The organism is Amycolatopsis sp. NPDC006125, assembly GCF_040614195.1.
GTDB classification, from domain to species: Bacteria; Actinomycetota; Actinomycetes; order Mycobacteriales; family Pseudonocardiaceae; genus Amycolatopsis_E; species Amycolatopsis_E tucumanensis.
The window spans coordinates 56,473-110,237 of record NZ_JBEXTZ010000010.1; the positions used below are offsets into that span (position 1 = coordinate 56,473).

General features: G+C 71.1%; 62 protein-coding genes and 2 riboswitches (2 of these 64 only partly in view). Of the genes, 30 read left to right on the forward strand and 32 right to left on the reverse strand.

The annotated features are described in order from the left end of the window. Window positions 1-277 carry the beginning of an AIM24 family protein gene (locus tag ABZ193_RS07825; RefSeq protein ID WP_020416959.1) on the reverse strand. 311 nt of this gene lie to the left of the window's left edge, so 277 of the gene's 588 nt are visible here — the first part of the coding sequence; the start codon lies at window positions 275-277; its stop codon lies off the left edge, out of view. 69 nt (window positions 278-346) lie between these two features. Here ABZ193_RS07825 and glp point away from each other — a divergent pair, with 69 nt between their 5' ends. Then, window positions 347-1,570, forward strand: coding sequence for a gephyrin-like molybdotransferase Glp (gene glp / locus ABZ193_RS07830; protein ID WP_354709303.1), 1,224 nt, complete (start codon window positions 347-349; stop codon window positions 1,568-1,570). A gap of 63 nt (window positions 1,571-1,633) precedes the next feature. On the opposite strand, the gene ABZ193_RS07835 is transcribed toward glp, so the two are convergent. Beyond that, window positions 1,634-1,843, reverse strand: coding sequence for a hypothetical protein (locus tag ABZ193_RS07835; RefSeq protein ID WP_037322861.1), 210 nt, complete (start codon window positions 1,841-1,843; stop codon window positions 1,634-1,636). 215 nt (window positions 1,844-2,058) lie between these two features. On the opposite strand from ABZ193_RS07835, the gene ABZ193_RS07840 reads away from it, so the two are divergent. Then, complete coding sequence (locus tag ABZ193_RS07840) at window positions 2,059-2,778, forward strand: phosphatidylserine decarboxylase (protein WP_020416961.1); 720 nt, start codon at window positions 2,059-2,061, stop codon at window positions 2,776-2,778. A gap of 2 nt (window positions 2,779-2,780) precedes the next feature. Further along, entirely contained in the window at window positions 2,781-3,734 is a 954-nt protein-coding gene (gene pssA / locus ABZ193_RS07845; RefSeq protein ID WP_020416962.1) for a CDP-diacylglycerol--serine O-phosphatidyltransferase, read from the forward strand. On the opposite strand, the gene ABZ193_RS07850 is transcribed toward pssA, so the two are convergent. Then, on the reverse strand, window positions 3,731-4,003 hold the full coding sequence (locus ABZ193_RS07850) for a hypothetical protein (RefSeq protein WP_354709305.1): 273 nt from the start codon (window positions 4,001-4,003) through the stop codon (window positions 3,731-3,733). The two genes, pssA and ABZ193_RS07850, sit on opposite strands and share 4 nt — an antisense overlap. On the opposite strand from ABZ193_RS07850, the gene ABZ193_RS07855 reads away from it, so the two are divergent. Continuing rightward, on the forward strand, window positions 3,978-4,322 hold the full coding sequence (locus ABZ193_RS07855) for a nitroreductase family protein (protein WP_354709306.1): 345 nt from the start codon (window positions 3,978-3,980) through the stop codon (window positions 4,320-4,322). The two genes, ABZ193_RS07850 and ABZ193_RS07855, sit on opposite strands and share 26 nt — an antisense overlap. A gap of 256 nt (window positions 4,323-4,578) precedes the next feature. Here the strand turns inward: ABZ193_RS07855 and ABZ193_RS07860 are convergent, their stop codons facing one another. After that, complete coding sequence (locus tag ABZ193_RS07860) at window positions 4,579-5,514, reverse strand: zinc-binding dehydrogenase (RefSeq protein ID WP_354709308.1); 936 nt, start codon at window positions 5,512-5,514, stop codon at window positions 4,579-4,581. 84 nt (window positions 5,515-5,598) lie between these two features. Here ABZ193_RS07860 and ABZ193_RS07865 point away from each other — a divergent pair, with 84 nt between their 5' ends. Further along, a complete protein-coding gene (locus ABZ193_RS07865) occupies window positions 5,599-6,192 on the forward strand; it encodes a TetR family transcriptional regulator (RefSeq protein ID WP_354709309.1) in 594 nt (197 codons plus the stop codon). A 4-nt stretch (window positions 6,193-6,196) separates the two neighbouring features. Then, window positions 6,197-8,434, forward strand: a complete 2,238-nt coding sequence (locus tag ABZ193_RS07870; protein ID WP_354709310.1) for an AAA family ATPase — start codon at window positions 6,197-6,199, stop codon at window positions 8,432-8,434. Window positions 8,435-8,486: 52 nt separating this feature from the next. Here the strand turns inward: ABZ193_RS07870 and ABZ193_RS07875 are convergent, their stop codons facing one another. Together ABZ193_RS07875 and ABZ193_RS07880 are read right to left on the reverse strand one after the other, a co-directional pair. Beyond that, a complete protein-coding gene (locus ABZ193_RS07875) occupies window positions 8,487-9,158 on the reverse strand; it encodes a LytR C-terminal domain-containing protein (protein WP_354709312.1) in 672 nt (223 codons plus the stop codon). Then, the gene (locus ABZ193_RS07880; RefSeq protein WP_020416968.1) at window positions 9,155-9,472 is read right to left on the reverse strand and encodes a DUF3263 domain-containing protein; all 318 of its coding nucleotides are present in this window, start codon (window positions 9,470-9,472) and stop codon (window positions 9,155-9,157) included. Before ABZ193_RS07880 ends, ABZ193_RS07875 begins: the two co-directional genes overlap by 4 nt. 128 nt (window positions 9,473-9,600) lie before the next feature. On the opposite strand from ABZ193_RS07880, the gene ABZ193_RS07885 reads away from it, so the two are divergent. After that, window positions 9,601-10,155, forward strand: coding sequence for a peptide deformylase (locus ABZ193_RS07885; RefSeq protein WP_017985307.1), 555 nt, complete (start codon window positions 9,601-9,603; stop codon window positions 10,153-10,155). Window positions 10,156-10,702: 547 nt separating this feature from the next. On the opposite strand, the gene ABZ193_RS07890 is transcribed toward ABZ193_RS07885, so the two are convergent. After that, a protein-coding gene (locus tag ABZ193_RS07890; RefSeq protein ID WP_354709313.1) for an IS3 family transposase occupies window positions 10,703-11,862 on the reverse strand; the annotation gives its coding sequence in 2 pieces (ribosomal slippage) (window positions 10,703-11,574 and window positions 11,574-11,862; 1,161 coding nt in all). 204 nt (window positions 11,863-12,066) lie between these two features. Continuing rightward, window positions 12,067-12,930: a nucleoside triphosphate pyrophosphohydrolase family protein gene (locus tag ABZ193_RS07895; protein WP_354709314.1), complete on the reverse strand. Its 864-nt coding sequence runs from the start codon at window positions 12,928-12,930 to the stop codon at window positions 12,067-12,069. Between the two features lie 110 nt (window positions 12,931-13,040). Here ABZ193_RS07895 and ABZ193_RS07900 point away from each other — a divergent pair, with 110 nt between their 5' ends. The 4 genes from ABZ193_RS07900 to ABZ193_RS07915 are packed head-to-tail and all read left to right on the forward strand — an operon-like array spanning window position 13,041 to window position 15,459. Continuing rightward, a complete protein-coding gene (locus tag ABZ193_RS07900; RefSeq protein ID WP_354709315.1) occupies window positions 13,041-13,313 on the forward strand; it encodes a phosphopantetheine-binding protein in 273 nt (90 codons plus the stop codon). A 10-nt stretch (window positions 13,314-13,323) separates the two neighbouring features. Further along, window positions 13,324-13,698, forward strand: coding sequence for a helix-turn-helix transcriptional regulator (locus tag ABZ193_RS07905; protein WP_354709316.1), 375 nt, complete (start codon window positions 13,324-13,326; stop codon window positions 13,696-13,698). Further along, window positions 13,695-14,675, forward strand: a complete 981-nt coding sequence (locus tag ABZ193_RS07910) for an ImmA/IrrE family metallo-endopeptidase (protein WP_354709317.1) — start codon at window positions 13,695-13,697, stop codon at window positions 14,673-14,675. The genes ABZ193_RS07905 and ABZ193_RS07910 overlap by 4 nt, the downstream gene beginning before the upstream one ends. After that, window positions 14,668-15,459: a hypothetical protein gene (locus ABZ193_RS07915; protein ID WP_354709318.1), complete on the forward strand. Its 792-nt coding sequence runs from the start codon at window positions 14,668-14,670 to the stop codon at window positions 15,457-15,459. Before ABZ193_RS07910 ends, ABZ193_RS07915 begins: the two co-directional genes overlap by 8 nt. Window positions 15,460-15,472: 13 nt before the next feature. Here the strand turns inward: ABZ193_RS07915 and ABZ193_RS07920 are convergent, their stop codons facing one another. Next, entirely contained in the window at window positions 15,473-16,627 is a 1,155-nt protein-coding gene (locus ABZ193_RS07920) for a nucleotide kinase domain-containing protein (RefSeq protein ID WP_354709320.1), read from the reverse strand. 36 nt (window positions 16,628-16,663) lie between these two features. On the opposite strand from ABZ193_RS07920, the gene ABZ193_RS07925 reads away from it, so the two are divergent. Continuing rightward, entirely contained in the window at window positions 16,664-16,978 is a 315-nt protein-coding gene (locus ABZ193_RS07925) for a hypothetical protein (protein WP_354709321.1), read from the forward strand. Between the two features lie 513 nt (window positions 16,979-17,491). Continuing rightward, window positions 17,492-18,406, forward strand: a complete 915-nt coding sequence (locus ABZ193_RS07930) for a trypsin-like peptidase domain-containing protein (RefSeq protein ID WP_039791290.1) — start codon at window positions 17,492-17,494, stop codon at window positions 18,404-18,406. Here the strand turns inward: ABZ193_RS07930 and ABZ193_RS07935 are convergent. Then, entirely contained in the window at window positions 18,403-18,954 is a 552-nt protein-coding gene (locus ABZ193_RS07935; protein ID WP_354709323.1) for a Uma2 family endonuclease, read from the reverse strand. The genes ABZ193_RS07930 and ABZ193_RS07935 overlap by 4 nt on opposite strands. Before the next feature lie 64 nt (window positions 18,955-19,018). Continuing rightward, window positions 19,019-19,741: an alpha/beta hydrolase gene (locus ABZ193_RS07940; protein WP_354709324.1), complete on the reverse strand. Its 723-nt coding sequence runs from the start codon at window positions 19,739-19,741 to the stop codon at window positions 19,019-19,021. An 81-nt stretch (window positions 19,742-19,822) separates the two neighbouring features. Here ABZ193_RS07940 and ABZ193_RS07945 point away from each other — a divergent pair, with 81 nt between their 5' ends. After that, window positions 19,823-20,392: a TetR/AcrR family transcriptional regulator gene (locus ABZ193_RS07945; RefSeq protein ID WP_354709325.1), complete on the forward strand. Its 570-nt coding sequence runs from the start codon at window positions 19,823-19,825 to the stop codon at window positions 20,390-20,392. Here the strand turns inward: ABZ193_RS07945 and ABZ193_RS07950 are convergent. Further along, a complete protein-coding gene (locus tag ABZ193_RS07950) occupies window positions 20,335-21,528 on the reverse strand; it encodes an MFS transporter (RefSeq protein ID WP_354709326.1) in 1,194 nt (397 codons plus the stop codon). The two genes, ABZ193_RS07945 and ABZ193_RS07950, sit on opposite strands and share 58 nt — an antisense overlap. 107 nt (window positions 21,529-21,635) lie before the next feature. Further along, a riboswitch (TPP riboswitch) is annotated at window positions 21,636-21,762 on the forward strand. Here ABZ193_RS07950 and thiC point away from each other — a divergent pair. The 3 genes from thiC to thiD (ABZ193_RS07965) all read left to right on the forward strand — a co-directional run bounded on the left by thiC (window position 21,755) and on the right by thiD (ABZ193_RS07965) (window position 25,072). Then, a complete protein-coding gene (gene thiC / locus ABZ193_RS07955; RefSeq protein WP_354709327.1) occupies window positions 21,755-23,398 on the forward strand; it encodes a phosphomethylpyrimidine synthase ThiC in 1,644 nt (547 codons plus the stop codon). (Overlaps the previous riboswitch by 8 nt.) Next, complete coding sequence (gene thiD, locus ABZ193_RS07960; RefSeq protein WP_020416975.1) at window positions 23,398-24,213, forward strand: bifunctional hydroxymethylpyrimidine kinase/phosphomethylpyrimidine kinase; 816 nt, start codon at window positions 23,398-23,400, stop codon at window positions 24,211-24,213. The genes thiC and thiD (ABZ193_RS07960) overlap by 1 nt, the downstream gene beginning before the upstream one ends. A gap of 25 nt (window positions 24,214-24,238) precedes the next feature. After that, window positions 24,239-25,072 carry a bifunctional hydroxymethylpyrimidine kinase/phosphomethylpyrimidine kinase gene (thiD, locus tag ABZ193_RS07965; protein ID WP_354709328.1) on the forward strand — a complete coding sequence of 278 codons (834 nt, stop codon included), beginning with the start codon at window positions 24,239-24,241 and terminating at the stop codon, window positions 25,070-25,072. Between the two features lie 237 nt (window positions 25,073-25,309). Here thiD (ABZ193_RS07965) and ABZ193_RS07970 read toward each other — a convergent pair whose 3' ends face one another. The 4 genes from ABZ193_RS07970 to thiO form a co-directional block, all read right to left on the reverse strand. Then, complete coding sequence (locus tag ABZ193_RS07970; RefSeq protein WP_020416977.1) at window positions 25,310-25,741, reverse strand: MarR family transcriptional regulator; 432 nt, start codon at window positions 25,739-25,741, stop codon at window positions 25,310-25,312. Between the two features lie 85 nt (window positions 25,742-25,826). Next, window positions 25,827-26,588, reverse strand: coding sequence for a thiazole synthase (locus ABZ193_RS07975; RefSeq protein WP_051123488.1), 762 nt, complete (start codon window positions 26,586-26,588; stop codon window positions 25,827-25,829). A 4-nt stretch (window positions 26,589-26,592) separates the two neighbouring features. Continuing rightward, on the reverse strand, window positions 26,593-26,793 hold the full coding sequence (gene thiS / locus ABZ193_RS07980; RefSeq protein ID WP_020416979.1) for a sulfur carrier protein ThiS: 201 nt from the start codon (window positions 26,791-26,793) through the stop codon (window positions 26,593-26,595). After that, the gene (gene thiO / locus ABZ193_RS07985) at window positions 26,793-27,899 is read right to left on the reverse strand and encodes a glycine oxidase ThiO (RefSeq protein ID WP_354709330.1); all 1,107 of its coding nucleotides are present in this window, start codon (window positions 27,897-27,899) and stop codon (window positions 26,793-26,795) included. Before thiO ends, thiS begins: the two co-directional genes overlap by 1 nt. Continuing rightward, window positions 27,894-28,002, reverse strand: a riboswitch (TPP riboswitch). Its footprint overlaps the gene before it by 6 nt. A gap of 31 nt (window positions 28,003-28,033) precedes the next feature. On the opposite strand from thiO, the gene thiE reads away from it, so the two are divergent. Next, on the forward strand, window positions 28,034-28,690 hold the full coding sequence (gene thiE / locus ABZ193_RS07990; RefSeq protein WP_354709331.1) for a thiamine phosphate synthase: 657 nt from the start codon (window positions 28,034-28,036) through the stop codon (window positions 28,688-28,690). A gap of 406 nt (window positions 28,691-29,096) precedes the next feature. Here thiE and ABZ193_RS07995 read toward each other — a convergent pair whose 3' ends face one another. Continuing rightward, window positions 29,097-29,681, reverse strand: coding sequence for a TetR/AcrR family transcriptional regulator (locus ABZ193_RS07995; protein ID WP_354709332.1), 585 nt, complete (start codon window positions 29,679-29,681; stop codon window positions 29,097-29,099). Window positions 29,682-29,756: 75 nt separating this feature from the next. Here ABZ193_RS07995 and ABZ193_RS08000 point away from each other — a divergent pair, with 75 nt between their 5' ends. Next, window positions 29,757-29,981 carry a hypothetical protein gene (locus ABZ193_RS08000; protein WP_354709333.1) on the forward strand — a complete coding sequence of 75 codons (225 nt, stop codon included), beginning with the start codon at window positions 29,757-29,759 and terminating at the stop codon, window positions 29,979-29,981. Continuing rightward, complete coding sequence (locus tag ABZ193_RS08005; RefSeq protein ID WP_354709334.1) at window positions 29,974-30,885, forward strand: alpha/beta fold hydrolase; 912 nt, start codon at window positions 29,974-29,976, stop codon at window positions 30,883-30,885. The genes ABZ193_RS08000 and ABZ193_RS08005 overlap by 8 nt, the downstream gene beginning before the upstream one ends. 53 nt (window positions 30,886-30,938) lie before the next feature. On the opposite strand, the gene ABZ193_RS08010 is transcribed toward ABZ193_RS08005, so the two are convergent. Beyond that, the gene (locus tag ABZ193_RS08010; protein ID WP_354709335.1) at window positions 30,939-31,835 is read right to left on the reverse strand and encodes a hypothetical protein; all 897 of its coding nucleotides are present in this window, start codon (window positions 31,833-31,835) and stop codon (window positions 30,939-30,941) included. Window positions 31,836-32,003: 168 nt separating this feature from the next. Beyond that, window positions 32,004-32,732: a GntR family transcriptional regulator gene (locus ABZ193_RS08015; RefSeq protein WP_017985323.1), complete on the reverse strand. Its 729-nt coding sequence runs from the start codon at window positions 32,730-32,732 to the stop codon at window positions 32,004-32,006. Window positions 32,733-32,859: 127 nt separating this feature from the next. Here ABZ193_RS08015 and ABZ193_RS08020 point away from each other — a divergent pair, with 127 nt between their 5' ends. Further along, entirely contained in the window at window positions 32,860-33,867 is a 1,008-nt protein-coding gene (locus tag ABZ193_RS08020; protein ID WP_354709357.1) for an SIS domain-containing protein, read from the forward strand. Next, on the forward strand, window positions 33,864-34,778 hold the full coding sequence (locus tag ABZ193_RS08025; protein ID WP_354709336.1) for a BadF/BadG/BcrA/BcrD ATPase family protein: 915 nt from the start codon (window positions 33,864-33,866) through the stop codon (window positions 34,776-34,778). The genes ABZ193_RS08020 and ABZ193_RS08025 overlap by 4 nt, the downstream gene beginning before the upstream one ends. A 105-nt stretch (window positions 34,779-34,883) precedes the next feature. Here the strand turns inward: ABZ193_RS08025 and ABZ193_RS08030 are convergent, their stop codons facing one another. After that, window positions 34,884-35,537 (reverse strand): DUF3159 domain-containing protein, encoded by a 654-nt coding sequence (locus tag ABZ193_RS08030; protein ID WP_020416988.1) that lies wholly within the window; start codon window positions 35,535-35,537, stop codon window positions 34,884-34,886. A gap of 223 nt (window positions 35,538-35,760) precedes the next feature. Here ABZ193_RS08030 and ABZ193_RS08035 point away from each other — a divergent pair, with 223 nt between their 5' ends. The 3 genes from ABZ193_RS08035 (at window position 35,761) to ABZ193_RS08045 (ending at window position 38,009) form a co-directional block, all read left to right on the forward strand. Continuing rightward, window positions 35,761-36,564: an SGNH/GDSL hydrolase family protein gene (locus ABZ193_RS08035; RefSeq protein ID WP_164470592.1), complete on the forward strand. Its 804-nt coding sequence runs from the start codon at window positions 35,761-35,763 to the stop codon at window positions 36,562-36,564. Between the two features lie 84 nt (window positions 36,565-36,648). Then, entirely contained in the window at window positions 36,649-37,128 is a 480-nt protein-coding gene (locus ABZ193_RS08040; RefSeq protein WP_027933772.1) for a hypothetical protein, read from the forward strand. A 2-nt stretch (window positions 37,129-37,130) separates the two neighbouring features. Further along, window positions 37,131-38,009, forward strand: a complete 879-nt coding sequence (locus ABZ193_RS08045; protein WP_237336502.1) for a hypothetical protein — start codon at window positions 37,131-37,133, stop codon at window positions 38,007-38,009. Window positions 38,010-38,952: 943 nt separating this feature from the next. On the opposite strand, the gene ABZ193_RS08050 is transcribed toward ABZ193_RS08045, so the two are convergent. From ABZ193_RS08050 to ABZ193_RS08085, 8 genes are all read right to left on the reverse strand, one after another. Next, on the reverse strand, window positions 38,953-41,658 hold the full coding sequence (locus ABZ193_RS08050) for a BTAD domain-containing putative transcriptional regulator (protein ID WP_354709338.1): 2,706 nt from the start codon (window positions 41,656-41,658) through the stop codon (window positions 38,953-38,955). Window positions 41,659-41,903: 245 nt separating this feature from the next. Beyond that, window positions 41,904-42,806, reverse strand: a complete 903-nt coding sequence (gene thpD / locus ABZ193_RS08055; RefSeq protein WP_020486749.1) for an ectoine hydroxylase — start codon at window positions 42,804-42,806, stop codon at window positions 41,904-41,906. Between the two features lie 57 nt (window positions 42,807-42,863). Further along, window positions 42,864-43,277: an ectoine synthase gene (locus ABZ193_RS08060; RefSeq protein ID WP_020416992.1), complete on the reverse strand. Its 414-nt coding sequence runs from the start codon at window positions 43,275-43,277 to the stop codon at window positions 42,864-42,866. A 24-nt stretch (window positions 43,278-43,301) separates the two neighbouring features. Next, entirely contained in the window at window positions 43,302-44,555 is a 1,254-nt protein-coding gene (ectB, locus tag ABZ193_RS08065; protein WP_020416993.1) for a diaminobutyrate--2-oxoglutarate transaminase, read from the reverse strand. 68 nt (window positions 44,556-44,623) lie between these two features. Further along, complete coding sequence (gene ectA / locus ABZ193_RS08070) at window positions 44,624-45,124, reverse strand: diaminobutyrate acetyltransferase (RefSeq protein WP_354709339.1); 501 nt, start codon at window positions 45,122-45,124, stop codon at window positions 44,624-44,626. A gap of 210 nt (window positions 45,125-45,334) precedes the next feature. Next, window positions 45,335-46,111: an Abi-alpha family protein gene (locus ABZ193_RS08075; RefSeq protein WP_354709359.1), complete on the reverse strand. Its 777-nt coding sequence runs from the start codon at window positions 46,109-46,111 to the stop codon at window positions 45,335-45,337. Window positions 46,112-46,144: 33 nt separating this feature from the next. Then, a complete protein-coding gene (locus tag ABZ193_RS08080; RefSeq protein ID WP_027933766.1) occupies window positions 46,145-46,489 on the reverse strand; it encodes a lipopolysaccharide assembly protein LapA domain-containing protein in 345 nt (114 codons plus the stop codon). 42 nt (window positions 46,490-46,531) lie between these two features. Further along, window positions 46,532-47,347: a class I SAM-dependent methyltransferase gene (locus ABZ193_RS08085; RefSeq protein WP_237336458.1), complete on the reverse strand. Its 816-nt coding sequence runs from the start codon at window positions 47,345-47,347 to the stop codon at window positions 46,532-46,534. A 62-nt stretch (window positions 47,348-47,409) separates the two neighbouring features. Between ABZ193_RS08085 and ABZ193_RS08090 the strand changes: the two genes are divergently transcribed. Genes ABZ193_RS08090 through ABZ193_RS08100 form a run of 3 tightly spaced genes read left to right on the forward strand, consistent with a single transcriptional unit; the run spans window position 47,410 to window position 49,855 of the window. Further along, a complete protein-coding gene (locus ABZ193_RS08090; protein WP_237336457.1) occupies window positions 47,410-47,982 on the forward strand; it encodes a TetR/AcrR family transcriptional regulator in 573 nt (190 codons plus the stop codon). Continuing rightward, complete coding sequence (locus ABZ193_RS08095; RefSeq protein WP_237336456.1) at window positions 47,979-49,130, forward strand: NADH:flavin oxidoreductase; 1,152 nt, start codon at window positions 47,979-47,981, stop codon at window positions 49,128-49,130. Before ABZ193_RS08090 ends, ABZ193_RS08095 begins: the two co-directional genes overlap by 4 nt. Before the next feature lie 5 nt (window positions 49,131-49,135). Then, complete coding sequence (locus ABZ193_RS08100; protein WP_237336455.1) at window positions 49,136-49,855, forward strand: SDR family oxidoreductase; 720 nt, start codon at window positions 49,136-49,138, stop codon at window positions 49,853-49,855. A 629-nt stretch (window positions 49,856-50,484) separates the two neighbouring features. Here ABZ193_RS08100 and ABZ193_RS08105 read toward each other — a convergent pair. The 3 genes from ABZ193_RS08105 to ABZ193_RS08115 are packed head-to-tail and all read right to left on the reverse strand — an operon-like array spanning window position 50,485 to window position 52,489. Further along, window positions 50,485-50,886, reverse strand: a complete 402-nt coding sequence (locus tag ABZ193_RS08105) for a DUF4259 domain-containing protein (RefSeq protein ID WP_354709341.1) — start codon at window positions 50,884-50,886, stop codon at window positions 50,485-50,487. Window positions 50,887-50,936: 50 nt separating this feature from the next. After that, window positions 50,937-51,539 (reverse strand): alpha/beta hydrolase, encoded by a 603-nt coding sequence (locus ABZ193_RS08110; protein ID WP_354709343.1) that lies wholly within the window; start codon window positions 51,537-51,539, stop codon window positions 50,937-50,939. Beyond that, window positions 51,536-52,489, reverse strand: a complete 954-nt coding sequence (locus tag ABZ193_RS08115) for a ring-cleaving dioxygenase (RefSeq protein ID WP_020417003.1) — start codon at window positions 52,487-52,489, stop codon at window positions 51,536-51,538. The genes ABZ193_RS08110 and ABZ193_RS08115 overlap by 4 nt, the downstream gene beginning before the upstream one ends. A 94-nt stretch (window positions 52,490-52,583) precedes the next feature. Between ABZ193_RS08115 and ABZ193_RS08120 the strand changes: the two genes are divergently transcribed. Both ABZ193_RS08120 and ABZ193_RS08125 read left to right on the forward strand, forming a co-directional pair. Continuing rightward, on the forward strand, window positions 52,584-53,036 hold the full coding sequence (locus tag ABZ193_RS08120) for a MarR family transcriptional regulator (protein WP_020417004.1): 453 nt from the start codon (window positions 52,584-52,586) through the stop codon (window positions 53,034-53,036). A gap of 62 nt (window positions 53,037-53,098) precedes the next feature. After that, window positions 53,099-53,482: a VOC family protein gene (locus ABZ193_RS08125; RefSeq protein WP_354709345.1), complete on the forward strand. Its 384-nt coding sequence runs from the start codon at window positions 53,099-53,101 to the stop codon at window positions 53,480-53,482. Here ABZ193_RS08125 and ABZ193_RS08130 read toward each other — a convergent pair. Further along, window positions 53,479-53,765 carry the end of an amidohydrolase family protein gene (locus tag ABZ193_RS08130; protein ID WP_354709347.1) on the reverse strand. The gene runs 571 nt beyond the window's last position, so 287 of the gene's 858 nt are visible here — the last part of the coding sequence; its start codon lies off the right edge, out of view; it ends in the stop codon at window positions 53,479-53,481. The two genes, ABZ193_RS08125 and ABZ193_RS08130, sit on opposite strands and share 4 nt — an antisense overlap.

Sequence of the window (53,765 nt, forward strand, 5' to 3'; positions counted from 1 at the left end):
CCGGGCGCGCGAGCACGGCGTGCCGCGCAACGCACCAGCCGGTGCGGCCGTCGAACTCCAGTGGGTAGACATCGCCGGCGCCGGCCGGCGCGAGGTCGAGCCAGCCGCCTTCCTTGGGCGCGGTGAACACCGACGGCGCCTTGCGCCCGCCGGCCACCTCGGTGAGGCCGAAGCTGCTCGCGAACATCGACTCGCCCCGCGCCTGCACGGCCTCGCCGGGACCCAGGATCACTCGGGCGACGCCGAACGCGGGCGTGTGCCGGGTGCGGACCTGCATGCCTCCCCCTCCAGATCAACGAGCGGGGGAAGTGTTGCACGGCCACCCCGGCGAGGCAGGATGGTCCGCGTGATTTCCGTCGACACCTACCGCGCCGCCGTCACCGAGCTGCTCGGCACCGCCGCGGCGACCGCGCTCCCGCTGGCCGAGTGCCCCGGGCTGGTGCTGGCCGAGGACGTCCCCGCGGGCGTCTCGCTGCCGCCGTTCGACAACTCGGCCATGGACGGCTACGCGGTGCGCGCGGTCGACGTCGCCTCCGCCACCGCCGCGACCCCGGTCGAACTGCCGGTCGCCGAGGACATCCCGGCCGGGCGCACCGACGTGCCGCCGCTGCTGCCGGGCACCGCGCACCGCATCATGACCGGCGCGCCGATGCCGCCGGGCGCGGACGCCGTGGTGAAGGTCGAGGACACCGACGGCGGCACCGAGAAGGTGTCCATCCGGGAACCGGCCGCGGTCGGCACGCACCTGCGCCGCACCGGCGAGGACGTCACCGCGGGCACGGTCGCGCTGCACGCCGGCACCGTCCTCGGGCCGGCGCAGCTCGGGCTGGCCGCCGCGGTCGGCCTGGACCGGCTGACCGTGCACGCGCCGCTGCGGGTGCTCGTGGTGTCGACCGGCTCGGAGCTGGTGACCCCGCCCCAGGAGCTGCGGCACGGGCAGATCTACGAGTCGAACAGCATCATGCTGGCCGCCGCGATCCGCGCGCTGGGCTGCCGGGTCGAGGTGGTGCGCAGCGTGGTCGACGACGTCGAGGAGTTCCGGTCGGCCATCGAGCCGCGGCTGGCGGACACCGACCTGGTGGCGACTTCCGGCGGGGTCAGCGCGGGCGCCTACGAGGTGGTGAAGGACTCGCTGACCGGCGCCGGCGTCGAGTTCGTCAAGGTGGCCATGCAGCCGGGCGGCCCGCAGGGCAACGGCCGGTGGCACGGGGTGCCCGTGGTGACCCTGCCCGGCAACCCGGTGAGCGTGCTGGTGTCGTTCGAGGTGTTCCTCCGGCCCGCGATCCTGACCGCGCTCGGCCACCGTCAGGTGGACCGGCTGCGGGTGCGGGCGCGGCTCACCGAGTCCCTGCGCTCGCCCGCCGGGCGGCGGCAGTTCCGCCGCGGGTTCTACTCGCACCACGACGGCGAGGTGACCGGCGAGGTCGGCCCGCGCGGCGGCCCCGGCTCGCACCTGCTCGCCGCGTTCGCGCAGGCCAACTGCCTGATCGAGCTGCCGGAGGACGTGGTCGACGCGCCGGAGGGCAGCGAGGTGGACGTGCTGCTCCTGCCGACTGGTACCTCAGTGTGACTTCTTGTAACAGTTGACCTACGACTGGTTACTGATTCGCTTGCGGAGGCTAAGATTCACCCCCTACGGCACCAGCCCGTCACGCCGGGCCGCTGGGCCGTCGGGGGGTTCAGCGGCCCGGCGCGACGAATCGAGGGCTCGCGCGCAGCGCACCAGCGCGACCGCGGTTTCGGTGGACACCAGCCGGGGTAGCGGAACACTGTCGATGTCCGCACGCCATGCCTGGAACAGCTCGGAAAGGCGCTCTTCACGGATGCGCTCCGGGGCCGACATGACGGTTCCTCTCTGCTGTTACTACGGTCTGCATCGGCCGTCGCCACGAATTGTCAGCAACGCCCGCCCCGCTCGGGGGCCCGTTCGGCGGGACGCGGAACGGGCCACGCAGACCTGGCGGTAGCGTGGATACCCGGATCGGCGAATCGGCACGCCTGGCTTGGCGTCACGGACCGGTCACACCTTGGACACGAACCAATCGGGACACCGCTTCGATGAGCAGCACTGCGCCGGACAAGGCGAGCAATCCGATCACCCATGCCCTGAACCTCGCGCGCGAGACCTTGCCACCCATGCACCCCGCCGGGCGGCCGTTCGTCGCCGGCGGGGTCGCGGCCACGCTGCTGCTGCGGCGGGCCTGGAAGCCGCTGGGCGCCGTCGGCGCGCTGGCGACCCTGGCGACCGCCGCGTTCTTCCGCGAGCCGAAGCGCGTGCCGCCGGAGCGGGACGACCTCGTCCTCGCCGCGGCGGACGGCATCGTCTCGCTGATCGAGGAGGCCACCCCGCCCGCGGAGCTGGGCCTGCCCGCCGAACCGCGGATGCGGGTCAGCGTCTTCCTCTCGGTCTTCGACGTGCACGTGCAGCGCGTGCCGGCCACCGGGGTGGTCGAGCGCGTCGCCTACCGCCCGGGCAAGTTCCTCTCCGCCGACCTGGACAAGGCCAGCGACGACAACGAGCGCAACTCGGTGCTGTTGCGCACCGAGGCCGGGCACGAGCTGGTGGTCGTGCAGATCGCCGGGCTGGTCGCGCGCCGCATTCTGTGCCAGGTCGCCGACGGCGAGAAGGTCCAGGCCGGGGACACCTACGGCCTGATCCGGTTCGGCTCGCGGGTGGACATCTACCTGCCGCCGGGCAGCGAGGTGCTGGTGCGCAAGGGCCAGCGGACGATCGGCGGCGAGACGCCCCTGGCTGCGCTGCCGGAGCGAGGAGCCTGATCATGGTCCGGGTGATGACTCCGTCGGTGCGGCTGCTGCCCAACGCGATCACGGTCCTCGCGCTGTGCGCGGGCCTGTCCGCCGCGCAGTTCGCGCTCAACCGGCAGTTCGTGCTGGCGATCGGCGCGATCGGCGTCGCGGCCGTCCTGGACAGCCTGGACGGCCGCATCGCCCGGCTGCTCGACGCGACGTCGAAGATGGGCGCCGAGCTGGACTCGCTGTCCGACGCGATCTCCTTCGGTGTCTCCCCGGCGCTCGTGCTCTACATCTGGTTCGGTGACACCTCCGGCATCGGCTGGATCGTGTCGCTGACCTTCGCCGTGTGCATCGTGCTGCGGCTGGCCCGTTTCAACACGCTCCTGGACGTGGAGAAACCGCCGTACGCGAAGGAGTTCTTCGTCGGCGTGCCCGCGCCCGCGGGTGGCCTGTGCGCGCTGATGCCGGTGATCCTGACGCTGGAGTTCGGCGAGGGCTGGTGGTCGTCGGCGCCGGTCGTCTACGTGTGGACGGTGGCGATCGCGCTGCTGCTGATCAGCAGGCTGCCGACGCTGTCGCTGAAGTCGGTCAAGGTGCCCGCGAAGGCCGCCGCGCCGCTGCTGGTCGGGGTCGGTCTCGCGGCGGCGGCGATCATCCAGTACCCGCTGATCGCGCTGGCCGTCGCGCTGCTGCTGTACCTGGCGCACATCCCGTACGCGGTGCGGCGCTACCAGTGGCTGGCCAACCACCCCGAGGCGTGGGGCGTGCCGCTGCGCGAGCGCCGGGCGATCCGGCGCAGCACGAGCCGCCTGCGCCTGCGGCGGCCGCGGATCCGCGTGGCGGGCAACCAGCGGCTCGGCGTCCGCCGGACGCCGGACCACGTGGTGCGCGGGGTGCGCACGTACCCGGCCGCCGAGAGCCAGGACCGCTCCCGCCGCCGCAGCTGGCGCCGCATCGGCCTGCGCCAGCGCAACCGCTAGCGCAGGCCCCGGACGAACAGGTCGAGCTGGTAGCGGAAGTCCTGCACGCCGTCGATGCCGGCCAGGGCGGGCATCACGCGGTGCAGGTTCGGGTGCCGCTGCGGCGTCACGGTGCGGCGGAACCACTCGACGGCCGGGTGGCGGTTGAGCGTCTCGAACGCGTTCAGGCCGAGCGCGCGCAGCCGCTCGTCCCACGGCAGACCCGCGCCGCGATGCCGTCCATCAGGTCCTGCTTGTGCGCAGATGGACGCGGACGAGCTGCTGACCACCACCCGCTCGGTGCGGCGGAAGCTGGACCTGGACCGGCCGGTGGAGCAGGAGGTGATCACCGAAGGCCTGCGCGTCGTGATGCAGGCGCCGATCGCGGGCAACCAGCTGGACGCGATCCGCTGGCTCGTCGTCCGGGACCCGGAGCTGAAGGCCCGCGTCGCCGGGCCGGTCCGCGAGGTGGGTGAAGCGGCCCAGCGCCAGTACGGCCACCTGGTCGCGCCGCGCTCGCTCGCGTCGGCGAAGTTCCTGCTGGACAACATCCACCGCGTCCCGGCGCTCGCGTTCGCCTGCCTTGGCCGGGCGGCCGGACGGAGCTGACCGGGTTCTACGGGTCGATCGACCCGTAGAACCCGGAGCTTCCAGCTGGCGCTGCGCGCCCGCGGCCTCGGCAGCACGATCACCGGCTACCACCTGTTCGGCCACGAGGAGGAGGTCGCGCGCCTCCTCGGCATCTCCGAGGGCTTCACCCAGGTCGCGTTGCTGCCGGTCGCCTACACGACGCAGAAGGACTTCCAGCCCGCCGCGCGACCACCGGTCGAGGAGATCACCTACCTCGACCGGTGGGGCACCCGCGTCAGCTGACCTCCAGGACGGCCTTGCCGCGCAGCCGGCGACCGAGCAGCGCCGCGGTCGCCTCGGCATGCCGGGACCAGTCGCCGCGCCAGGTGATCCCGGCGTCGAGGCGGCCCCCGGCCACCTCGGCGGCGAGCCAGGTGAGGTCCTCGGTGAAGTCGGTCCGCGGGTCGGCGAGCAGGAAGAACGTGCTGATCGACCGGTCGTGGCGGCCGTCGGTGGGCACGAACGCGCCGACCGGGAACACGACGTCCTCCCCCGCCGAATGCCCGACGCTGACCAGCCGGCCGCCGGCGCGCAACGCCGTGAACGCGGCCACCATCTGCTCGCCCTCCACGTTGTCGAGCACGCCGTGGACGGGCCGGCTCACCTCGGCCGGGTGCTTGATCACCTCGTGCGCCCCGAGCGCTTCGAGCACGCTCACCTGAGCCGGATCCGCGCTGACCGCGACGACCTCGGCGCCCGCCCGAGCCGCGAGCTGCACCGCGAAGCGGCCGACGCCGCCGGACGCCCCGGTGATCATGATCCGCTTGCCCAGGGTCTGCCCGAACCGCCGCAGCACGTGCAGCGCGGTCAGCCCGGCCACCGGGATCGTGCTGATCGCGCCGCCGTCCGCCCCCTCCGGCACGGTGCCGATCGCGGTGGTCCGCACGGCCCGCAGTTCGGCCCAGGCGCCGGTCATGCCGAGCGTGATCACACGCGTTCCGGCGGCCGGTCCCGAGCCATCGGCGGCGGCCCGCACCACCACGCCCGTCGCGTCCCAGCCCGGCACGCTCCCTTCGGGCAGCTGACCGGTGTCCACCATGAAGGCCTCGCCGTAGTTGAGCGAGACGGCCTCGACCCGCACCAGGGCCTCGTCCGGCGCGGGCACCGGATCGGGGGCTTCGGCCAGCACCAGCCGGGATTCCGCGGATCGGTCGACGACGAGCGCACGCATGTTCTCTCCTCCGAAAGCGATCTCGTGCCCATAGTGCCACTGAGTGGCACTTGCCATCAAGGCGCATCAACTAGACTGATCGCGATGACCACGACCGAGCAGTCGCTCCCGCTGCGGGAACGCAAGAAGCTGCGCACGCGCCAGGCGCTGGCCGAGACCGCCGTCGCCATGTTCACCGAGCGCGGCTTCGACGCGACCACGCTCGACGAGCTGGTCGACGCGGTCGAGGTCTCCAAGCGGACGTTCTTCCGCAACTTTTCGTCCAAAGAGGACGTCGCGCTCACCGCGATCAAGCAGCTGTGGGAGACCTACCTCGGTGTGCTCGCGGAGCGGCCGCCGTCCGGGCCGCTGCTCGGCGTACTGAAGGACGCCCTGCTGACGACCCTCGCCAGGCTGGACGACCACTGGTACCGGCAGTTCCTGCCGACGGTCCGGCTGACCGAGGGTTGCGCCGCGCTGCACGCGCACTCGCTGCGGTACTGCGCGGAGGTCAAGTCCGAGATCGTCCGCGTCCTCGGCGGCGGCCCCGATCTCGAGTTGCGGCTGCTGGTCGAGGTCGTGGTCGGGACGTGGAACTGCGCGCTCGCTGAGTGGAGCCCGTCCGGCGAGCGGGACCTGCTGCCGGTCCTCGTCAACCGCGCGTTCGACACCCTTCCGGCCGCGCTCGCCCTAGAGTGAGGGCGTGAGCGCGCCCCAGATCACGTTGACCATCCGGCACACGCCGTCCGCACTCGACACCCGGCGCGGCATCGTCCGCCTGCATCCGGAGGTCCTCGACGCGCTCGGCCTGCGCGCCTGGGACGCCGTGCACCTCACCGGGGCCCGGGTGAGCGCCGCGCTCGCCGCGCCCGGCGACGCGTCCGGGACGCCCGGGTTCGTCTTCGCCGACGACGTCACCCTGTCCAACCTCGGCGTCACCGAGGGCTCGGAGGTCGTGGTCGCGCCCGCGGACGTCACGCAGGCCCGCTCGGTCACCGTCGCCGGGTCGCGGCTGGCCAGCGCGTCGGTGTCGCCGAACACGCTCCGGCTCGCGCTCACCGGGAAGGTCCTCACGGTCGGCGACGCGGTGTCGCTCCTCCCGCAGGACCTCGCCCCGGCTCCGGGCTCGGACGTGACGACCGTGCGCGGCCAGCTGTCCCGCGCGATCGGCGCCGGCTGGACCACCGAACTGCTCACGGTCACGGCGACCGAGCCCGGCGGACCGGTCGTGATCTGCCCGTCCACCGTGGTCAGCTGGCGGGACGGCGCCCAGTCGAGCGCCGAGTCGAGCGTCCAGTCGAGCGCACGGTCGAGCGCACCGGCGACGGTGGCCCCGCGCGTGGAACCCGAGGTGATCGCCGAGCCGGAGGAGCCCGCCCCGCCGGTCAGCGACCTGTGCGGCGCGCAGGACCAGGCCCGCACGCTGGCCGAGTGGGTCGACCTGACGTTCCGCCGCCCCGACCTGCTGGCCAGGCTGGGCACCTCGGCCCGGCTGGGGGTGCTGCTGTCCGGCGCGGAGGGCGTGGGCAAGACGACGCTCGTCCGGTCGGTCGCCGCGGCCGAGGACCTGCGCCTGGTCACGCTGGCCGCGCCGTCGATCGCCGTGCTGGAGCCGAACGCGATCGCCACCCGGCTGCGCGAGGCGATCGACCAGGCCGCCGCGGGCGGTCCGGCGGTGCTGCTGATCACCGACATCGACACGCTGCTGCCGGCGACGCAGCCGCCGCCCGTCGCGACCGTGGTGCTGGACGAGCTGCGTGGCGCGCTGACACGCCCGGACCTCGCGGTGGTCGCCACCACCGCCCGCCCGGAGGCCTGCGACCCGCGGTTGCGCGCGGCCGACCTCCTCGACCGCGAACTCGCCATCCCGCAGCCGGACGCCCGGATCCGCACCGAGCTGCTGCGCGTGCTGCTGCGCGACGTGCCGCTGGAATCCACTGTGGACCTCGGCGGCATCGCCGACCGGACACCGGGTTTCGTGGCCGCGGACCTGCTGGCGCTGCGCCGCGACGCCGCGGTGCGGGCCGCGCTGCGGCAGCGGGAAGTCGAGGAGCCGCGCATCTCGCAGCAGGATCTGCTGGACGCCCTGCAGTCGGTGCGCCCGATCTCGATGTCCACGTCGGACAGCCTGGCGACCGGCGGGCTGACGCTGGAGGACGTCGGCGACATGACCGACGTCAAGCAGTCGCTGACGGAGGCGGTCCTGTGGCCGCTGCGGTACCCGGACTCGTTCGCGCGGCTGGGGATCGCGCCGCCGCGCGGGGTGCTGCTGTACGGGCCGCCCGGTGGCGGCAAGACGTTCCTGGTGCGGGCGCTGGCCGGCACCGGCGCGCTCAACGTGTTCGCGGTCAAGGGCGCCGAGCTGCTGGACAAGTGGGTCGGCGAGTCGGAGCGGGCGGTGCGGGAGCTGTTCCGCAAGGCCGCCGACGCCTCGCCGTCGCTGGTGTTCCTGGACGAGATCGACGCGCTCGCGCCGCGCCGCGGCCAGTCCGGTGACTCCGGGGTGTCCGACCGGGTGGTCGCCGCGCTGCTCACCGAGCTGGACGGGGTCGAGCCGATGCGGGACGTGGTCGTGCTCGGCGCGACCAACCGGCCCGAGCTGGTCGACCCGGCCCTGCTGCGGCCCGGGCGGCTGGAACGGCTGGTGTACGTGCCGCCGCCGGACGCGCAGGCGCGGGCCGACATCCTCCGTGCCACCGCCCGGCACACCCCGCTGGCGTCCGATGTGGACCTGGACGAGGTGGCGGCGAGCCTGGACGGCTACTCGGCGGCGGACTGCGCGGCGCTGATCCGGGAGGCCGCGCTCACCGCGATGCGCGAGTCGCTGGAGGCCGCCGAGGTGACGGCGGCGCACCTGGAGACGGCACGCAAGGCGGTGCGGCCCTCCCTGGACCCGGCGCAGCTGGCCGCGCTGGAGGCCTACGCGAAGAACCGGGCCTGACACGCGGAAAGGGCGGCCGGTAGCGCCGGCCGCCCTTTCCGGAAACCCGGGTTCAGGAACCCTTGACCTGCGAGCCCTTGTAGTCGTTGGTGACGATCACGATGACACCCGGGCTCGCGTCCTGGATGCCGTCGAACCGCGGCTCGACCTTCATGCCGAACGCGGTGGCCAGCGAGCGCGCCGCGGTCTCCTCGTCCGTGCCCGGCGTGTAGTACACCGTCGTCGTCGGGATGATGCCCTGCGGGTAGTTGCCGACCTCGACGACGTTCCAGCCGTTCGCGCGCAGCTCGTTGGCGGCGCGGGCGGCCAGGCCGTGGATCGTGCTGTTGTTGTAGACCCGCACCGGCACCCACTTGGCGGCGGTCTGGTCGGCGGCCGCTCCGCCGTCGCCCGCGCCAGGGGCGCCCGTCGTGCCGCCCGGCTGGGTCGCCGTGCCACCGGGCCCGCCCGGCGTCGCGGTGTCCGTCGGCTGCCCCGGCGGCGGCGTTTCGGAGGTCGGCGGGACCGGGCTCGGCGGTGTCGGCTCCATGGGGGTCGCGCCCGTGGTCTCGGTGGGCGCTGTCGTCCCGTCCGTGGCCGTCGGGCTCGGCGCCGCGGTCTGGCCGTTGTCCCCGTCGCCGTTCAGCGCGGTGATGCCGCCGATCACGACCGCCACGAGAGCGACCCCGATCAGCACCACACCGGCCAGGCGCAGCGGGCGGGACAGACCCTGCAGAAAGTTCATAGCGCTTCGATCCCCAGTCGCCGGGCGACCCGTTTGCGCTGCCGCGCGGAGCGCATCTTGCGCAGCCGCTTCACCAGCATCGGGTCGGCGCGCATCGCTTCCTCTTTGTCGAGGAGCTGGTTGAGCAGCTGGTAGTACCGGGTGGGCGAGAGGCCGAACTCTTCGCGGACGGCCTGTTCCTTGGCCCCCGCGTAGCGCCACCACTGGCGTTCGAACGCCAGCACCTTGAGCTCACGGGGCGTGAGCCCGCCCTCGTCGCCGGTGGGCTCGGGCGACGGCCGGTCGCCTCCGGCCATCGACTCCGCGGCGTCCATCTGACTCCTCAAGTCGCAAACCACACGGTTGTGATCCCGCGGGCGCCATTCAACCACGGGTCGAGGGTCCGGTTGTGGGATCACGGCCCGGCGCGTCACGGCTCGTCCGCTGGGTACGATCGCGGATTGTGACCATCCACCCGATCCGGATCGCCGGCGACCCGGTGCTGCACAACCCCACCCGCGAGGTGGAGAAGTTCGACGACGAGCTGCGCACCCTCACCGACGACATGTTCGAGACCATGTACGCCGCCGAAGGGGTGGGGCTGGCGGCCAACCAGATCGGCGTCGACCTGCGTGTCTTCGTCTACGACTGCCCCGACGACCAGGGTGTGCGGCACAAGGGCCTGGTGGTCAACCCGAAGCTGGAGACCTCCGAGATCCCGGAGACCATGCCCGACCCGGACGACGACTGGGAGGGCTGCCTGTCCGCGCCCGGCGAGTCGTACCCGACCGGGCGGGCGAGCTGGGCCAAGGTCACCGGCTTCGACCTCGACGGCAACCCGATCGAGGTCGAGGGCACCGGGTACTTCGCGCGCTGCCTGCAGCACGAGACCGACCACCTGGACGGCTACATCTACCTGGACCGCCTGGTCGGCCGCCACGCGCGCGACGCGAAGCGCATGCTCAAGCGCAACAAGTGGGGCGTGCCCGGCCTGTCCTGGCTGCCCGGCTCGGAGTGAGCTTTCGCCCTCGGTGAACGAGAGGGCTTTCCGCGTGCCCGGACGCGTCGACGACGATGGACAGCGGCTTCGTGACGTGGTACTGGCACCTGTCGCCACAGGCATGGTGGCCAGCACGCTAACGAGCTCGCCGGTGTCGGGAAGACGGTTTGAAATGGCTCCTCAATCCGTACTCCGGCGGCCCGCAACGTCTCGATGACCGCACCAGCCCAGGACGTCTCGTCTTCCTGCGAGGCGATGTCGATCACCGCCCTGCAACTGAGGTCGCACACCCTGCACCCATGTGGCATCGGCCTAGTTGCACGAGCGCGGGGCGCGGCTGGCGCACCGTCGGCCCCAGCCATCGAACACGAACTAGGACTCCGAGGACACTGCTCTCATGCGCCCCAGAAACGCGCGGCATCCCACCGCAACGGTTCTGCAATGTCACTAAGGGGCCTGCACGGGACGCGGTCTCGGATCCCTTGCCCGGGTGTGGCGCACTCGCTGACGCGACGCCACACACGGGACTGCCCAGAGTTCGGTTGACTCCGGTTTTGTGGGTGGGTCAGGCCGCGTCAGCGGCGTTGAGCAGTGTCTCGAACTCGATCGGAGTCAGTCGCCCCAGGGTGTGTTGGCGGCGTCGGCGGTGGTAGGTGGTCTCGATCCAGGTGACGATGGCCAGGCGTAGTTGAGCCCGGGTGGGCCAGCGTCGGCGGTTGAGCACGTTCTTTTGCAGGAGGCTGAAGAAGGATTCCATCGCGGCGTTATCGGCGCAGGTTCCGACTCGTCCCATTGATCCGCGCAGGCCGGCCGCGCGCAGCTCGCGCTGGTAGACGTGTGAGCGGAACTGGCTGTCGCGGTCGGAGTGCACCACGGTCCCGGCCGGTTCGCGCAGCGTCACGGCGTGGCGTAGCGCGGCAAGGGCAAGGTGGGAGGTCATGTGCGAATCGATGGAGTAGCCGACGATCCGTTTGGAGCAGGCGTCTTTGACCGCGCAGAGGTAAAGCTTGCCCTCGCCGGTGGGATGTTCGGTGATGTCGGTCAGCCAGAGCTGATCGGGCCGCTGGGCAGTGAACTCGCGACGGACGAGGTCATCGTGCACGGGTGGCCCGGGGCGTCGGTGGCGCCCTCGTTTGCCGGCGTGCACTGACCACAACCGCTGCTGGGAACACAACCGGCCGACGCGGTTGCGCGAGGCCCGCCAGCCCGCGGCGGCGAGTTCGTCGGCGATGAACCGGTAGCCGAACTCGGGGTCATCGTGGTGGATGTCGATCGCGGCGTTGATGAGATGAGCGTCGTCGTAGTCGCGGTCACTGACCGGTTTGACCTTCCACTTGTAGAAGGCCTGCTTGGAAAAGCCCAGCACCCTGCAGGTCACCGTGACGGGGATGCCGTCGCCGGCGAGGTCGAGGACCAGCGGGTACATCATTTTGGGAGCACGTCACGCGCGAAGTAGGCGGTCGCGCGGCGCAGGATCTCGTTCTCCTGCTCCAGCTGCTTCGTGCGCCTGCGCAGCTCCCGGTTCTCCGCCTCCAGGTCTCCGTGCGGGGCTGAACTCGGGCGGTCGGCGCTGACGCCGTCCTCGCGGTCGGCGATTTTCAGCCACCGTGACAGGCAGGACTCCGAGATTCCGAAACTCCTCGCGACCTGCGCGACCGACTGGTCGCCCTGACGGGCGACCGCGATCACGTCACGACGGAACTCCTTCGGGAACGGCTTCGGCACGATCCTCATCCTTCCAGCAAGGCCGCCGGCCTCACAGATCAGGAGTCAACCGAAACCTGGGCAGACCCCACCGACGTCCTGGAGCAGCTACCGGCCGACCACGCAACCGTCTCGACCTCCAGAGCAACGTTAAGTGAAGCAGATGGCGCTGGCCGAATGTCACTTGAGACGACCTGCCCGACGGACGCAGCTCCTACCGATGTCTCACACCAAGCGAAGGGTACGAGCGTCGGCATCAAGCTCCACCACACCCCCTTTCGCACGGTTGAGATTCCGCCATACTTCGAATCCCGTGAGTATCGCTAGTTCCCAATCTGCGGAGCGCAGCACGCTGACTTCGAGGCCGCCGACAAGGGAGCGGACAGTATCGAGCATTTGCTGATCGACATGCTTGACGCCATCAAGGTAGTCGTGGGCGGAGGCGTAGGCGAACACCAGGGCCGAGATGCCCTCCTCGATGGCGACCGCCCGGCCACCATCCTCGGCTTCGTCGGTAGCCGGGTCTGACCTGCGCTTGCGGCGCATCAAAGCACGCATCACCGGCGACCAACCCAGTACCGCGGCATACGCGAGATGGAATGCATCGTGAAACCGGTAGCCGTCCTCCACCCGAGCAGCGTCGGTGAGCGGATCACCGAGGGTGGCACCGTTCCAGGTCATCACGCTGGCGGTGCGCCCGTCACCCAGCTCCCGCAGCTGGAACTCAATCCTTGCTTGACGTGGCAACTGCTCGTGCTCAGGGAATGCTCGATCGAAGGGTTCGATGTTCACTGAGGGGCGCCACCGGTCCTTGACCTTGTCCAGGTTAGCGACGGCTACATCGTCTAGGTCCAGGTCGAACTTCTCACACAGGTCTGCTACATACCAGAGGACGTCGCCGAGTTCTTCGCGCATTCGGATCTTGAAGGTGAGGTAGGCGGCACCATCGCGCCGCAGTTTTTTGTACTCCGTGGCGACCGAGCCGGCCTCGCCAGCGAGCCCAAGAAGACCGATGACCACCGCTCCCAGGTCCGAGCCGGGCCGCTGGTCGGTTCGGACGGCCGCCTTTTGATAGTCGGACAGCTGCACTGCACCCTCCCTGGAGTTGTTCGACGACAAACCTTGTCGGATACTCCGACAGTGTGCGATAGTAGGACAGTGCTTGTCGGAACACAAGACAACGGACGGAAGGGTTGCGTGTGGCACCAACACAGGCAGAAGTCGAAGAGCTGATCTTGGAACTCCTAGCCGAGGAGACAGACACTGACCCCGAGTCCCTTCGCGAGGAGTTGCTCGCCGAGGGCTCGGACATGCCGTTTAGCTCAGTTGTGCTGGTGCAGTTCGTAGTGGAACTGGAGCAGCGTTATGGGGTTCGTGTTCCCGACTCGACGGTCGCCGCGAATGCCTTGAGGTCGGTGTCCACGTTCGCGCAGCTGATCGTGTCGCTGACGGACGACAACAACCCAACCTGAGGAGATCAACGTGGACAACATCCCCGAAGATGCTGAGATGAGCGATTGGGGCAAACTCGGCCGCAAACTCAAAGAAGTACGGGAGTATCTGAATCTGTCTCAACAGTACGTGTCGGACCGGACGGGCATACCGCGCTCCGCCGTCTCGGACATCGAGCGAGGTGAGCGCAAGGTGGATAGCCTGGAGTTGAAGAAGCTTGCCGGGCTGTACCGAAAGCCGGTCGGGTACTTCCTCGACGAGGAGGGGGCGTCTTCGGCCGGCGATCATGCGATTGCCGCCTTGATGCGTAACCTGACGAGCCTGACTGAGGAGAACCGCAAAGCGGTGCAAGCGTTCGCCGAGTTCCTCGCCATGGACAAAGCTAGCGGCGGGAACCGAAGTTGATCAGCACCTGGCGTCAGGCGCATCGTGTCGCTCAGCTCGCGGCAACGCACGCGAGAGAGGATCTCGATGTGCCGCCGGACAGCTACGTCGATGTCGTCGCCGCGATCCGCCGCGCCGACATCGCGCTGATGTTTCGCGAAATGCCCGGCCATTTTGGCACGTACATCTCTCCGGCTACCCATGGTCCAGGAATTTTGATCAATTCAAGCTTGTCAATGCCGACAGTTCGACACACCGCCGCACACGAGCTGGGTCACCACCAGTTGCGACATGGCGACACGGTCGACCTCAGCCTCGATCTATGGGAGTCACAGGCGCCCGGCGTGTGGACCGGTACCGAGATGTCGGCAGAAGCCTTCGCGGCGTGGTTTCTGATGCCAAGACCTGCTGTGCTGCGCGGCCTCCGGCTCCTGGGTAAGGATAAGCCGCAGTCAGCCCAAGACGCGTACCGCCTCGCGACGCTGCTTGGCGCGTCGTTCCGCGGCGTGTGCCGCCACCTCGTGAACCTTGAGCTGGTAGGGGCGACGACCGCGTCTATATGGGCAAGAGCGGGCCGCGCGCGAGTACGGGCGAGCCTGGCAGGACCCTACGCTCAGGTCTCCAATGGCGAGGTCCACGTGCTCGACACGGGAATGCGTGACGCGACCGTGCACGTCGCCCCCGGCGATTTGCTCATCGCCACGCCGACAGTTCACTCCGAGTTGAGAGCGTTCCCTCGCGATGTCGTCGGCCTAGCGCAAGTTGAGCTCGATGACGCCGTTGAGGGGCAACTCGACCTCCTCGCCGAGGCTCGCATCACTTGCTGGCGTGTCACCACTGAGCTCAGCGCGCCTGTGCGCCTGGGATCGGACTCTGCCACAGGAGGATGGTCCGTACTGGTCGAACCGACAGTAGTACGCGACGGGATCGACTTGACCTGGCTCGAACGCCACCAAAGCGACAGACCCACCACACTGGAGGAGCGAACGGATGATTAAGCCGATTCAGGCAAGCACTGTGTCGGAAGCGTGGTATCGCGCGGTGACCGCGACACGCGCCACTGCTGATAACAAGGTCTTCCACCTCGTCGTCAGCATCGAAGATCCGATCGCCGAACACGAGGCGGCCCGCCAGGAGGTGGACAAGCTGCTCGCCAACCGGGGCCTGCAGACGATCGACACAGTCGCTAACACGATCATGCCGACGGCATTAGCTCAGTTGTGCGACACGCACGAGGAACTCGTCGAGAAGTACCGCGCCCGCTACGAGGTGATCCAGCGCTTTCCCAAGAACTCCTGGGGAACGTACTTCGGCCGACTCGTCGCTTACCCCATCGGCAGCGGCAAACATCCGGCACCCGTCGACCAACTCGCGCCCGTCATCAAAGCGCTGCATGGGGACCGAGTGATACGCGCTCAGTACGAGACTGCGGTGGCCACCGCCGGAGACGCAGCCAGACCGTCGGAAATCAATGATCCAGGAATCTTAATCCACCATCCCTCTCGGGGGCGTCATGGCCGCGGCGGTCCCTGCTTGAGCAACATCGCGTTCCAACGCGAAGCCGACCGGGTTCACGCCGTCGCGCACTACCGCAGCCACTATCTAGTTGAACGCGCTTACGGCAACTATCTGGGGCTGGGTCGGCTCGTCCGCTACGTCGCAAAGCAAGCCGGACTCAACGTGGGGCACCTGACGGTTGTAGCAGGTTACGCCCAGATTGACGGTCCCCTGTCCGACCTCGACCAGACATTGAGCCGCATATCCGATCATCCAGCAACCTGAAGAAGGCTCTCGTTCAACCCAGTTTTAGCTGCAGCGAGTTCTCCGGCACTGGATCCGATCGGAGACGATTCACGATCTCGGCCCGTAACGACGCTCGCCCTGCCGAGTGTTTTATCAGGTCATTAATTCCCCATTTTGGGGGAAACCAGGCCGCGACGGGCGCCGGGTCGCGACGGAACGTCTGTTTGATCCGGGTCCTCCCCGACAATCCCATAACCTGCGGGTGCGCCACGCGCGCGTACTTGTCGACCTCGCAGAACAAATTCTGACAGTCGATCAGCTGCAGCCGCCTACCCCACAGGCCCGGGAAGGACAACCCAAGCCGGGCGAAGTGCGCTTCTTGCTGATCGGCCATATAACGGATGATCTCGTGCTCAATCCCGGCCGAGGCGGGACCAAAACACTTTCTGATTCCGTCGCGAGCCCCAGGTCCTGGGACAACGAACTCCATCTCGTCGAAGTCCAGACCCGCAGAGTAGTTCAGGTCGATAAGGTACTGGTAGGCCAGAAAGTCACCCAAACCCGGAAAATTCCGGAGCACGGCGAAGGCATCCTTCATCGTGGCCGCGTCCTGGATCCGCTGCGGTGCCGACGAGCGCATAATCAGTTCGATCAACCGCAGGTGGTTGCTGTGCTTCCGCACCTCCGACAGCCGCGGCGCCGGCATCACGTAGGCAGCGGAGTACAACTTCTCCCCAGCCTGGAACGCGCCACTCAACACCCGGTTGTACGTGTCGAAACAGTACTCGGCCCATCGGACCTCACCGAGCGAATGGCTCAGCAGCTGCCACGTGGAGAGCCGATTGAACAGCTTGAAGACGATCGTACGGAAGAACACCTCCTTCCACGTTTGGTCACCGGCATAGCTCACGTTCGAGATCAAGTACTGGCTTACTCGGTCCGCTGCTCGGTAGCAGTTGGTGAAGCGGTGCCTCAGCAGGATCGGATCGCGAGTCCAGGGGCCGGGGTGACCCTCTACCCGGGCAAGGTAGACAGCTTGGCGCGCCGCCGCGAACCGCCAGTAGGTGTCGAACACCGGGCTCGGCTCTAGAACACGGCCCGCAATCTGGATCGGCGCGGCATCGACCGGTGTCCTGTCGGACTCGAGTGGCAGCATCTGCGAACCGCAGTTCGCAGCAACACCGGTGTTCAGCTGGCTAGCCATCATATGTTTATCATAGGTTATGGACGAGATGGAGTCGAGATGAGACTGCACCGCGGAAGACGGCGCAGCACGCTCGTCCACTGGCCCGAAAAGGTCGACCACCGCCTCGACCTGCTGTTACATCTCGCCAACCAGGCAGGAGAGAACACCAGCCGCGCCCAACTCCTCGCCGCCCTGGTCGCGGCGACACCGCTCGATGGCGCGAGACTGGCCCGGCTACTGCGGAAGTACCGCACGCGGGATGAGGACGCGTTCACACAAGAGGAGGAAGAAGCGCCGCCCCTTCCGCAGGGCCGACGAAAACCCGGCCCTCGCGGATCGTCTTTGGAGCCGCAGACAGCACGACAAGGATGAAGTTGTGTCTCACTCGGGCGCGTTAGCCGCCTGCACGCCCTAACTCCAGCATCTGCCGAAATCATTGATGCTCCCGCCAGCGACCTCCACCGAACGCCTGCCCGGGAAGTCCCGCTCAAGGCCCGCTGCCCAGTCGTCGGGCGGGCTGCGGAATGGGCTTGATCAGCTCAACCGGTCACAAAATGGCGGTCGCCACGGGGCTAGGCTTCGGTGTAGGACGCTCGGATTAGGCCGTGGGCCTGCCTTTCAGTCTCCTTACCGGTCGACGTGGTGCGAAACCCGATTTGCTAGGCGCAACGCTGGTCAAGCCCAACGAATGATCAGACTGGCGGGCCGAACTCATAGGCGGAGTCAATCTCACCCCACTTCGCCACGGTGTCTGCGATGTTTCTACAGCCCATCCCAGCGTCTACGACTGTGATCCCCGAACCGCTCCAGCGCCGTAGGACACGCGCGTGCCACGAGCGCATACTGGTTACGATGTAACTGTGTAATCGCGGGGTGGTGGTGGCGGTGGATGACACCGATGCCCTCGACGCCTACTCACGCTCGGTGAGCACGGTGGCCGCCGAGGTGACGCCGCACGTGGCGAGCGTGCGGCTGTCCCGGGGCAGTGGTTCGGCGGTCGTGTTCGCCGACGACGGGCACCTGGTGACGAACGCGCACGTGGTCGGCGGCGGCACGCACGGCACGGCGACGTACTCGGACGGCACCGAGGCGCGGTTCACGGTGGTCGGCGCGGACCCGTTGTCGGACCTGGCCGTGCTGCGCGCGTCGGAGGCGCCGAGCGCGGCCCGGATGGGCGACGCGGACAAGCTGGTCGTCGGGCAGCTCGTGGTGGCGATCGGCAGCCCGCTCGGGCTCGCCGGTTCGGTGACCGCGGGCGTGGTCAGCGCGCTGGGCCGGTCGCTGCCGGTGCGCACCCGCAGCGCGGGGCGGGTGATCGAGAACGTGATCCAGACCGACGCGGCGCTGAACCCGGGCAACTCGGGCGGCGCGCTGGCGGATTCGGCGGGCCGGGTGGTCGGCGTCAACACGGCGGTCGCCGGGTTCGGCCTCGGTCTGGCGGTGCCGATCAACGAGACCACCCGGCGGATCATCGACACGCTGCTGGTGGAGGGCCGGGTGCGGCGGGCGTACCTCGGGGTGGTCGGGGTGCCGGCGCCGTTGCCGGACGAGGTCGCCGAGCACACCGGGCAGCGCGCGGGGCTGCGGATCGTGGAGGTGGTGCGCGGCGGGCCGGCCGAACGGGCGGGGCTGCGGCCGGGCGACCTGGTGCTGACCGTGGGGCGCTCGCGGATCACGGACGCGCAGGACATCCAGCGGCAGCTGTTCGCCGAGGTGATCGGCACGAGGCTGGCCATCACGGTGCTGAGGAACGGCGCGATGGTCGACGTGTTCGCGACGCCGAGCGAGCTGGTGAGTTAGAAGGCCGCGGTCGCGAGCACGAGGTCGAACGGCGCGGGCAGGCGGATCTCCTCGCCGAAGGACACCTGCTCCGAGCGGCGGTAGTGCCCGTCGACGGGATCCGAGAACAGGGTGACCGACGGCTTCGGCTCGGCGTACCGGTCGATCAGGAGGTAGAGAGGCACCGGCGCCTGGGCGTAGGCCCAGAGCTTCTCGACACGATCAGTGCGGGCGTTGCCCTGGGAGACGATCTCCACCACCAGTTCCGCGGCCTCCGCCGGAACGGGCACGTTGTCCGGACGGGACAGCAGTTCGTGGTGCGGAACCACGACCAGGCCGGGCACGTAGAGCCGGCTCGCGCTCCGAATGGAGACGCCGAGCTTCTGCAGGATGGCCCGATCCTCCGGGACCGCCCGCACCAAGGCGCGATGGACCGACGCGGCGATCCTGCTGTGCCCGTTGTCGACGGGCGGCGTCAGTGTCACCCCTGCCGGGGTGATCTCCGCCCGCCAGCCCTCGGGCACGTCGAGGTTCTGCCACTCGCGAAGCCGAGTTTCCCAGTTGCCCATCCGCCGCAGCCTAGAAGGGCGTTTCCCGTGGTCAACCGCGGTCCGGCACGTCAGTCCGCGACCCTCAGGCGAGCTTCAGCAGCAGCTCGCTCAGCTCCACCGGCGTCGTGATCATGCAGTCGTGGCCCGTGGGCAGTTCCCAGACCTCCGCGGGCGTTCCGTTGGGCTGCACGGCGGGCACCGGGCGGCGCGCGAAGCCCTCCGGTTTCACCGTGCAGTGGATGTGCGTCCGCGGGATCGCTCGCGTCGCCGGGTTGTCCAGCCGCACCGGTTGCTGCAGGCAGCGCACCGGCTGGTCGGACAGCATCGTGCGCAGCCAGGCGATGTCATCAGGATCCGTGACGCCGAACAGGCCGGCCGGCGGCGGCAGCTCGGGCATCGGCGGGACGCGCCAGCCGCTTTCGGAGGCCAGCGCCAGGTCGATCAGCCCCTGGGTGACGGGCAGGACGTCCGCCGCGGATTCGCCGTCCTCCGGGACCATCGCGTCCAGGTACACCAGCCGCGCGACCCGGTCCGGCAGCTCGTTCGCCACCGACGAGATCACCAGCCCGGCGTAGCTGTGCCCGACGAGCACCACGTCGGTGAGGTCCTCCGCGCGGATCAGACCGGTCACGTCCGCGACGTGCGTGTCGAGGCCGACCTCGGGGCCGGCCAGGTGCACCGTATCGCCGTAGCCGGTCAGCGTCGGCGCGAGCACGCGGTGCCCGGCCGCCTCCAGCAACGGCGTCACCCGCGTCCAGCACTCCCCGGTGTGCCACGCGCCGTGCACCAGCAGGTAGGTCGCCATCGTTCGCTCCGATCAGAAACGGGACACTGTCCCGGTTAACATACGGGACAGTGTCCCGATTAGCTACCACCGGGTGGGAGAATGGACGGCGTGGACGACAGCGCACCCAAGCGGGCCGACGCGCGGCGCAACCAGAAAGCCCTGCTGGACGCGGCGGCCGCGGTCTTCGTCGCGTCCGGGGTGGAGGCGCCGATCCGCGACATCGCGGCCAAGGCGGGCGTCGGGACCGCCACGATCTACCGCCACTTCCCCACCAGGGCGGACCTGATCATCGCGGTCTACCGGCACCAGGTGGAAGCGCTCGCCGAGGCCGGTCCGGCGCTGCTCGCCGCCAGCGGGACCCCGTACGCCGCCGTCGCGGAGTGGCTCGACCGGTTCGTCGACTTCGTGATCACCAAGCAGGGCCTGCCCGCCGTGCTGCAGTCCGACGACCCCTGCTACGACCCCCTGCACTCCTACTTCCTGGACCGGCTCGTCCCGGTCTGCACACAGCTGCTCGAAGCCGCGTCGGCCGAGATCCGCGACGGCCTCGACGCGTACGAGCTGATGCGCGGCATCGGCGGTCTCTGTGCGGGCGCGAGCAGCAAGCACCCCTACGACGCGCGCCGCCTGGTCGGCATGCTCGTCGCCGGGCTGCGCCGGCCGGACTGAAGAGCTCGGGCGCGGTGGAGAGCCGACACGGCCAGCCCGCCGAGCACGCCGGCCGCACCCAGCAGCGGCAACGCGCCCAGCGCCGCACCGGCCGACAACGCGCGCCCGCCCAGCCACGCGCCCGCGCTGATGCCCAGGTTGAAGATCGACGTGTAGACCGCGACCGCCAGCGTCGGCGCTCCGGCGGCGGCCACCACCACCCGCGTCTGCAACCCAGGAACCAGGGCGAACGCCACCGCGCCCAGTGCGAACACGCCGACTACCGCCCCGGCTCGCACCGAAGCGACCGCCGCGAAGAGGACCAGCGCCGCCGCCAGCAGCGCGATGAGCACCCGCAGCGAAGCCCACGGCCACCGGTCCGCGAGCCGCCCACCGGCCAGGTTCCCGCACAGCGCCCCGGCGCCGAACACCATGAGCAGCACGACCACCCCGCCGGGCGGGAAGATCCGGCCGAGGATCGGCGACAGGTAGGTGTAGGCCACGAAGAACCCGGTCTCCGTCACCAGCGTCACCGCCAGCAGCACCAGCACCGGCCGCGTCACCAGCGCCCGCAGCTCCGGTCCCAGCCGCGGCGGTTCCGCGGTCCGGGCGGCGGGCACCAGCAGCGCCACCGCCGCCATCGCGGCCAGCGCCACGACCGCCAGCAACCAGAACGACGTCCGCCACCCGTACGCCTCACCCACGAGGGTGCCCAGCGGCGCGCCGAGGACGGTCGCCAGGTTCAGCCCGGTCGACACGAACGCGATGGCCCACCCGCGCTTCGACGGGTGGACCATCGACGCGGCCAGCACGAGCGCGATCGCGAAGAACGTGCTGTGCGTCAGCGCGGTGACGACCCGCGCGGCCAGCAGCACGCCGAACCCGGTCGCGCTCGCCGCGAGCGCGTTGCCCGCCGCGAACACCGCGACCAGCCCGAGCAGCGCCGCCTTGCGCGGCACCCGCAGAGTCGCGGCGGTCACGAGCGGACCGCCGATGGTCACCGTCAGCGCGTACCCGGCCACGAGCAGGCCGGCCGAGGGCACCGGCACCCGCAGGTCGGCCGACAACGCGGGCAGCAGTCCGATCACGAGCGTCTCCGCCGTGACGACCACGAAGAGACAGGCGCCGAGCGCGATCAGCGCGGCCGTGGTTCGCATGATCGTCAACCTAGGGGCTGACACCGGTGTGAAACTCCAGCGCGGGTGAGCGGTCTCACCGTCGTGCTCTTGAGGTCTGCCGCGCGACGTGGCATGGTCGGACGGACAACCGAACACGCGGGAGCTCGCGCCTTGGCGGGCTGAGAGGGCGGCTGGTGTCCGTTGGGACCCGGCGCCGCCGACCGCTGAACCTGACCGGGTAATGCCGGCGTAGGGAGTATTTCTAGTGACGACGCTGGAAAACGGCAAGAACGTCGCGCCGACCGTGACCACCGGGCCGATCACCGGATCCCGGAAGGTCTACCACCACACCGAAAACGGGCTGAAGGTCCCGGCCCGCCGCATCGAGCTGACCAACGGCGACCACTTCGACGTCTACGACACCTCCGGCCCGTACACCGACCCCGACGTCGCGATCGACGTCCACAGTGGACTGGCGCCGCTGCGTGCCGACTGGATCGCGAACCGGGAGCACAACACGCAGCTGGGCTTCGCCAAGGCCGGCGTGATCACCCGCGAGATGGAGTTCATCGCCGCGCGCGAGCGGGTCACGCCCGAGTTCGTGCGCGACGAGGTCGCCGCGGGCCGGGCGGTCATCCCGGTCAACCGCAACCACCCGGAGAGCGAGCCCGCGATCATCGGGAAGAACTTCCTGGTGAAGGTCAACGCGAACATGGGCAACTCGGCCGTGTGGTCGTCGGTCGAGGAGGAGGTCGACAAGATGGTGTGGGCGACCCGCTGGGGCGCCGACACGATCATGGACCTGTCCACCGGCAAGCGCATCCACGAAACCCGCGAGTGGATCATGCGCAACTCCCCGGTGCCGGTCGGCACGGTGCCGATCTACCAGGCCCTGGAGAAGGTGGACGGCGATCCGGCCAAGCTGTCCTGGGAGGTCTACCGGGACACCGTGATCGAGCAGTGCGAGCAGGGCGTGGACTACATGACCGTGCACGCCGGCGTGCTGCTGCGCTACATCCCGCTGACCGCGAACCGGGTGACCGGCATCGTGTCCCGCGGCGGTTCGATCATGGCCGCGTGGTGCCTGGCACACCACAAGGAGTCGTTCCTGTACACGCACTTCGAGGAGCTGTGCGAGATCCTGCGCGCCTACGACGTGACGTTCTCGCTCGGCGACGGCCTGCGTCCCGGCTCGATCGCGGATGCCAACGACCGCGCCCAGTTCGCGGAGCTGGAGACGCTCGGCGAGCTCACGCACATCGCGCGCGCCCACGACGTCCAGGTGATGATCGAGGGCCCCGGCCACGTGCCGATGCACAAGATCAAGGAGAACGTGGAGCTGGAGGAACGGCTCTGCGGCGAGGCACCGTTCTACACGCTCGGTCCACTCACGACGGACATCGCGCCTGCCTACGACCACATCACCTCCGCCATCGGCGCGGCGCAGATCGGCTGGTACGGCACGGCGATGCTGTGCTACGTGACGCCGAAGGAGCACCTGGGCCTGCCCAACCGGGACGACGTGAAGGCGGGCGTGATCGCGTACAAGATCGCCGCGCACGCCGCTGACCTCGCCAAGGGCCACCAGTACGCCCAGGACTGGGACGACGAGCTGTCCAAGGCCCGCTTCGAGTTCCGCTGGACCGACCAGTTCAACCTCTCGCTCGACCCGGACACCGCGCGCTCGTTCCACGACGAGACGCTGCCCGCCGAGCCGGCCAAGACGGCGCACTTCTGCTCGATGTGCGGGCCGAAGTTCTGCTCCATGCGGATCACCCAGGACGTCCGCAAGTACGCCGAGGAGCACGGGCTGTCCACTGTGGATGCGATCGAGGCCGGGATGCAGGAGAAGTCGGCCGAGTTCGCCGAGAACGGCAAGCAGGTCTACCTCCCGGTGGTCCAGCCGTAATGAGCGTCACCCCGAAGACCGCGCTGACCATCGCCGGGAGCGATTCCGGCGGTGGCGCGGGGATCCAGGCCGACCTGCGGGCGTTCTTCGCCTGCGGGGTGCACGGGATGACCGCGATCACCGCGGTCACCGTACAGAACTCCGTCGGTGTGCAGGGCTTCACCGAGATCCCGCCGGACGTCGTGTCGGCGCAGATCAAGGCCGTGGCCGGGGACATGGGCGTGGACGCGGCCAAGACCGGCATGCTGGCGACGGCGGAGATCATCACCGCCGTCGCCAAGACGCTCGACGAGGTCCACATCGGACGCAACGCGGACGTGCCGTTCGTGGTGGACCCGGTGGCGGCGTCGATGCACGGGGACGCCCTGCTGCGCGAGGAGGCGCTGGAAGCCATCCGCACGGAACTGTTCCCGCGCGCCACGCTGGTGACCCCGAACCTGGACGAGGTCCGGCTGCTCACCGGCGTCGAGGTCACCGACAGGGCCAGCCAGCGCGACGCGGCGCGGGCGCTGCTGGCCCTGGGGCCGATGTGGGTGCTGGTCAAGGGCGGGCACCTCTACGACGACCCGGAGTGCGTCGACCTGCTGTCCGACGGCGTGCAGTTCATCGAGCTGTCCGCGCGGCGGATCGACACGCCGCACACGCACGGCGGCGGCGACACGCTGGCCTCGTCGATCACCGCGTTCCTCGCCAAGGGGCTCGGGGTGCCGGACGCGGTGGACGAGGGCAAGCGGTTCATCGAGCGGTGCGTGGCCGAGGCGTACCCGCTGGGCGAGGGCGTCGGGCCGGTGTCCCCGTTCTGGCGGCTCGCTTGATCGGCGGGTTTGCGACACTGGGGGCATGAGCCAGAACGCGAGTCCGCCTGCCGCCCTGACCATCGCCGGATCCGACTCCGGTGGTGCCGCGGGGTTGCAGGCGGACCTGCGCACGTTCCTGACCTGCGGGGTGCACGGCCTGGTCGCGGTCACGGCGGTGACCGTGCAGAACACGCTCGGCGTGCACGACCGGTCCGACATCCCGGCGCGGATCGTGGCCGGGCAGATCGAGGCCGTGGCCGCGGACATGGGCATGCAGGCGGCGAAGACCGGCATGCTCGCCTCCGCGGAGATCATCGAGGCGGTCGCGGAGGCGTGCGACCGGGCGGAGATCGGGCGGGACTCGAAGGTGCCGTTCGTGGTCGACCCGGTCGCCGCGTCGATGCACGGGCACCCGCTGTTCGACGCGGCCGGGCTGGCCGCGCTGCGGGACCTGCTGCTGCCGCGGGCCGCGGTGATCACGCCGAACCTGGACGAGGTGCGCCTGCTGACCGGGATCGAGGTGACCGACCGCGCGGGCATGCACGACGCGGCGGTGGCGCTGAAGGAGCTCGGGCCGAAGTACGTGCTGGTGAAGAGCGGCCATCTGACCAGCGACCCGGAGTGCGTGGACCTGCTCTACGACGGCCGCGAGTTCGTCGAACTGCCCGGGCCGAGGTTCTCCACGCCGCACACGCACGGCGCGGGGGACGCGATGGCGTCGGCGCTGACCGCGGGCCTGGCGCGGGGCATGTCGATGCCGGAGGCCGCGCGGTTCGGGAAGTGGTTCGTCAGCAACGCGGTCGCGAACTCCTACCCGATGGGCGCGAAGGTCGGCCCGGTGTCGGCGTTCTGGCGGCTGGCGCCGGAGGATCGCTGAGCCGCGAGGCTCGCACACCCGCGGGTTTCGGGCTCAGGGCTGGGAGGTCCGCGCTCCGGTCCATGGGGCCCACGCTCCGGGGCGCGGGTTCCGCGCCGCCGCCCCGCGGGTCCAACGCTCTCGGGCGGAGTCGCACGCGAGTCCCGCGCTCCCGGCGCGAGCCCGCTCTCCGGGCGCGAATTCAGCACCCCCGGCCGCGAGCGACGCCTACCCGCCACCGCGCACCCCGGGCGCGGGTCAGCTCTCGTCGCCGGCCAGCAACGCCTCCAGCGCCGGCAGCGCCTGACCCAGCGCGGCCTGGTGCTCCGGCGACAGGCGGTCGATCCGCTTCTGCAGCTCGTGCACCCGCGTCGACCGCAGGTCCAGCAGCATCCGCTCGCCCTGCGGGGTGGCCGTCGCCAGCCAGGCGCGCCGGTCGATCGGGTCGGGCTCGCGGCTCGCCCAGCCGGCGTCGACCAGCGAGGCGACTATCCGCGACATCGTCGCGGCCGCCACGCCCTCCTTCGCCGCCAGGTCGCCGAGCCGCATCGGCCCGAAGGCGACCAGCGTCGACAGCGCGGAAATGGAGCCGTGGCCGGGCCCGGGTGTGCCTGCCTGCCGCAGCGACCGGGACAGCCGGCCGACGGCGAGGAACAACCGCCCAGCGACGTCCTCGGTTGACTCAACCACTCTCGAGCTCCTTCGCCTCGCCGACCGCTCGGGTGCGCTAAACCATACGTGCTCGCCGCGGCAAACCGAGGTGAAGCCGGGTTTTTCAGCGCGGCGGGCTGGACGCGTGCGCCCAGAACCGCTGCGGGATCCGGCCCGCCTGCCGGGCCAGCCGCCCGGCGACCACCGCCGAGCGCATCGCGTACGCCATCCGCTCCGGGTCCTGCGCCCTGGTCACCGCCGTGGACAGCAGCACCGCGTCGCACCCCAGCTCCATCGCCAGGGCCGCGTCGGAGGCCGTGCCGATGCCCGCGTCGAGGATGATCGGCACGCCCGCGCGCGCCACGATCAGCTCGATGTTGTGCGGGTTGCGGATGCCCAGCCCGGTGCCGATCGGCGCGCCCAGCGGCATCACCGCGGCGCACCCGGCCTCCTCCAGCCGCAGCGCGAGCACCGGGTCGTCGTTCGTGTAGGCGAACACGGTGAACCCGTCTGCGACGAGCTGCTCGGCCGCGTCGAGCGTCTCGACCGGGTCGGGCAGCAGCGTCCGGTCGTCGGCGTGGACCTCGAGCTTGATCAGGTCGGTCTCCAGCGCCTCGCGGGCGAGGCGCGCGGTCAGCACGGCCTCCGCGGCGCTGCGGCAGCCCGCGGTGTTCGGCAGGAGCCGGATCCCGAGGCGGCGCAGCAGGTCCAGCACACCGGAGCCGCCCTCGGCGTCCGCGCGGCGCAGCGCGACCGTCGTCAGCTCGGTGCCGGACGCGACGAGCGCCCGTTCCAGCACCGACAGGTTCGCCGCGCCACCGGTTCCGATGATCAGCCGTGACCCGAGCTTGTGCTCGCCGATCACGAGCTGGTCGCCGTCGAACATGACCTCACCCACCTTGCACCGCCGTCAGGATCTCCAGCCGCGCGCCCGCGGGGACGGTCCTGGCCGTCCACTCGCCGCGGCGCACGACCTCGCCGTTGAGGGCGACCGCGACGCCGCGCTCGGGCGCGTCGACCGCCTTGAGCACGTCGGTCACCGTCGCGTCGTCGGGGACCTCCCGCCACTGCCCGTTGACCTGCACTTCCATCAGACCCCTCCTGTTCCGAGCCGAGCCGGGTCCGCCGCGAGCGCCTCCTCGGGCGGTTTCTCCCCGGCCAGCCAAGCCACGACGGCGTCGGCGGTCACCGGCGCCATGAGCAGACCGTTGCGGTGGTGACCGGTCGCGGCGAGGACGCCGTCGCCGAGGTCACCGATGAACGGGAGCGTGTCGGTGCTGGCCGCGCGCAGCCCGGCGGCGGTTTCGACCAGCTCGTACTCGTCGATGCTGGGGAAGATCCGCTCGGCGCATTCGAGCAGCTCGCGCACGCCGCGGGCGCTCACGGTGTCGTCGAAACCAGCCTCGTACTGGGTCGCGCCGAGGACCAGCTCGCCGCCTTCGCGCGGCACGAGGTACACCGGTCGCCCCTCGACGACGGCGCGCACCGTGCGCGTGGGCGGTGGCAGGCTCGTGCGCCGCGCGCGCAGGCGGAGGATCTCGCCCTTGAGCGGACGGACACCTCGCGCGAGCACCGGGTGCAGCCGGGCGCTGTGCGCGCCGGCGGCGACGACCACGACGTCGCACTGGACCTCGCAGTGGGCGGTGCGGACGCGGCCGGGCTCGACAGCCACCGCCTCGTCGCCGGTGAACTCGGCGCCGTGCTGGAGCGCGGCGGCTTCGAGGGCGCGGAGCAGCTTTCGGTTGTCGACCGCCAGGTCGCCGGGCACGAGCAGGCCGCCGCGCACCGCGCCCAGCCCGGGTTCGAGCGAGCGCAGCCTGCGACCGGTGACCTGCTCGACCTCGCGGCCGACCGACCGCAGGTAACCGGCGAGGATGTCCAGCTGGTCGGCGTCGGCCCGGTCCAGCGCGACGACGATGGTGCCGGCGCGGGACAGCCCCGGGTCGCCGCCGTGTGCCGCAAGCGCTTGCGCGAACGCGGGCCAGCGCCTGAGGGACTCCTCGCCGAGAGCGAGGGACTCCTCCTCGCCGGGCCAGGCCTCGGTGACGGGGGCCAGCATGCCGCCGGCGACCCAGGACGCGCCGCGGCCGGGCGCGGGGTCGACGACGGTGACGCGGTGCCCGGCCGCCGCGGCGCGCCAGGCCACGGACAGGCCGATGACCCCGCCGCCGACGACGGCCACGTGCTGGTTGCTCATCAGAATCACGCTCCCTGCGCCGGCATGATCCGGATCAGGTTCCACGGTCGGAGCGCTGGCAGCTCCCTCTCAGCCCGTGGCTCGGGCTCCCGTGCGGACACCTCCACCCTAACGTGCGAGATAGGGTTCAGGCCATGCCAGGGCTCAGTGGTGACGAGATCAGGAAACGCCTCGACGCGGCGCGGCTCTACCTGTGCACCGGGGACCGGCCGGACCTGGCCGAGTTCGCCGACGCCGCACTGGCCGGCGGCGTGGACATCATCCAGCTGCGGGACAAGCGGGACGGAGCGCCGCTGGAGGCCCGTCAGGAGCTGGCCGCGCTGGAGATCCTGGCGGAGGCGTGCGCGCGGCACGGGGCGCTGCTGGCGGTGAACGACCGGGCGGACATCGCGGCGGCCGTCGACGCCGACGTGCTGCACCTGGGGCAGGACGACCTGCCGGTGCCGCTGGCGCGGCGGGTGATCGGCGACGAGCCGGTGATCGGCCGCTCGACGCACGACCGTCCACAGGCCGAGGCCGCGGCTGTGGAAGAAGGTGTGGACTACTTCTGCACGGGCCCCTGCTGGCCGACGCCGACGAAGCCCGGCCGTCCCGCGCCGGGCCTGGACTTGGTGCGCTCGACCGCGGCGCTCGGCACGGCGCGCCCGTGGTTCGCCATCGGAGGCATCGACGCCGAGCGGCTGCCGGAAGTGCTGGCGGCGGGCGCGTCGCGGATCGTGGTGGTGCGGGCGATCACCGAGGCCGAGGATCCGGCTGCGGCCGCTCGTGCGCTGCGGGCACAGCTGGACTGACACGGGCAGCTCGGCGCCCGCACCTCAGGCTCCCGACCGCACGCGCTGGCGAACGGCCGCGCCCTCACCGCCACCCGCGCGCGGCTCTCTGGCCCGGACACGGGCGAGCCGCCAGCGGCCGTCACGCGACCGGCTGCCCGAGGAGCTGGCGGCGGCCGCCTCACGGATCGTGGCTCGCGCCATCACCGCCGCCCGCGCCGCGGACACATCTCGACTGGTCGCCCCGAGGCGCCCACGGCAGGCACGAGCACCGAGACCGAGGACCCGGCTGCAGCCACTCGCGCGCTGCGGGCACAACTGGACTGACACGGGCCTCCGTGGCCGTGGCTCGCCCGAGCGGTAGCCGAGTGTGGTTCCGCCGCGGTCAAGCCAGACCGACGGACGCCCCAGAACGGCGGGGAGGCTCTCAAGCCACCCGCAGGCGGTCGAGCCGCTCGTGCAGCATCGCGCGAGCCGACTCCGCCGTGCGGCGGCCGAGCAGGATCTGCACCGTGAGGCCGTCCGCGAGGGCGATGAGCGTCTCCGCCTCCGCCGGGACATCCACGCCGGCCCGCACCTCGCCGGCGCCCTGCGCGGCCCGCAACAACACGGCGAGCAGCTCCGCCAGCCCGGCGTAGTGGCCGCGCTGCACCTCGGCCAGTGCCGGGTCGACCGCCGACTGCGCGGTGAATGCCATCCACACCCGCGCCTCCACCGGATCGTCGGCCGCGAGCATCGCCGTCAGCGTCTCCGCGAGCATCGTCACCGGTGACGCGGAACCGCCGATCCTGGCCTGCGCCCGCTCGCTGATCCGCCGGTTCACGTGCTCCTGCGCGAAGACCAGCATGTCCTCCTTGGTGCTGAAGCACCGCTGGACCGCGCCCATCGACACGCCCGCCTCACCGGCCACCTCGCGCAGGCTCACGCCCTCCAGCCCACGGCGGCTGATCAGCGCGCACACGGCGTCCGCGATCTGCCGCCGCCGGTCGTCGTGGTCGATCTTCCTGGGCATGCCGCCACTGTACCGATGCGAGCGCATCGGATCGTGCTACGGTTTCGATGCAGTCGCATCGGAAACGGAGGCGCCATGAACAACGCCCAGAAAGCCCGCTGGATCGTGGGCACGCTCCTGTTCGTCCAGGGCTTCGGCTCGGCCGTCACGGACGCCCTGTGGAACACCACGTTCGGCGTCGCCGGCCTGCTCCGGGCCGCCGGCTTGCCCGGCTGGTTCGACCACGTGGCCGGCACCGTCGGCGCGATCCTGCTGATCTGGGCGCTCACCCGAACCAGCAGGGCGACCGGCCGTGCGTGAACTCGGCCGCCGGGCCTTCCTCGGCACGACCGCGCTCGCGGCCGCGGGCTGCACCCCACCGAAGGCAACCACGGCGGACCCGGTCTTCGTGCTCGTCCACGGCGCCAACGGCAACGCGGGCTCCTTCGCCCCGGTGGTCGCCGAACTGACCCTCGCCGGCCACCGGGCCCTGGCCGTCGACCTCCCCGGCCACGGCCCGCGGGGACACTTCCCGGTCAGCTACCAGACCCCGCAGGACTTGGCCGTCTTCGCGGCCGAACCGTCACCGCTCGCGGGGATCACACTGGCCGACGCCGTCGCGCACGTCGCCGCCGTGGTCCGCCGGGCGGCGGCGCTTGGCCCGGTGGTCCTCGTCGGCCACAGCCTCGGCGGCGCGACGATCACCGGCGTCGCCAACCAGGTCCCGGGCCTCGTCGCCCGGCTGGTCTACCTGTCCGCCTTCTGCTGCGTCCGCCTGCGCAGCGTTCTCGACTGCTTCCTGACCCCGGAAGCGGCCGGCTCGCTCCTGCCCGCCATTCCTGGCATCGGGGATCCGCAGGCCAGCGGCGTGGCGCGGACGAACTGGCGGTCGGCGGACCCCGCGTTCCTCGCGGCGGCGAAGGCCGCACTCGCCGCGGACTACGCGGACAGCACGTTCCGCGCCGCCCTGAACGCGATGGAGCCGGACGAATCGTGGGCACTGACCACCGGTGACGCGCGCGGCGACCCGGCGACGTGGGGCCGGGTGCCGCGCACCTACCTGCGCTGCACGCGGGACCGGGCCATCCCGCTCGCGCTGCAGGACCGGATGATCCGGGAGGCCGACGAAGCGACCCCGCGCAACCGGTTCGACGTGCGCGACCTGGACGCGCCCCACCTCGGCCCCGAGGACCAGCGCGAACTGGCCGTCCTGCTCGCCGGCTGACACGAAACAGGCCCTTCGCGAAAACTCGCGAAGGGCCTGTGGCCGGTTTCGGATCAAGGACTGCTCGGTGCCGTGGTCGCCGTTTCGGACGCGGCGGACGGCGTTTCCTGGACGCTGGTGCTCGGCGTCGTCGTCACGGGGGACTCGGTCTCCTCGGCGCTGGACGACGTCGACGGCGCGCTGCTCGTGCTCGCCGGCGCCCGCTCGTCCTCGCTCGTCGAGCTCTCGGTGACGGTCGTGACCCGCGTGGTCGTCGTCTCGGCGCCGCCGGAACCGCCGACCACCCGGCCCAGCGTCGTCCCGGTGCCGCCGGACACGGTGCTCCCGGTCGCCGCCTCGAAGCCGGTGATCGCCAGCATCCCGACCACGAACGCCACCACACTGGTCGCGACCGCGAGCGTCCACCGGCTCTTCCACCAGGGTTTCGCGGCGGCGGGCGGCGCCTCCTCCTCGACCGGCTGGTCCACCGGCTTCGGGATGAACACCGTCTTCTCGCCGCCTCCGGAACCGCCCTGCCCGGCCACCGGCATCCGGCGCGTCGTGCCGGACAGCGGTGGCGTGATCGGGTGCACGACCCTCGTCGGCATCTCGGTCAGCTGCGTGGCCGGTCTTCGCTGCGCGGCCCCGTTCTGCTGGTGCCTGATCAACGGGTGCGTCGACCGCGGCGCGACCGCGGGCGGCACGACCTTCGTCTGCTGCCGGGTCTCGGCCACGGCCAGCAGCTCGGCCGTCTTGCGCGCGGCCGCCCGCGTGCTGCGCAGCGAGCGCAGGTAGATCTCGCCACCCACGGTCGTCACGATGCTCGCGACACCGGCGCCGATGACCGTGCCCGCCACCCCCAGCGTGGAGCCCAGGAAAGCAGCCGTCACCGCGGCCAGCGCCGACGCCACCACCTGCGCCGGAGACAGCCCGGACTTCTTCTCGGCGCTCTCTTCCTTCTCCTCGGTCATGATCGCGGTGTGTTCGCTCTCCCTCTCGTGTTAACCCCATCGTGTCCAACGTGTTTGTCGATTGAGATGCTCCCAGCGTTGCCGGAAGGTGACGCAGGCCACTCTCAACGTCCACAGTGGACACAGCGGGCTTAACGATCCCTTGACAACGCAAGGGATCTTGGAGAGTTACGGGCGCCGCAGCGTGGTCACGAACTTGTACCGGTCGCCGCGGTAGATGGACCGCACGAATTCGACCGGTTTGCCGTCCGCGGCGAACGAATGCCGCGACAGCAGGAGCATCGGGGTGCCGACGTCGGCGCCGAGCAGATCCGCCTCCTGCGGCCCGGCCAGGGCGGTCTCGATCGTCTCCTCGGCGCTGTCCATCTCCACGCCGTAGTGCTCGCGCAACACCGCGTACAGGGAACCGCCCGCCGACACGTGTTTGCGCAGGCCGCGGAACCGGCCGAGCGGCAGGTGCGTGGTCTCCAGCGCCATCGGCTCGCCGTCGGCCAGCCGGAGGCGGCGCATCCGCAGCACCTTCGCGCCGTTGCGGATGCCGAGCAGCTTCGCCAGCTCGGGCTCGGCCGTCAGCTCCTCGACCTCCAGCAGCTTCGACGACGGCTCGCGACCCTTCGCCCGCATGTCCTCCGTGTAGGACGACAACTGCAGCCGCTGCGCGAGCTTCGGCTCGGCGGCGAACGTGCCCTTGCCCTGCACCCGGTGCAGCCTGCCCTCGGCGGTGAGGTCCGCCAGGGCCTGCCGCACCGTGGTGCGGGAGACCGCGAACTCGGTGGCCAGCGAGCGTTCGGTGGGAATCGGCGAACCCGGCGGCATCGTCTCCAGCAGGTCGAGCAGATGCTGCTTCAACGCCCAGTACTTCGGTTCGCGCTGACCGCGCGTGGCTGACTCCAACATGACCGACTCCTCCTCGAACCGCGCCTCCGGCGCAGGATGAAACTACCCTTTCCGGATGGAACCGCGCCCGGGGTAGCATTGGTCTAGACCTCCGAAGGGATCCAGCATGAGCAACCCCGGACAGCACATGGCCGCGGAAATCGCCGAACAGCCCGCCGTTCTGGGCGCCCTGGTGGCCCGCCGCGGGGAGATCGCCGACGTCGCCGCCGCCATCTCCCGGCGCCCGCCGCGGTTCGCACTGCTGGCCGCGCGCGGCTCCAGCGACCACGCGGCGCTGTACGCGAAGTACCTCATCGAGGTCCTGCTCGGGCTGCCGGCCGGGCTCGTCTCGCCCTCCACGGTGACCCTCTACGGGGCGCGCCCCGACCTGCGGGACGTGCTGCTGGTGTCGGTCAGCCAGAGCGGCGGCTCGCCCGACCTGCTGGAGTTCACCCAGACCGCCCGCAAGCAGGGCGCGCTGACCGTCGCGGTCACGAACACCCCGGCCTCGCCGCTGGGCGGCGCCGCCGAACTGGCCGTCGACATCGGGGCCGGCACCGAGACCGCGGTGGCCGCCACCAAGACGTACTCCGCGACGCTGCTCGCGTTGTACCTGCTCATCGACGCCGTCCGGGGCGGCGACTCGTCCGCCGCGGCCGAGATCGAACCGCTGGCGCGGCAGGCGCTGGAAGTCGACGTGAAGCGCGCCGTGGACCGGTACCGCTTCGTCGACCGGATCATCACCACCGGTCGCGGCTACTCCTACGCGACCGCGCTGGAGTCCGCGCTCAAGCTCGCCGAGACCAGCTACCTCGCCGCCCGCGCCTACAGCGGCGCGGACCTGCTGCACGGGCCGGTCGCGGCCGTCGACGAGGAGACCGCGGTGCTGGCGATCACCGGCGCCGGGCGGGGCGGAGCCGCCCTGCGCGACGTGCTCACCGCGGTCGCCGAGCGCGGCGCCGACGTGCTGGCGCTCGGGTCGTCGGCGGGCGAGGTGCCCGCCGCGGTCCGCATCCCGGTACCGTCCGTGGCCGAGGAACTCGCGCCAGTGCTGGAGGTGCTGCCGGTGCAGCGGATCGCGCTCGGGCTGGCGCTGGCCCGCGGCTTCGACCCGGACCGCCCGCGCGGGCTGAACAAGGTGACCAGGACGCGATGAAGTTCGTCCTCGGGGTCGACGCGGGTGGCACGTCCACGCGTGCGCTGGCGGTTGCCGCGGACGGCACGGTGCTCGGCGCCGGGCGCGCGGGCGGCGCCAACCCGAACTCGCACCCGCCCGCGGAGGCGGTCGCCAACCTGGCGGCGGCGATCCGCGCGGCCACCGAGGTCCCCGGCCGGGCAAGCGCTTGCGTCGTCGGCATGGCGGGCACCGCGAAGCTGACCGACCCGGCGGTCGCGGCCCTGTTCGAGCGCACCTGGCGCGACCTGGGCCTGGACCGCGTGGTGGTGCTGACCGACGCGGAGGTCGCGTTCGCCGCCGCCACCGACTCGCCCGACGGGACCGTGCTGATCGCGGGCACCGGCTCGATCGCGGGCCGGATCCGCAAGCGCCGCATGGTCGCCACCGAGGGCGGCTACGGCTGGCTGCTCGGCGACGAGGGCTCCGGGTTCTGGCTGGGCCGGGAGGCCGTGCGCGCCACGCTGGCCGCGCTGGGCCGCGACGGCGACCTCGGCCCGCTGGCCACCGCGGTGCTGGCCGAGGCCGGGGTCGACGCGACCGACCGGAAGTACGCGTGGCGGCGGCTGATCACGGTCGCCAACGCCGAGCCGCCGGTCCGCCTCGCCCGGTTCGCGCCGCTGGTCGCGGTTGACGACCCGGCCGCGACCGACATCGTCGAGCGCGCCGCCGACCTGCTGGTCACGACCGCGCTGGCGACCCGCGAGCCGGACGAGGACACCCCGGTGGTGCTGGTCGGCAGCGTCCTCGGCGACGGCACCAGGGTCGGTGAGCGGGTGCGGGCGAAGCTGGCCGGGCTCGAGGTCCGCACCAGTTCGGACGGTGTGCTCGGCGCGGCCTGGCTCGCCGCCGTCGAGGCGTTCGGGGAGGCCGCGGCGCGCCGTCCGGGCTGACCGACCAAAGATCCGGGCGTTTTTCGTGCGCGGAGCACGAGTGCCGGGCCCGCCGTCCGTCGTACGGTGTGGGCGGCCCCCGGACCTCCCCCTCGCCGGGGGCTCTTACTCGCGCCCGGACTCCGGCACGACGCGCAGCCCCGGGTGCTCCTTCGGCAGCGTCCGGTACAGCACCCAGCCGCTCACCGCGATCGTCAGCGCCTGCAGCGGCCAGGTCATCACCGTGCGCGCGACGCCCAGCGCGACCAGCTCGCCCGCCCACCACAGCGGCAGGTAGACGACCACGCGCAGCACGTACTGCAGCGACCACACCAGACTCGCCCGCGAGTAGGCGCGCAGCAGGTCGGGATCCTTGCGCCAGCGGGTCTTCTGGCCGAGCAGCAACCCGACCACGACACCCAGGAGCGGCCACCGGACGACCACACTGGTCACCCACAGCAACGCACTGGCCACGTTGGACAGCACCTGGATCAGGAAGAAGTCCTGCGCGCGACCGGTGTGCAACGCGATCAACGCCGCCACGATCACCGCGGCGAGGCTGACCACGACGGCCCGCGCCTTGTCGCCGCGGGTCAGGCGCACCACGCCGACCACCACGGCGGTGGCGATCGCCGCGGCCGCGCCCCAGGCGATCGACGAACCCGCGGCCAGCCAGCCGATCACGAACGCCAGCGGCGGCAGGCTCGCGTCGATCGCACCCTTGCGACCACCCAGGATGCTGCCCAGCGACTCCCTCTGCGGCGTGGCTTGTCCGGTCACCCCTACAGCGTGCCCCAAAACTGTCGGTGCGGGCAGCTACCATCGAGATCTTCGCCACACGATCCGGGCGGACGGCGGTAATGGAGAAGCTCAGGAGGCCGACAACGTAAGAGACTGTGACCTCGCGCTGAACCGACGGTGGCGTAGGTCGGGATTACAGGTGCATCCTGCTGAGTTGTTCGAGGGGCGATCAACACAGGTGCTGGCGAAAGGGGACGGCAGCGTGCGTGAGTACGACAGCTATGTCGCACTGGGTGACAGCTTCACCGAAGGTCTCAACGACTTCAACCCGGACGGGACCTTCCGAGGCTGGGCCGACCGGCTCGCCGAGATCCTGGCCGAAGGACAACCAGGCTTCCAGTACGCCAACCTGGCGCTGCGCGGGAAGATGCTCGCCGAAATCATCGAAGAGCAAGTACCCATCGCCCTCGAGCTCAAACCCGATCTGGTGACGCTGTGCGCCGGCGGCAACGACGTGATCGTGCCCGGCTCCGACGTGGACGAGATCGCGGCGCAGCTCGACGAGGTGATCGGCAAGCTGCGCGCGGCCGGCATCGACGTCCTCGTGTTCAACGGGCCGGACACCAAGCACCTGCCGGTGATGAGCGTGCTGCGCGGCAAGATCGGCATCTACAACGCGCACCTGTGGACCAGCGCGATCCGGCACGGCGCCAAGATCGTCGACCTGTGGGCGATGGACCCGCTGCACGACCCGCGCGCCTGGAGCGACGACAGGCTGCACTTCACCGCCGAGGGCCACCGGCGGATCGCGTTGCGCGCGGCCGAGGTGCTGGGTGTGCCGACGTCGGAGGACTGGCGTGAGCCGTGGCCGGTCGTCGACGCGCGGGCGGACTGGATCACCAACCGCCGGTCGGACCTGGCGTGGACGAAGACGCACCTGTTGCCGTGGATCCGGCGGCAGCTGCGTGGCGAGTCGATGGGCGACGGGCTGTCGCCGAAGCGGCCGCAGCTGGAGCCGTTCGCGGTGCGCCCGCCGGTGTCGGACGACCGCGCCCCGGCGAGCTGAGCGTCACACAGCTGTTGGTAGGCCCACCCGTCGCCCACCGCCACCCTCAACGGAGACGCTGCGCGTCGCTGATAACTTCATGACATGCCGCTGCCCCATTGGACCCCGGAGGGGGTTCTTCCGACTGGGCGGCTTCCGGCGGACGTGGCCGACATCTACGAACGTCTCGTCTTCGACGCGCCGCACCAGAACGCCCGTGAGATCCTGTTCAGCGCTCTGAACAGCTATCTCGGCGCGGTCGCCCGGATCATCCCGAGCGGCCGCGCCTGGATCGGCGGGCAGTTCATCACTCGCACCCCGGACGTGCCCAGCGGGCTCGACGTCGTGCTGATCCCGGACGACTGGGGCAGCCTCAAGCGCATGACGGGCCGCGTGCGGGACGCGCTGTACGGGCTGCTGACCCTGCGCGGGGTCATCGTCGGGCAGCCCGCGATGTACCTCGATCAGGTACAACCCGTCGGCGGTCTGCTCGACGGGTTCCTGTGCTTCCCCGGTGACGAGGAGACGTGGGCCAACACCTGGTCGTACGAAGGGCGCCGCGGGTTCCCCGAGGTGGTGTGGTGATGATGGACTTCCGCCGGATCGCCGACGAGATCCCGGGCGGCACGTGGCTGGACGACCTGGCGCGCGCGTCGGCGATGGCCGCGCACGCGAAGTTCGAGCGGACGGCCCGGTCGCCGTTGCTGCGCGTGTCGATGCTCGGGTCGACGAACCTGGACGCGTACACGTTCTCCGACATCAGCCGGGCGCTGCAGGACGCGACGGCGAAGGTCGGGCACATCATCCGCAACCCACAGGGCGAGATCACCTACGTCCAGCAGACCGACCGTGACAAGGCGCCGCTGATCCAGCGCGGCCAGGCGGGCAACACGATCTTCTTCGGTTTCCCCGAGCCGGCGCCGGACGACGCGTTGATCCACGACGGGATCGAGACGCTGTCCGAGCGCGCGGTGAAGGAGCTGTGCGACTTCCTGCCCGCGAACGGCTCCGACGACGGCGCGCTGGACGCGGTGCTGCTGCAACGGGACACGGTGCGCAACGCGGTGAGCGACATCGTCAGCGCGGTCGTCAAGAACACCGGCATCGGGCTGCAGCTGACGCCCACCGCCGGTGAGGACGTGACCCGCAGCATGACGACCGACCAGGCGAAGGTGCTGCACAACAGCCTGCGGGAGTCGCGGGAGGAGGTCGGCTACGAGACGGTCTCCGGCCGGCTCGACGGCGTGCGCACGCGCCGCCGGATCTTCTACCTGGAGCGCGAGTCCGGCGGGACGATTCAAGGTGCGGTGGCGCCGGACCTGCTGGACCAGATCAAGGAGAACCTGGACCGCCCGGTGACGGCCCGCCTACGGGTAGTCCGCACGACGACGATCGACGGCCGCCGCGGCCGCCCGGTGCACGAACTGCTGGAGATCACGCCGGAAGTGAACCTGTTCGACCAGTGAGCCTGGTCGGTGGTGGGGCCGCGGGCTGGATTCCGCGTGGCGGGGTTTGGCACCGCGGAGCTCGGTGCGGCACGGCTCGGTCCGGCGGCGTGACGCGGCCCGGCGTGGCTCGACCGGCGGCCTGACGCGGCCCGGCGCGGCTCGACCGGCGGCGTGACGCGGCCCGGCGTGGCTCGACCGGCGGCGTGGCACGGTCAGGCACACGACCTTGATGCGGTACGGCGCGGCTCGGTCAGGCATGGGGCAGCTCGGCACGGCACGGCCTTGATGCGGTGCGGCGCGGTCCAGCACGGCGCGACTCGCTGCGGCACGGGGCAGCTCGCCCCGATGCGGCACGCTGCGGTGCGGCTCGACCCAGCACGGTGCGCCGTGGGTGCAGTGCGGCACAGCCCGCCCCGGCACTTTCCACCCCGGCGCGGCTCGGCCCGGCGCGGCCCAGGACGGTGTGGCGCGGTCCGGCACTGCCCGCTTCCGCGGGACGCTGCTCGGTGCGACGCGGCTCCGCTCGACGCGGTCCGACATGGCACCGTTCAGCGCGGCCCGGCTGGCGCGGCCCGGCTCAGTCCAGCCACCGCGCGACGCGGCTCTGTCCGGCCACCGCGCGGCCCGGCTCGGTCTGGCGCCACTCCGCCGGCGTCCGCAGGCGCGGCGCGACTCGGCTGCCGCAGCGCGATTCGGCCACCGCTGAGTGCGGTCCGGCGCGGTCCGGCGCGGTCGCGCCGCACCCAGATGCCCGTCACCGAAACCACCATGCGGCGATGAACGGACCGTTCACCGCTTCCAGCCGTCCACCGGAGCAACCACCAGGGCCAACCAGCCGAAACCCAAGGCGGCCGTCTGACGCTCCCCCACTGCGCCAGACGGCCAAGCCGGACCATACGCCCTCCGCAAGATCCATCGCTAAGAATTCGCTAAGTGCGGGGGCACCTTGTACTCGAAAGCGTCACCCCTCGTGACCCCGCGCAGCGTCCACCGGTAGCCCCAGCTCTGCCATCTCCGCGAGGACCTCCGCGGGCGGCCGGGGGCTGACCCGCGAGTGCAGCTCCGCCGCCAGCCCGACCTGCAGGCGTGCGCCGTCGAGGTCGCCGTCGCGGCGGGAGAGCCGTCCCAGCGTCAGCCGGCCGACCGCCTCCTGCAGCAGGAAACCCCGCAGCGACGCCAACTCGACCGCGGCGGACGCGTGCTTCCACGCCGCGCCGTCGTCGCCGAGGCCGAGGTACGACTCGGCCAGGTTGTTGAGCGACACGACCACATAGCTGTCGTCACCGAGGCGCCGGTCGATCTCCAGCGACGACAACTGGTGCGCGATCGCCTCCGCGTACCGGCCCCGCGCCTTCTCCGCCTCCGCGCAGTTCGCCAGCGCCTGGCCCCGCAGCTCGTCCGTGCCCGCCGCCGAGGCCGCCTTCGTCAGGCACTCCACCGCCTCGTCGTGGCGACCGCAGCTGTTCAGCGCGCACCCCAGGTGGATCATCGCGCAGGTGCGGCTCCCCTCGTCCGCCGCGATCGTCAGCGCCGCGGACGCGTCCGCCAGCGCCTCGGCCCCCAGGTCGAACGTCAGGAACATCGCGCAGCGCGAGATCAACATCCAGAACCGCGCCCGCGGATCCCCGCTCGCCTCGGCCGCCGCCATCCCCAGCGCCACCAGCCGCCGCCACTCGTCCCACAGCGGGCGCACCACCCGGTACGTGTGCGCCACCCGCGCCAGCCGCCACACGTCCTCGTGCAGACCGACCGCCGCCGCGGCCTCCAGCACGGCCAAGAGGTTCGGCCACTCGGCCACGAACCACGCCAGCGCGTCATCGAAACCGGACAACGCGGGCACCGGCAGCTCGACGAACGAGAAGTCCAGCGGGTCCACGATCCGCAGCAACCGGCGGCGCGCCGCGTCAGCCGCCGCCTGGTAGTAGCGCACCGCCGGTCGCGGACTCGACGAACCAGCCAGTTCGCGCGCGTACAACCGCACCAGGTCGTGCCGCGTGAACACCTCCGGCGCGCTCTCGGTCAGCAGGTGGTGGGCCGCCAGCACCCGCAACCGTCGCCGCGCCTCCACGACCGGCACCCCGCACAACGCCGCCGCCACGAACGGACCGACCGCGGGCCCGGGAAACGCCCCCAGCGCCCGGAACATCGCCCGCACCTCGGCGGGCAGCCCCCGCACCGACACGTCCAGAGCCGCTCGCACCCCGGCGTCGTCCACGTCCAGCGCGGCCAGCCGCGTCCGCTCGCTCGCCAGCTCGGCCACGAACTCCGGCACCGTCCACGCCGGACCGGCCGCCAGCCGCGCGCCCGCGATCCGCAGCGCCAGCGGCAGGTCCCCGCACGACCCCGCCACCTGCGAGTGGTACTCCTCGAACGCCCCGCCCGCGACGTCGGCGATGAGCCGCACCGAGTCCCGCCGCGCCAGCGGCTCAAGCGACCGCACCCGCGCGCCGTGCGAAACGGTCAGCCCGTCCAGCCGCGCCCGCGAGGTCACCACCGCGACCGACCCCGGCCCCGGCGGCAGCAACGGCCGCACCTGCTCGGCCGACCGCGCGTCGTCCAGTACCACCAGCATCCGCCGGCCACCGGTGAGCGACCGGTACAACGCGAGCCGCTCCCCCTCCGGCTCCGGCACCTCGTCCGCGGGCACGCCGAGCCCGAGCAAGAACTGCGCCAGCACCTCCGCGGCCGGCACCGGCGCCTCGAACCCGCGCAACGCGGCGAACAGGACGCCGTCCGGGAACCTCGGCACCGCGCCGTGCGCCCACGACACGACCAGCGCGCTCTTGCCGATCCCGGGTGGCCCGGTGATCACGCCGACCGGCGCCACCTCGTCCAGCCAGGCCAGGTCCGCCGACCGCCCGGCCAGCAGCGGCACCGCGGGCGGCAGCTGCCGCGGCACCACCCGGCTCACGTCGATCGCCGACACGACCGGCGCCAAGTCGTCGTTCAGCACGTGTTCGTGCAGCGCCCGCAGGTCGGGCCCGAGGTCGAGGCCGAACTTCTCGGACGCCGCCCGCGCCGCCTCCCGGTACACCTCGAGCGCGTCCGCCCGGCGCCCCGAGTGGTAGAGCGCCCGCATCAGCTGCCCGACGGTCCGCTCGCGCCGCGGCTCCGCCCGGACGATCGTGGTCAGCTCGGCGATCAGCTCTTCGTGTCGTCCCAGCGCGAGGTCGGCGTCGACCCGGGCGCCGTGCACCGCGATCCGCAGGTCCGCCAGTTCCGGCGCGCGCACCGACTCCGGCACCCCGCCCAGCTCCGGCCCCTGCCACAACGCCCACGCCTCGTGCAGCAGCGAGGCCCGTTCCACCAGCGGCGCGGCCTCGGCGCGCTCGAACAACGCGCGGGCGCGGTGGACGTCGACCAGCAGCGGGTCGACGTTCAGCCGGTAGCCGGGCGCGGCCGTGTCGATCCGGACCTCCGGCGTGCCGGCCGACCGCAGCACGCGCCGCAGCTGGGAGACGTTGCCGTGCACGATCGTCCGCGCCGTCGGCGGCGGGTCGTGGTCCCACAGCGCGTCGATCAGGTCGTCGAGCGCGACGATCCGGTTCGGCTGCAGCGCCAGCAACGCGAGCAGCCCGCGCACACCGGGACCGCCGATCGGCACCGGCCGGTCACCGGCGCACAGCTGCACCGGGCCGAGCAGCTGAATGCGCAAACCCTTGAGCACAGGCCCCTCCCCGAGCGCCGCGCCGGAGGAAACGAGTACGGCCCCGCACCATCAGTCCCGATCTGATGGTGCGGGGCCGCACTCGGTGAAACAAGTGACGGGGCCGGGTGCGCCTCGCCATCGCTACCGGCGTCACACGGGATTCACCCCGAGCAAGGAAGACCCATGCTGCCGCCGTTCGCAGTGGCGGCACTGTAACAGGGCGCGATGAAGCGGCTACACCCGACCCGCACTTCTTCCGGTGTCTACCGCGTCACAGGCGTGAAGTCCCGGCTGCCGATGAAGGTCGGCCGCGGCTTCGCCGCCGCGAACGGCTCGACGAGCGCGTTCTCGACGCTGTTGAACACCAGGAAGATGTTCGAGCGCGGGTACGGCGTGATGTTGTTGCCGGACCCGTGCATGATGTTGGAGTCGAACCACAGCGCCGAGCCCGCCGGCCCGGTGAACTGGTCGATCCCGTACTCCGCGGCGAGCTTGGTGATGTCGTTCTCGCTGGGAACGCCGATCTCCTGCTCCTTCAGCGACGACTTGTAGTAGTCGTCCGGGGTCTCGCCGACGCACGGGACGAACGTCCGCTGCGAGCCCGGCATGACCATCAGGCCGCCGTTGAAGGGGTAGTTGTCGGTCAGCGCGATCGAGCAGCTCACCGCCCGCGGACGCGGCATGCCGTCCTCGGCGTGCCAGGTCTCGAAGTCGGAGTGCCAGTAGAACCCGGTGCCCTTGAAACCCGGCATGTAGTTCACGCGGCTCTGGTGGATGTACACCTCGGAGCCGAGGATCTGCCGGGCGCGGTCGAGGACACGCGGGTCGCGCACGAGTTCGGCGATCAGCTCGCTGATCTTGTGCACCTCGAAGATGGACCGGACGCTGCCGGTCTTCTTCTCGGTGATGACCCGCTCGTCGGCCTTCAGCTGCTCGTCGCTGGAGAGCCGGACGAGCTCCTGCCAGTAGCCCTGCACTTCGGCGGGCGAGAGCAGGCCCTCGACGATGTGGTACCCCTTCGCGTCGTGCGAAGCGAGTGTCGCCGCATCGATCGGGCCGTCGGCCTCACTGCCCCAGACAGTGGGGTCGACGCGATCGAAGGGCTCGGCCGGGGCAGGAACCCTGGTCGGGTAACTGTCCTCGACACCGGTTTCCATGATCGTCAAATCGGTTCGCCTCCTTTTATGCGTTGCCTTTCGGTAGGGGCCTCGCTCCGTGGTGGCTCAGGCGGACTTCTCGTCCGCCTCGTCCTCCTCGACGACGAGCGGGTACACGCCGTTCTCGTCGTGCACCTCCCGGCCGGTGACCGGCGGGTTGAAGACGCACACGGTCTTCATGTCGGTCTTCGGGCGGACCTGGTGCTTGTCGTGGTCGTTGAGGAGGTACAGGGAACCCGGCTTGAGCTGGAACGTCTCGCCGGTCGCCTTGTTGGTGATCTCGCCTTCGCCCTCGTAGACGAAGACCGCCTCGATGTGGTTGGCGTACCAGAAGTCGTTGACGGTCCCCGCGTACAGCGTGGTCTCGTGCACCGAGAAGCCGACCTTCTCCTTCGCCAGGATGATCCGCTTCGAGCGCCAGTTCGGCGTCTTGATGTCGGCGTCGGTGTCGGTGATCTCGTCGAGGGTCCGGACGATCAAAACTTATCCCCTTCTCGTTCTTCTCTACTTACCGAGCACGGCCTTGACGGAGGCGTCGATGATCTCCAGCCCCTCGCCGACCTCCGCGTCCGTGAGGGTCAGCGGCGGCAGCAGCTTCACCACCTCGCTGTCCGGCCCGGAGGTCTCCATGAGCAGGCCGCGTTCGAACGCGGCCGCGCAGACCCGACCGGCGAGTTCCCCGTTCTGGAACTCCAAACCGCGGGCGAGGCCGCGGCCCTTCGCGGTCAGCTCCGCTTCCGGGTAGGCGTCGACGAGACCCTGCAGCGCGGCGCCGATGCGCTCGCCCTTGGCGCGGACCGACTTCTCCAGCTCGTCGTCGCTCCAGTACGTGCGCATCGCCTCGGCGGCGGTGACGAACGCCGGGCTGATGCCGCGGAAGGTGCCGTTGTGCTCACCCGGCTCCCAGACGTCGAGGTCGGGGCGGATCAGGGTCAGCGCCATCGGGATGCCGTAGCCGGACAGCGACTTGGACAGGCACACCATGTCCGGCTTGATGCCGGCTTCCTCGAAGCTGAAGAACGGGCCGGTGCGGCCGCAGCCCATCTGCACGTCGTCGACGATCAGCAGGATGTCGTGCCGCTTGCACAGGTCGGACAGGCCACGCAGCCACTCGATGCCGGCGGCGTTGATGCCGCCCTCGCCCTGCACGGTCTCGACGATCACCGCGGCCGGCTCGTTGAGCCCGCTGCCGGAGTCCTCGAGCAGCCGCTCGAAGTACAGGAAGTCCGGGTAGACGCCGTCGAAGTACTGGTCGTAGGGCATCGGTGTGGCGTGCACCAGCGGGATGCCCGCGCCGTGCCGCTTCATCGAGTTGCCGGTGACCGACAGCGCGCCGATGGTCATGCCGTGGAAGGCGTTGGTGAAGTTGATGACCGACTCGCGGCCGGTGACCTTGCGGGCCAGCTTCAGCGCGGCTTCGACGGCGTTGGCGCCACCGGGGCCGGGGAAGATGACCTTGTAGTCCAGCTCGCGCGGCTTGAGGATCTTCTCGTCGAGCGTCTCGAGCAGGTCGCGCTTGGCGACGGTGAACATGTCGAGCGCGTGCGTGACGCCGTCGCGCTCGATGTAGTCGATCAGCGCCTTCTTGAGCACGGGGTTGTTGTGCCCGTAGTTCAGCGCGCCGGCGCCGGCGAAGTAGTCGAGGTACGGGCGGCCGTCCTCGGCGTAGAGGCGGCTGCCCTGCGCGCGGTCGAACACGACCGGCCATCCCCGGCTGTAGCTGCGCACTTCGGATTCGAGCTTTTCGAAGATGCTCACTTTGGGTTTTCCCCTCACTGGTGCTTGTCGACAGCTAATCGCACGGGCGTCCTCGCCCAATTCCGCCGTTATCTCGGGAGCAGCGGCCCGATTCGGTAAAGGTCTTCCGGCTCGTGCCGTGTGCCGTCGTCCGGAAAGTCGGCCGAGCCGAACAGCTCGGTGCGCTCCAGCTCCGCTCCCCACCGTTCCGCGAAGGAGGTGAACAGGCGGATGGACGCTTTGTTGTCGGGCGTGATGGTGGTCTCCAGGTGACGCACCCCGTCGGCCACCAACCGCGTGAACAGGTTGTCGAGCAGGGCTCCGGCCAGCCCCTGCCCGCGTTGCGACGCGTCGACGGCGACCTGCCAGACGAGCGCGGTGTCCGGCGCCGTTGGTCGGCGATAAGCGATCACGAATCCGATCGCGTCACCGTCCACCCGCGCCACCACCGAGGTCTCGGCGAAATCGCGGCACCACAACAGATATGCATAAGGCGAGTTGAGATCGAGCTTCTGCGAATCGCGTGCGATTCGCCAAAGCGCAGCCCCGTCGGCCTTGGTCGGATTTTCGATCAAGTGCTTTCCGGACATGTCAAAACAACCTAACAGAGTTGTTTCGGTCGTTCAGCGCATCGTCGTGCGCACAGCCTGGCTACCTGCAACAACGACGAAACACACGTGAGAATGACAACAGAAAGCTGGCGCTGCGGAACCCAGGTATGCTATGGCCCCTTACCTGGGTGGGGCCTTATCACGTAGAGCGCTCGTCCGGCGCTGCGCGTTACACGGTAGTGGCAGCGCTCACAGGACGCGAGTCCACTGGCCGGGATCGCACGCCGCCCAGAACCGGACGCCGAAGCGCGACAGGCGCACGGTCCGCCGCACCAGCCGCGCCCGGCGGGCGGATTTCGCGGCCGACCGGACCAGGTCCTCGGTCGCCAGGATCTCGTACTGCGACTCCAGCTCGGCGGACTCGTCGTCCAGCTCGACCAGGCCGAACCCGGCCAGCCGCGTCAGGTAGCCGGGCACCTCGTCGGCCAGCGTCACACCGGCCGCCTTGCCGACCGTCGAGGCGTTGCGCAAGATCGTGCGGCCGCCGCCGAACCCACGCTCAGTGACGTCGATCACAGGGAACGCCGCACCGGTGGCGAGCGTGGCGATGATGCGGGCCTCGTCGGGGGTGAGCTGGCGCAGCACCGTGGCGTAGAGGTACTCGCGGGCCTGCTCGCGGCCGAAGCCGACGGACCGGTCCAGCAGCTCCTTCATCGCGGCGCGCAGCGGCTCGCGCGCGGGGACCAGCTCACCGGCGCCGTTGGGGGCGTGCTCCGTGCCGGCCGCGCTCAGCGCGACCACGTACGGGTCGTCGACCTCGTCGAGACGGCGGCGCAGCCCGGTCAGGACCTGCCGCTCGACCTGCCGCAGCCCCTCACCGGCCAGTTCGAGGCCCGGCAGCGGCAGCCGCTTGCCGATCGTGAACCCGGTGCGTGCGGCCCACCCGGCGAACCGGCCCGCCCGGCGCAGCAGGTTCTCGTCGCCGCCCTCCGGCGAACTCGGCAGGTTCTCGCTGGTCAACCACATCACCCCGTTTCCCAGGATGATGTTACGGCCGGGTCAGCGGAGAGCCTTGTTCGCCTTCCGGGTCGCCTTGCGCAACTGGAAGATGCGCGCGCCGCCGACCAGGGCGACCAGGACGGCGCCGGCGATCGCGGAGAACAGCATGGCCACGGCCAGCGGCAGGCTGCCCTCCATCCCGAGGAAGGCCACCGTCGTCGAGTCCAGGTTCTGCAGGATGAAGATCAGCAGGAAGACCAGGATGATCAGGGCGACGATGATCGCGACCCAGGTCCCGCTGACGCGGGTCCGTTTGATCTTGACCGGCTTCGCGGGCGCGGGTTCCGTCACGGGCGGCTGGGGTGGGGTGCCGGTGGCCGGCTCGTCCCCCTGCGCGTGAGTCATACGCCGATTGTGCTCGGGTGGGTGGATTCGCGCAGGTCGAAATCACACGGACCGGCTAACCGGCCAGCTGAGCGTGACCACATCGCGACCCGAGGAGCCCAGGTCCGGCGGCGTCCGCTCGTCGACACCGAGACCACGCAGCGCCTCGGCGACCTCACCCGCCCGGTCCACGGGCAGGCAGAGCCGCCGCCGGGTGACGTCGACCAGCTCGTCGAACCGGGCGTACTCCGGCCTGGCCGGCTTGTGCCAGCGCACGACCGCGGGCTCCAGGCCGAGTTCCCGTAGCGCGGCGACGGCGTCGTCGGCCGTCGGCCCGTCCGGGCGCTCGATGCCGTGGAAGTGCCGCCACAGCGGGTTGAGGGTGGTCAGCGGGTGGGCCTCGGCCAGTTCGACGACGACCTTCCGGCGCGCGTGGGCGGTCAGCGCGTCGGCGAACGGCGCGAGGTCGGGGGCGTTGTAGATGACGTGCGCGCAGACCACCACGTCGGCGGGCTCGACGTCGACGTCCGGCCACCGCCCCTCGACGGTGTGGTGCGGCAGCGACAGCGCCTCGGCCCGCCGCCGGAACTCCGCGAGCAGCCCGGCACTGGTGTCGACGGCGGTGACCCGTGTGATCGACCGCGCGCACGGCAGGCTCGCGGCCCCGGCGCCCGCGCCCACGTCCAGCACGGTGCCGGGCAACGCGTCCAGCACGGCCTGGTGGGTCGGCGTCGCGGGCGCCGCTATCTGGCGGTCGGCGCGGCGGGCGAACACCTGCTTCGGCACGACCCAGGGCGATTCGGGCGCCGCGGCCAGGATGTGCTCGGGGATCGCCCAGTCCGCCAGCTGCTCGGACCACCTGCGCAACGCGTCGGCCATGTCCTCATTGTGCCGGTCAATCAGTGATTGATTCGGTGATGGATCCGTGCTTCCCTGGAGGAGTGCCGAGCACCGACGCCTCCACCCGTGAGCGACTGCTGACCGTCGCCGAACGACTGCTGCTCGAATCCGGCTACGACGCGGTGTCCGTGCGGGCGATCAACAGCGCGGCCGGCATGAACCCGGCCGCGGTGCACTACCACTTCGGGTCGAAGGACGCGCTCATCGCCGCGCTGCTGGAGGCCCGGCTCGCACCGGTGTGGCAGCGGCGGCTGGACGAGGTCACCGAGCGGCGGCGCGGCGGCTGGACGCCGACGGTGCCCGAACTGGTGGACCTGGTCGTCACCCCGCTGGCAGAGCTGGCCGCGGACCCCGTCGGAGCGCTGCGGCTGCGGCTGCTGGCGCGGTTCGTGCTGGGCAGACGGGAGCCGGCGTGGACGTCGCGGTGGTTCGGGCTCGGTCCGTGGATCGAGCTGCTCCGGGACGCGCGGCCGGAGCTGGCGAAGGCGGAGGCGGCGCAGCGGTGGCTGCTCGCGTTCGGCCTGGTGCTGCAGTTCTTCGCCGACGGGATGCCCGGCGAGGTGCCGGTGGAGACGCTGCGGGCGTTCGTCGCGGCGGGATTGGCGGGGTCATGACCGACGTCTTCGCGCCCGCGCGGATCGGGCCGGTCGAGCTGCGCAACCGGATCATCAAGGCGGCCACGTTCGAGGGCGCGACGCCGGACGCCCTGGTCACCGACCGGCTGATCGAGTTCCACCGGCGGCCGGCGCGCGGCGGGGTGGGGATGACGACGGTGGCCTACTGCGCGGTGTCGCCGGAGGGGCGCACCGACCGGCACCAGATCTGGATGCGCGAGGAGGCGCTGCCCGGGCTGCGGCGGCTCACCGAGGCCGTGCACGCGGAGGGCGCGGCGGTGAGCGCGCAGATCGGGCACGCGGGGCCGGTCGCGAACGCGGCGTCGAACCGGTTGCCGGCGCTGGCGCCCGGCCGTTTCCCCAACCCGCTGGGAATGCGGATGACACGAGCGGCCACTGTGGACGATCTGGCGCGCGTCGTGCGTGCGCACGCGTCGGCTGCCCGGTTCGCGGTCGAGGCCGGGTTCGACGCGGTGGAAATCCACTTCGGACACAACTACCTGGTGAGCTCGTTCCTCAGCCCGCGGTTGAACCGGCGCCGCGACTCCTACGGCGGGTCGCTCGCGAACCGGGCGCGGCTGGCGCTGGAGGTCGCGCGGGCGGTGCGGGACGAGGTCGGGTCGCGCATCGCCGTGACGGCGAAGCTGAACATGGACGACGGTGTGCCGGGCGGGTTCTGGCTGGACGAGAGCGTGCAGGTCGCGCGGTGGCTGGAGGCGGACGGGACCGTCGACGCGCTGGAGCTGACCGCAGGCAGTTCGCTGCTGAACCCGATGTACCTGTTCACCGGGGACGCGCCGGTGCGGGAGTTCGCGGCCGCGTTCCCGCAGCCGGTGCGCCTCGGCATCCGTGCCGTGGGCGGGGCGTTCCTGAAGAGCTACCCGTTCCAGGAGGCCTACCTGCTGGACCGGGCGCGCCAGTTCCGCGCGGCGGTGGACCTGCCGTTGATCCTGCTCGGCGGGATCACGCGGCTGGAGACGATGGAGCGGGCGATGGCCGAGGGGTTCCAGTTCGTGGCGATGGCGCGGGCGTTGCTGCGTGAGCCGGACCTGCCGCTGCGCTTGCGGGCCGGGGCGCGTTCGCTGTGCGTGCACTGCAACCGCTGCATGCCGACGATCTACCGGGGGACGCGATGTGTGCTGACGTGATCGCCGTGACCGGGTCCGCTTCGGGGATCGGGGCGGCCGTGGTGGCGGCGTTACGGGCGGACGGACACGAGGTGGTCGGCGTCGACCTGCGGGACGCGGAGGTGTGCGCGGATCTGTCCACTGCGGACGGCCGGCGGGCGGCGGTGGACGGGGTGCTCGCGCTGGCGCCTGCGTTGGACGGGCTCGTGGTGTGCGCCGGGCTCGGGCCGCACGTGCCGGATCCGCTGCGGATCGTCGAGGTCAACTACCGGGGCGCGGTCGAGGTGCTGGACGGGTTGTTCCCGGCGCTGCGCGGCGCGGCGGTGGCGGTGTCGTCGTCGGCCTCGACGATGGTGAAGTGGGCGGACAACCCGATCGCGCGCGGCGAGGAGGCGGCCGCGCTGGCGGAGGCCGGCGAGTTCGCGGGACACTTGGCGTACTCGTGGTCGAAGAACGCGCTGACGGTCGCGGTGCGGCAACGGGTTGCGCAGTGGGGCGCGGCGGGCGTGCGGCTGAACACGGTGGCGCCCGGGGCCGTGGACACGCCACTGCTGCAGGCGGGCCTGGCATCCCGCTTCGGGGACGCGATCCGGAACTACCAGGCGCCGATCGCGCGCCGGGGGCGGCCGGTCGAGATCGCCTCGCTGATCCGCTACCTGCTCGGCCCGGAGGCGGGCTACATCCACGGCGCGCAGCTGATGATCGACGGGGGATCGGACGCATTGCTGCGGCCGACGGAGTTCTGACCCGGGGCGCTTTGCTTGGGCACCGGCAGGATCGGCGCCCTGCCGCGGCAGGCGGCTCGCAGGGGCTCGCCGCACCCCACATCGGCAGCAGGCAGGGGGCCTCTGCTGCTCGGGCTCAGCTCGCGCCCAGCACAGCCCAACGGGCGCCCTGCCGCGGCGGCAGGCGACCACCGCCGAAGGCGGCCGCAGTAGCAGGCGACCGCAGCGGCAGGCCCCGCAGCGGCAAGCAGCCCCACTGGCAGGCCGCCCCACTGGCAGGCCGCCACACCGGCAGGCCACCCCACCGGCAGGCCCCCGCACCGGCAGGCCACCCCACTGGCAAGCAGCCCCAGTGGCAGGCCCCCGCACTGGCAGGCCGCCCCACCGGCAGGCCGCCGCACTAGCAGGCCGCCGCAATGGCAGGCCGCCGCACTAGCAGGCCGCCCCAGTGGCAAGCAGCCGCACTGGCAAGCCGCCCCAGTGGCAAGCAGCCGCACTGACAGGCCGCCACACCGGCAGGCCGCCACACCGGCAGGCCGCCACACCGCCACACCGGCAGGCCGCCACACCGCCACACCGGCAGGCCGCCACACCGCCACACCGGCAGGCCGCCTGCTGCCGCGGCGGCCTCTGCTGCGAGTGTCGAGGCGTCAAGCCCCCGCCAGCACCTCGCGCAGCCGGTCGATCTCCGACAGCCACGACGGGCGGTCCGGCGCCTCCCAGAGTTCGTCCAGTTCGGACTTCTCCGCGAGCACCCGGTCGATCGCGCGCACCGCCACGGCTCTCAACTCGCCTGGCAGCACCGGGATCGGCTCCTCCGGCCCGTAGCTGTCGTCCACCGGATCGCCGCCCGGAACCTGCGACGCCACGAGCGCGGCCGCCGCCACCGCGAGCATTCCCTCGGGCGCCTCCAGGTACCCCGAGTTGCCCGCCGCCGTCTCCAGGGTCGTCCGGATCAACTCCCCGCGCTCACCGGCAGGCAGGTCGTCCAGCTCGTTCGCGAAGTCGGCGGCCTCGTCGTTGTCGAAGTGCCCGATTCCCCACGTTCCCATTGGTTCCTCCTCGAAGTCGCCGTGATCTTCTCAGGAGGCACCGACAAAAACTAAGCTGTCAGCCAGGCCTGCGCGGCCTGGAGGGCGTCCAGCGTGATCTGGTGCCCGCCTCGGTGGCGGTGCACCGTCACCGAGGCCGACCGCTCACGCAGCAGCTGGATGAACTGCTCGTTCGACGGCAGCGGCGCCATCGGGTCGCGTTCCCCATTGGACAGGAACACCCGGGTCGCGCTGAGGTCGTGCGCGGGCGGGTCCGGCACCGGCAGCATCGACGCGAACAACGCCGCCTCCCGCACCACGTCCGGCCGCAGCAGGGTGAGCGCGCCGCCGATGTTGGCGCCGTTGGAGAACCCGACCGCGACCAGCCGGCGTCCGTCCAGTCCGTACTCCCGGCGTGCGTCGAGCACGAACGACGCCAACTCTTCAGTGCGGGCGCGGACGTCGTCGTAGTCGAAGACGCCCTCCGCCAGCCGCCGGAACCACCGCGCGGCGCCGTGCTCGGACACCGGTCCGGCCGGGGCCAGCAACGCGGCCGACGGGCTCAGCTCCCGCGCGAGACCGACCAGGTCGTCCGGCCCGCCGCCGGTGCCGTGCAGCAGCAACAGCACCGGCGCGTCCGGCGAGCCCTCGATGAACTTGTGCTCGAGCGTCATCGGTTGTTCTCGCCCGGGATGTCCAGCTTCGGCAGGGCGCGCTCGATCTGTTCGCGGTCCGGCTCCAGCCACGGCGGCAGCTTCAGCGCGCGGCCGAGCTCCAGCAGCGGCTCGTCGATGGCGAACCCGGGCTGGTCGGTCGCGATCTCCAGCAGCGTGCCGCCCGGCTCGCGGAAGTAGATCGAGCGGAAGTACTGCCGGTCGAGGATCGAGGTGACGTTCACGCCCCGGTCGACGAGCTCCTCGCGCCACGCGGCCTGGCTTTCCTCGTCGGGCGCGCGCCAGGCGACGTGGTGCACGGTGCCCGCGGCGACGAGCCCGCGCGGGGCGTCCGGCGTGACCAGGACGTCGACCATCGCGCCCGGCCCGCCCTCACCGGCGGTGAAGCGCAGGCGGTTGCTGTCCTGGCTGCTGAAGGTCAGGCCCAGCTCGCCGAACATGTCGGCGGTCGCGTCCTCCTTGGCGACCGAGAGGGTCACCGAGTGCAGGCCGCGGATGGCGTGCTCGGCCGGGACGTGCCCGTTGTCCCACGGATCGCGTGGGTCGCCCTGCGGGTGCGCGACGAGCGCGAGCTGGAGGCCGTCCGGGTCGCGGAAGGTCAGGACGTCCTCGCCCTCCCGGTTGGCGATGCGACCGGTGGTGACGCCGGCCTCGGCGAGGTGGTCCTTCCACCAGCCGATCGAATCGGCGGGCACGGAGAACGCGGTCGTGGTGGCCTGGCCGGTGCCGAGGCGGCCGCTGGGCGCGTCCGGCCACGGGAAGAACGTCATCAGCGTGCCCGGCTTGCCGGACTGGTCGCCGTAGTACAGGTGGTAGGTGCCCGGATCGTCGAAGTTGACCGTCGTCTTCACCAGGCGCAGGCCGAGCGTGCGCAGGTAGAAGTCGGCGTTGCGCTGGGGGTCGCCGCCGATCGCGGTCACGTGGTGCAAGCCGCTCGTCTTGATGGACATCGTCTGCTCCTTTGCCGGGGCCTCAACCTAACCCGCAGAACCTCTCGCCAGCAAGATATATTCCGAGAAGAGTTCTGGTCGGTATAGTCATGGGGTGACCACTCCCGGCGATGACGAGATCGTGACCTGGTGGGGCCTCGTGATCGAGGGGTACCTCGCCACGCAGGATCGACTCATGGGCGAGATCGCCGAGCGGTTCGGCCTGGCGCCGGCGCCGTTCGACATCCTGCTGCGGCTGGTGCGCACGCCCGGCCACCGGATGCCGATGACGCGCCTGGCCACCGAGGCGGCGCTGTCCAGCGGCGGGTTCACGAAGGTGGCGGACCGGCTGGTCGCGGCCGGGCTGATCACCCGCAAGCCGAGCCCGGACGACCGGCGCGTGACGTTCGCGTGCCTCACCGAGCACGGGCGCGAGGTGGCGGAAAAGGCGCGCCAGGCGTGCGCCGAGATCCTGCGGCGCCGTGTGCTGGAGCCGCTGGGGCCGGAGGCTTCGCAGGCGCTGGCCGACGCGATGCGGACGTTGCGTGAAGTGAACGGCACCAGCTGAAACCCCCGTTGCCTCCAGCGAATTCGCGGCGCACGATTAGTGCTCTCGTGAAGGAGGCGACCATGCTGACCACGTCGACCATCACGCACATGCTCCCGGCGCAGGATGCCGATCGCGCCCGGCACTTCTACGGTGACCAGCTCGGCCTGCGCCAGACCGACACGGGGCCCGACGGCACCTGCTACTTCGAGGCAGGCTCCGGGCACGTGATCGGCCTGCGCCCGCTGCCGGACACCAAGCCGAGCGAGAACACGGTCCTCAGCTTCGAGGTCGAGGACATCTCCGCGGAGGTCCGCGACCTGGAGGAACGCGGGGTGCGCTTCGCCGACTACGACACCGGCGACCTGCGCACCGAGGGGCACATCGCCACGCTCGGCAAGGAGAAGGCGGCCTGGTTCGCCGACACCGAAGGCAACTGGCTCTGCCTCCACCAGGCGATGCGTTAGATCCCCAGCCCCGGGTACAGCTTCGCGGCGTTGCCGGACAGCACGTCCCGCAGGACGGCGTCCGGCAGGCCGAGTTCCAGGAGCGCCCGGACGTTCCGCGCGGCGCCCGGGACGCCGGGCCAGTCCGTGCCGAACACGAACCGCCCGGCCAGCCGGGTGAAGTCGAACCGCGCGTAGTACTCCGGCAGCTTCCGCGGCGGCAGGCCGGACAGGTCCAGCCACACGTTGTCGCGCGCCAGCGCCAGGAACGCGGCCACGTCGTACCACCAGCCGCGGCCGCCGT

What these genes read in the sequence shown, in the direction of transcription:
- ABZ193_RS07860 (WP_354709308.1), bottom strand. Translation starts at nt 5,514, where the DNA reads ATGCGTGCGCTCGTCGTCGACCGATCCGCGGAATCCCGGCTGGTGCTG.
- ABZ193_RS08010 (WP_354709335.1), bottom strand. Translation starts at nt 31,835, where the DNA reads ATGACCGAGGAGAAGGAAGAGAGCGCCGAGAAGAAGTCCGGGCTGTCT.
- pssA (WP_020416962.1), top strand. Translation starts at nt 2,781, where the DNA reads ATGGTCCGGGTGATGACTCCGTCGGTGCGGCTGCTGCCCAACGCGATC.
- ABZ193_RS08105 (WP_354709341.1), bottom strand. Translation starts at nt 50,886, where the DNA reads ATGGGAACGTGGGGAATCGGGCACTTCGACAACGACGAGGCCGCCGAC.
- thiE (WP_354709331.1), top strand. Translation starts at nt 28,034, where the DNA reads ATGCCAGGGCTCAGTGGTGACGAGATCAGGAAACGCCTCGACGCGGCG.
- thiS (WP_020416979.1), bottom strand. Translation starts at nt 26,793, where the DNA reads ATGGAAGTGCAGGTCAACGGGCAGTGGCGGGAGGTCCCCGACGACGCG.
- ABZ193_RS08020 (WP_354709357.1), top strand. Translation starts at nt 32,860, where the DNA reads ATGGCCGCGGAAATCGCCGAACAGCCCGCCGTTCTGGGCGCCCTGGTG.
- ABZ193_RS08045 (WP_237336502.1), top strand. Translation starts at nt 37,131, where the DNA reads ATGGACTTCCGCCGGATCGCCGACGAGATCCCGGGCGGCACGTGGCTG.
- ABZ193_RS07950 (WP_354709326.1), bottom strand. Translation starts at nt 21,528, where the DNA reads ATGCGAACCACGGCCGCGCTGATCGCGCTCGGCGCCTGTCTCTTCGTG.
- ABZ193_RS08040 (WP_027933772.1), top strand. Translation starts at nt 36,649, where the DNA reads ATGCCGCTGCCCCATTGGACCCCGGAGGGGGTTCTTCCGACTGGGCGG.
- ABZ193_RS07935 (WP_354709323.1), bottom strand. Translation starts at nt 18,954, where the DNA reads ATGGGCAACTGGGAAACTCGGCTTCGCGAGTGGCAGAACCTCGACGTG.
- ABZ193_RS07940 (WP_354709324.1), bottom strand. Translation starts at nt 19,741, where the DNA reads ATGGCGACCTACCTGCTGGTGCACGGCGCGTGGCACACCGGGGAGTGC.
- ABZ193_RS07920 (WP_354709320.1), bottom strand. Translation starts at nt 16,627, where the DNA reads ATGATGGCTAGCCAGCTGAACACCGGTGTTGCTGCGAACTGCGGTTCG.
- ABZ193_RS08075 (WP_354709359.1), bottom strand. Translation starts at nt 46,111, where the DNA reads ATGTGGTTGACCAGCGAGAACCTGCCGAGTTCGCCGGAGGGCGGCGAC.
- ABZ193_RS07995 (WP_354709332.1), bottom strand. Translation starts at nt 29,681, where the DNA reads ATGCCCAGGAAGATCGACCACGACGACCGGCGGCGGCAGATCGCGGAC.
- ABZ193_RS07835 (WP_037322861.1), bottom strand. Translation starts at nt 1,843, where the DNA reads ATGTCGGCCCCGGAGCGCATCCGTGAAGAGCGCCTTTCCGAGCTGTTC.
- ABZ193_RS07915 (WP_354709318.1), top strand. Translation starts at nt 14,668, where the DNA reads ATGATTAAGCCGATTCAGGCAAGCACTGTGTCGGAAGCGTGGTATCGC.
- ABZ193_RS08115 (WP_020417003.1), bottom strand. Translation starts at nt 52,489, where the DNA reads ATGTCCATCAAGACGAGCGGCTTGCACCACGTGACCGCGATCGGCGGC.
- ABZ193_RS08085 (WP_237336458.1), bottom strand. Translation starts at nt 47,347, where the DNA reads ATGGCCGACGCGTTGCGCAGGTGGTCCGAGCAGCTGGCGGACTGGGCG.
- ABZ193_RS08025 (WP_354709336.1), top strand. Translation starts at nt 33,864, where the DNA reads ATGAAGTTCGTCCTCGGGGTCGACGCGGGTGGCACGTCCACGCGTGCG.
- ABZ193_RS08125 (WP_354709345.1), top strand. Translation starts at nt 53,099, where the DNA reads ATGCTGACCACGTCGACCATCACGCACATGCTCCCGGCGCAGGATGCC.
- thiD (WP_020416975.1), top strand. Translation starts at nt 23,398, where the DNA reads ATGAGCGTCACCCCGAAGACCGCGCTGACCATCGCCGGGAGCGATTCC.
- ABZ193_RS07975 (WP_051123488.1), bottom strand. Translation starts at nt 26,588, where the DNA reads ATGTTCGACGGCGACCAGCTCGTGATCGGCGAGCACAAGCTCGGGTCA.
- thiO (WP_354709330.1), bottom strand. Translation starts at nt 27,899, where the DNA reads ATGAGCAACCAGCACGTGGCCGTCGTCGGCGGCGGGGTCATCGGCCTG.
- ABZ193_RS08110 (WP_354709343.1), bottom strand. Translation starts at nt 51,539, where the DNA reads ATGACGCTCGAGCACAAGTTCATCGAGGGCTCGCCGGACGCGCCGGTG.
- ABZ193_RS07840 (WP_020416961.1), top strand. Translation starts at nt 2,059, where the DNA reads ATGAGCAGCACTGCGCCGGACAAGGCGAGCAATCCGATCACCCATGCC.
- ABZ193_RS08080 (WP_027933766.1), bottom strand. Translation starts at nt 46,489, where the DNA reads ATGACTCACGCGCAGGGGGACGAGCCGGCCACCGGCACCCCACCCCAG.
- ABZ193_RS08000 (WP_354709333.1), top strand. Translation starts at nt 29,757, where the DNA reads ATGAACAACGCCCAGAAAGCCCGCTGGATCGTGGGCACGCTCCTGTTC.
- ABZ193_RS08095 (WP_237336456.1), top strand. Translation starts at nt 47,979, where the DNA reads ATGACCGACGTCTTCGCGCCCGCGCGGATCGGGCCGGTCGAGCTGCGC.
- ectA (WP_354709339.1), bottom strand. Translation starts at nt 45,124, where the DNA reads ATGTCCGGAAAGCACTTGATCGAAAATCCGACCAAGGCCGACGGGGCT.
- ABZ193_RS07925 (WP_354709321.1), top strand. Translation starts at nt 16,664, where the DNA reads ATGAGACTGCACCGCGGAAGACGGCGCAGCACGCTCGTCCACTGGCCC.
- ABZ193_RS07880 (WP_020416968.1), bottom strand. Translation starts at nt 9,472, where the DNA reads ATGGACGCCGCGGAGTCGATGGCCGGAGGCGACCGGCCGTCGCCCGAG.
- ABZ193_RS07855 (WP_354709306.1), top strand. Translation starts at nt 3,978, where the DNA reads ATGGACGCGGACGAGCTGCTGACCACCACCCGCTCGGTGCGGCGGAAG.
- ABZ193_RS07945 (WP_354709325.1), top strand. Translation starts at nt 19,823, where the DNA reads ATGGACGGCGTGGACGACAGCGCACCCAAGCGGGCCGACGCGCGGCGC.
- ABZ193_RS07875 (WP_354709312.1), bottom strand. Translation starts at nt 9,158, where the DNA reads ATGAACTTTCTGCAGGGTCTGTCCCGCCCGCTGCGCCTGGCCGGTGTG.
- ABZ193_RS08015 (WP_017985323.1), bottom strand. Translation starts at nt 32,732, where the DNA reads ATGTTGGAGTCAGCCACGCGCGGTCAGCGCGAACCGAAGTACTGGGCG.
- thiD (WP_354709328.1), top strand. Translation starts at nt 24,239, where the DNA reads ATGAGCCAGAACGCGAGTCCGCCTGCCGCCCTGACCATCGCCGGATCC.
- ABZ193_RS07865 (WP_354709309.1), top strand. Translation starts at nt 5,599, where the DNA reads ATGACCACGACCGAGCAGTCGCTCCCGCTGCGGGAACGCAAGAAGCTG.